The 45,461-nt window shown below is 70.1% G+C and carries 42 protein-coding genes; 26 read left to right on the top strand and 16 right to left on the bottom strand.

The window, feature by feature from the left end; translation table 11 throughout:
• Both ACFWPQ_RS47140 and ACFWPQ_RS47145 read right to left on the bottom strand, forming a co-directional pair.
• The coding region (locus ACFWPQ_RS47140) for a phosphoribosyltransferase domain-containing protein (RefSeq protein WP_384050012.1) at nt 1–820 on the bottom strand (820 nt) is incomplete at its 3' end.
• Between the two features lie 29 nt (nt 821–849).
• Nucleotides 850–2,022, bottom strand: coding sequence for an HpcH/HpaI aldolase/citrate lyase family protein (locus tag ACFWPQ_RS47145; RefSeq protein WP_361296135.1), 1,173 nt, complete (start codon nt 2,020–2,022; stop codon nt 850–852).
• A 176-nt stretch (nt 2,023–2,198) separates the two neighbouring features.
• Here ACFWPQ_RS47145 and ACFWPQ_RS47150 point away from each other — a divergent pair, with 176 nt between their 5' ends.
• On the top strand, nt 2,199–2,963 hold the full coding sequence (locus tag ACFWPQ_RS47150) for a TerD family protein (RefSeq protein ID WP_384050015.1): 765 nt from the start codon (nt 2,199–2,201) through the stop codon (nt 2,961–2,963).
• Nucleotides 2,964–2,984: 21 nt separating this feature from the next.
• Here ACFWPQ_RS47150 and ACFWPQ_RS47155 read toward each other — a convergent pair whose 3' ends face one another.
• The 6 genes from ACFWPQ_RS47155 to ACFWPQ_RS47180 all read right to left on the bottom strand — a co-directional run bounded on the left by ACFWPQ_RS47155 (nt 2,985) and on the right by ACFWPQ_RS47180 (nt 7,556).
• Nucleotides 2,985–3,722 carry a Tellurium resistance gene (locus tag ACFWPQ_RS47155; protein WP_384050018.1) on the bottom strand — a complete coding sequence of 246 codons (738 nt, stop codon included), beginning with the start codon at nt 3,720–3,722 and terminating at the stop codon, nt 2,985–2,987.
• Between the two features lie 109 nt (nt 3,723–3,831).
• The gene (locus tag ACFWPQ_RS47160) at nt 3,832–4,977 is read right to left on the bottom strand and encodes a DUF475 domain-containing protein (RefSeq protein ID WP_384050021.1); all 1,146 of its coding nucleotides are present in this window, start codon (nt 4,975–4,977) and stop codon (nt 3,832–3,834) included.
• Between the two features lie 128 nt (nt 4,978–5,105).
• Nucleotides 5,106–5,681 (bottom strand): TerD family protein, encoded by a 576-nt coding sequence (locus ACFWPQ_RS47165; RefSeq protein ID WP_383707875.1) that lies wholly within the window; start codon nt 5,679–5,681, stop codon nt 5,106–5,108.
• Between the two features lie 116 nt (nt 5,682–5,797).
• A complete protein-coding gene (locus ACFWPQ_RS47170; protein ID WP_361296150.1) occupies nt 5,798–6,373 on the bottom strand; it encodes a TerD family protein in 576 nt (191 codons plus the stop codon).
• Nucleotides 6,374–6,538: 165 nt separating this feature from the next.
• Nucleotides 6,539–6,997, bottom strand: a complete 459-nt coding sequence (locus ACFWPQ_RS47175) for a peroxiredoxin (RefSeq protein ID WP_384050024.1) — start codon at nt 6,995–6,997, stop codon at nt 6,539–6,541.
• 121 nt (nt 6,998–7,118) lie between these two features.
• Nucleotides 7,119–7,556, bottom strand: a complete 438-nt coding sequence (locus ACFWPQ_RS47180) for a DUF3052 domain-containing protein (RefSeq protein WP_361296156.1) — start codon at nt 7,554–7,556, stop codon at nt 7,119–7,121.
• A 434-nt stretch (nt 7,557–7,990) separates the two neighbouring features.
• Here ACFWPQ_RS47180 and aceE point away from each other — a divergent pair, with 434 nt between their 5' ends.
• On the top strand, nt 7,991–10,738 hold the full coding sequence (gene aceE / locus ACFWPQ_RS47185; RefSeq protein WP_384050028.1) for a pyruvate dehydrogenase (acetyl-transferring), homodimeric type: 2,748 nt from the start codon (nt 7,991–7,993) through the stop codon (nt 10,736–10,738).
• Nucleotides 10,739–10,877: 139 nt separating this feature from the next.
• On the top strand, nt 10,878–11,693 hold the full coding sequence (locus ACFWPQ_RS47190) for a potassium channel family protein (protein WP_384050031.1): 816 nt from the start codon (nt 10,878–10,880) through the stop codon (nt 11,691–11,693).
• A gap of 275 nt (nt 11,694–11,968) precedes the next feature.
• Here the strand turns inward: ACFWPQ_RS47190 and ACFWPQ_RS47195 are convergent, their stop codons facing one another.
• Nucleotides 11,969–13,588 carry an MFS transporter gene (locus ACFWPQ_RS47195; protein ID WP_384050035.1) on the bottom strand — a complete coding sequence of 540 codons (1,620 nt, stop codon included), beginning with the start codon at nt 13,586–13,588 and terminating at the stop codon, nt 11,969–11,971.
• A 66-nt stretch (nt 13,589–13,654) separates the two neighbouring features.
• Between ACFWPQ_RS47195 and ACFWPQ_RS47200 the strand changes: the two genes are divergently transcribed.
• The 3 genes from ACFWPQ_RS47200 (at nt 13,655) to ACFWPQ_RS47210 (ending at nt 16,532) form a co-directional block, all read left to right on the top strand.
• Nucleotides 13,655–14,281, top strand: a complete 627-nt coding sequence (locus ACFWPQ_RS47200; protein ID WP_384050038.1) for a TetR family transcriptional regulator — start codon at nt 13,655–13,657, stop codon at nt 14,279–14,281.
• Between the two features lie 114 nt (nt 14,282–14,395).
• Nucleotides 14,396–15,613, top strand: coding sequence for an alpha/beta hydrolase (locus tag ACFWPQ_RS47205; protein WP_384050041.1), 1,218 nt, complete (start codon nt 14,396–14,398; stop codon nt 15,611–15,613).
• A gap of 67 nt (nt 15,614–15,680) precedes the next feature.
• Nucleotides 15,681–16,532 (top strand): DUF4429 domain-containing protein, encoded by an 852-nt coding sequence (locus tag ACFWPQ_RS47210; RefSeq protein WP_384050044.1) that lies wholly within the window; start codon nt 15,681–15,683, stop codon nt 16,530–16,532.
• Between the two features lie 100 nt (nt 16,533–16,632).
• Here the strand turns inward: ACFWPQ_RS47210 and ACFWPQ_RS47215 are convergent, their stop codons facing one another.
• On the bottom strand, nt 16,633–17,100 hold the full coding sequence (locus tag ACFWPQ_RS47215; protein WP_361296177.1) for a MerR family transcriptional regulator: 468 nt from the start codon (nt 17,098–17,100) through the stop codon (nt 16,633–16,635).
• Between the two features lie 97 nt (nt 17,101–17,197).
• Between ACFWPQ_RS47215 and ACFWPQ_RS47220 the strand changes: the two genes are divergently transcribed.
• Both ACFWPQ_RS47220 and ACFWPQ_RS47225 read left to right on the top strand, forming a co-directional pair.
• Nucleotides 17,198–17,668, top strand: a complete 471-nt coding sequence (locus tag ACFWPQ_RS47220) for a GNAT family N-acetyltransferase (protein ID WP_384050049.1) — start codon at nt 17,198–17,200, stop codon at nt 17,666–17,668.
• A gap of 19 nt (nt 17,669–17,687) precedes the next feature.
• Nucleotides 17,688–18,512, top strand: coding sequence for a serine hydrolase domain-containing protein (locus ACFWPQ_RS47225; protein ID WP_384050052.1), 825 nt, complete (start codon nt 17,688–17,690; stop codon nt 18,510–18,512).
• 167 nt (nt 18,513–18,679) lie between these two features.
• Here the strand turns inward: ACFWPQ_RS47225 and ACFWPQ_RS47230 are convergent, their stop codons facing one another.
• Complete coding sequence (locus tag ACFWPQ_RS47230) at nt 18,680–19,333, bottom strand: pirin family protein (protein ID WP_384050106.1); 654 nt, start codon at nt 19,331–19,333, stop codon at nt 18,680–18,682.
• A gap of 73 nt (nt 19,334–19,406) precedes the next feature.
• Between ACFWPQ_RS47230 and ACFWPQ_RS47235 the strand changes: the two genes are divergently transcribed.
• The 5 genes from ACFWPQ_RS47235 to fabF all read left to right on the top strand — a co-directional run bounded on the left by ACFWPQ_RS47235 (nt 19,407) and on the right by fabF (nt 24,357).
• Nucleotides 19,407–20,612, top strand: a complete 1,206-nt coding sequence (locus tag ACFWPQ_RS47235) for a PucR family transcriptional regulator (protein ID WP_384050055.1) — start codon at nt 19,407–19,409, stop codon at nt 20,610–20,612.
• Between the two features lie 89 nt (nt 20,613–20,701).
• Complete coding sequence (locus tag ACFWPQ_RS47240) at nt 20,702–21,622, top strand: ACP S-malonyltransferase (protein WP_384050058.1); 921 nt, start codon at nt 20,702–20,704, stop codon at nt 21,620–21,622.
• A gap of 17 nt (nt 21,623–21,639) precedes the next feature.
• Nucleotides 21,640–22,671, top strand: a complete 1,032-nt coding sequence (locus ACFWPQ_RS47245; protein ID WP_384050061.1) for a ketoacyl-ACP synthase III — start codon at nt 21,640–21,642, stop codon at nt 22,669–22,671.
• Nucleotides 22,672–22,760: 89 nt separating this feature from the next.
• The gene (locus ACFWPQ_RS47250) at nt 22,761–23,009 is read left to right on the top strand and encodes an acyl carrier protein (protein ID WP_046425089.1); all 249 of its coding nucleotides are present in this window, start codon (nt 22,761–22,763) and stop codon (nt 23,007–23,009) included.
• Nucleotides 23,010–23,094: 85 nt separating this feature from the next.
• A complete protein-coding gene (gene fabF / locus ACFWPQ_RS47255; RefSeq protein WP_361296192.1) occupies nt 23,095–24,357 on the top strand; it encodes a beta-ketoacyl-ACP synthase II in 1,263 nt (420 codons plus the stop codon).
• 182 nt (nt 24,358–24,539) lie between these two features.
• Here the strand turns inward: fabF and ACFWPQ_RS47260 are convergent, their stop codons facing one another.
• Nucleotides 24,540–25,034 carry a DUF3145 domain-containing protein gene (locus ACFWPQ_RS47260; protein ID WP_093503479.1) on the bottom strand — a complete coding sequence of 165 codons (495 nt, stop codon included), beginning with the start codon at nt 25,032–25,034 and terminating at the stop codon, nt 24,540–24,542.
• Nucleotides 25,035–25,287: 253 nt separating this feature from the next.
• Between ACFWPQ_RS47260 and ACFWPQ_RS47265 the strand changes: the two genes are divergently transcribed.
• The 3 genes from ACFWPQ_RS47265 to ACFWPQ_RS47275 all read left to right on the top strand — a co-directional run bounded on the left by ACFWPQ_RS47265 (nt 25,288) and on the right by ACFWPQ_RS47275 (nt 29,200).
• Complete coding sequence (locus tag ACFWPQ_RS47265) at nt 25,288–26,187, top strand: SGNH/GDSL hydrolase family protein (protein ID WP_361296196.1); 900 nt, start codon at nt 25,288–25,290, stop codon at nt 26,185–26,187.
• Nucleotides 26,188–26,209: 22 nt separating this feature from the next.
• The gene (locus ACFWPQ_RS47270) at nt 26,210–27,184 is read left to right on the top strand and encodes an aldose epimerase family protein (protein WP_384050067.1); all 975 of its coding nucleotides are present in this window, start codon (nt 26,210–26,212) and stop codon (nt 27,182–27,184) included.
• Nucleotides 27,185–27,955: 771 nt separating this feature from the next.
• Nucleotides 27,956–29,200, top strand: coding sequence for a pyroglutamyl peptidase (locus ACFWPQ_RS47275; RefSeq protein ID WP_384050070.1), 1,245 nt, complete (start codon nt 27,956–27,958; stop codon nt 29,198–29,200).
• Here the strand turns inward: ACFWPQ_RS47275 and ACFWPQ_RS47280 are convergent.
• Nucleotides 29,190–29,978, bottom strand: coding sequence for an EI24 domain-containing protein (locus ACFWPQ_RS47280; protein WP_384050073.1), 789 nt, complete (start codon nt 29,976–29,978; stop codon nt 29,190–29,192). The genes ACFWPQ_RS47275 and ACFWPQ_RS47280 overlap by 11 nt on opposite strands.
• Nucleotides 29,979–30,163: 185 nt before the next feature.
• Here ACFWPQ_RS47280 and ACFWPQ_RS47285 point away from each other — a divergent pair, with 185 nt between their 5' ends.
• Nucleotides 30,164–31,321: a serine hydrolase domain-containing protein gene (locus ACFWPQ_RS47285; protein WP_384050076.1), complete on the top strand. Its 1,158-nt coding sequence runs from the start codon at nt 30,164–30,166 to the stop codon at nt 31,319–31,321.
• A 201-nt stretch (nt 31,322–31,522) separates the two neighbouring features.
• On the opposite strand, the gene ACFWPQ_RS47290 is transcribed toward ACFWPQ_RS47285, so the two are convergent.
• A complete protein-coding gene (locus tag ACFWPQ_RS47290; protein WP_384050079.1) occupies nt 31,523–32,521 on the bottom strand; it encodes an NADP-dependent oxidoreductase in 999 nt (332 codons plus the stop codon).
• Nucleotides 32,522–32,612: 91 nt separating this feature from the next.
• Here ACFWPQ_RS47290 and ACFWPQ_RS47295 point away from each other — a divergent pair, with 91 nt between their 5' ends.
• On the top strand, nt 32,613–33,062 hold the full coding sequence (locus ACFWPQ_RS47295) for a MarR family transcriptional regulator (protein WP_362598700.1): 450 nt from the start codon (nt 32,613–32,615) through the stop codon (nt 33,060–33,062).
• Between the two features lie 37 nt (nt 33,063–33,099).
• Here the strand turns inward: ACFWPQ_RS47295 and ACFWPQ_RS47300 are convergent, their stop codons facing one another.
• Both ACFWPQ_RS47300 and ACFWPQ_RS47305 read right to left on the bottom strand, forming a co-directional pair.
• Complete coding sequence (locus ACFWPQ_RS47300) at nt 33,100–33,573, bottom strand: carboxymuconolactone decarboxylase family protein (RefSeq protein ID WP_384050081.1); 474 nt, start codon at nt 33,571–33,573, stop codon at nt 33,100–33,102.
• A 170-nt stretch (nt 33,574–33,743) separates the two neighbouring features.
• Nucleotides 33,744–34,601 (bottom strand): hypothetical protein, encoded by an 858-nt coding sequence (locus ACFWPQ_RS47305; RefSeq protein WP_384050083.1) that lies wholly within the window; start codon nt 34,599–34,601, stop codon nt 33,744–33,746.
• 201 nt (nt 34,602–34,802) lie between these two features.
• Here ACFWPQ_RS47305 and ACFWPQ_RS47310 point away from each other — a divergent pair, with 201 nt between their 5' ends.
• The 8 genes from ACFWPQ_RS47310 (at nt 34,803) to ACFWPQ_RS47345 (ending at nt 45,337) form a co-directional block, all read left to right on the top strand.
• Nucleotides 34,803–35,960 carry a mandelate racemase/muconate lactonizing enzyme family protein gene (locus ACFWPQ_RS47310; RefSeq protein WP_361296223.1) on the top strand — a complete coding sequence of 386 codons (1,158 nt, stop codon included), beginning with the start codon at nt 34,803–34,805 and terminating at the stop codon, nt 35,958–35,960.
• Complete coding sequence (locus ACFWPQ_RS47315) at nt 35,957–36,979, top strand: zinc-binding dehydrogenase (RefSeq protein ID WP_384050087.1); 1,023 nt, start codon at nt 35,957–35,959, stop codon at nt 36,977–36,979. Before ACFWPQ_RS47310 ends, ACFWPQ_RS47315 begins: the two co-directional genes overlap by 4 nt.
• A gap of 113 nt (nt 36,980–37,092) precedes the next feature.
• Nucleotides 37,093–38,073, top strand: a complete 981-nt coding sequence (locus tag ACFWPQ_RS47320; protein WP_384050089.1) for a hypothetical protein — start codon at nt 37,093–37,095, stop codon at nt 38,071–38,073.
• 119 nt (nt 38,074–38,192) lie between these two features.
• Nucleotides 38,193–39,302, top strand: coding sequence for a multiple monosaccharide ABC transporter substrate-binding protein (gene chvE / locus ACFWPQ_RS47325; RefSeq protein WP_384050092.1), 1,110 nt, complete (start codon nt 38,193–38,195; stop codon nt 39,300–39,302).
• A 44-nt stretch (nt 39,303–39,346) separates the two neighbouring features.
• Nucleotides 39,347–40,897: a multiple monosaccharide ABC transporter ATP-binding protein gene (mmsA, locus tag ACFWPQ_RS47330; protein ID WP_384050095.1), complete on the top strand. Its 1,551-nt coding sequence runs from the start codon at nt 39,347–39,349 to the stop codon at nt 40,895–40,897.
• The gene (mmsB, locus tag ACFWPQ_RS47335) at nt 40,894–42,138 is read left to right on the top strand and encodes a multiple monosaccharide ABC transporter permease (RefSeq protein WP_384050098.1); all 1,245 of its coding nucleotides are present in this window, start codon (nt 40,894–40,896) and stop codon (nt 42,136–42,138) included. Before mmsA ends, mmsB begins: the two co-directional genes overlap by 4 nt.
• A 133-nt stretch (nt 42,139–42,271) precedes the next feature.
• The gene (locus ACFWPQ_RS47340) at nt 42,272–43,426 is read left to right on the top strand and encodes an aldose epimerase family protein (RefSeq protein WP_384050101.1); all 1,155 of its coding nucleotides are present in this window, start codon (nt 42,272–42,274) and stop codon (nt 43,424–43,426) included.
• Nucleotides 43,427–43,654: 228 nt separating this feature from the next.
• On the top strand, nt 43,655–45,337 hold the full coding sequence (locus ACFWPQ_RS47345) for a pyridoxal phosphate-dependent aminotransferase (protein WP_384050103.1): 1,683 nt from the start codon (nt 43,655–43,657) through the stop codon (nt 45,335–45,337).
• Nucleotides 45,338–45,461 lie beyond the last annotated feature (124 nt).

The raw sequence follows: 45,461 nt of genomic DNA on the forward strand, positions 1-45,461 counted from the left end.
CAGCCCCTTGAGGGGGTTGCCCTGGACCCCCCAGGGGCGCGGGGAACTGCGCGAACGGCCCCGACGCACCCGTACCCGGCCCATCACCTGTCGTGGCACTCTCCTCGTACCGCGCCACCAGCTCCTGGCCCTTTTCCAGGACGCCCTCGGGCAGCTTCACCGTCCCCGACGCCGCAGCCACCAGGTCCACCCTGGCGCCGATCTCACCGGCAAAATCCACCAAGCGCCCCGCGTCCTCCGGTGACCGCATGTCCACCAGGGCCACCACGACGTACCGCTTCCGCGGATAGCGGGCATGCAGGTCCCTGATCGTGTTCAGGACCGTGTTGCCCGTGGAGAACTCGTCGTCGACCAGGACCAGGGGGCCGTCGCCGGCGAGCAGGGCCGGGTCCTCGGGGAGCAGCAGGTGGGACGTGGCGTGGGAGTGGGACTCCTCGAAGCCGCCGGCCGGGGTCACCCCGGGGACCGGGCGGCGGGTGGAGTGGAGGTAGGGGGCGAGGCCGACCCCGTCCGCCACCGAGTGCCCGAGGCCCGTGGCCGTCTCGGCGTACCCCAGAACGACAGCCCGCCCGGCCTCCTCCTCACCGAGCAGGTCCCGCACCCGTCGGCCGAGGGCGAAGCCGTGCCCGTACACCACCGCCGGCGACTGCGGTACGTGCTTGCCGAGTACGTTGGAGACCAGGAGGTGGGCCCGTCTGGGGTTGCGGCGCAGGGCGAGGCCGAGGAGGGCCGTCAGACCGTCGTCGCCCACGAGTTCGACGCCGAGCCGCTCGGCGACCCAGCTGCCGGACCAGACCCCGTTGTTCGCTGCGATGTTCATACGATCCCTGTGTCGTCCCGTCGCGCCCGTCAACCCGGTATCCCGGCGGCGAGCAGCTCCACGAAGCCGACGTCCTCGTTGGCCACGCCGAACACCTCGGCGCGGAGCATGGTCCGCTCGGCCCAGGCGCGGTGCGGCTTCACCTCGTTCATCTTGTTCGTGTAGGCCGAGCGAAGTACACCCCCGCCGCCCCGTTCCGGCCGCAGGATGTCCTGGGCGTCGGAGAACTCCTCGTGACTGACGACGGACAGCGCGTGCACGGGGATGACGTGGGACGGGTGGATGCAGGTCTTGCCGAGCAGCCCGTTGGCCTGGTCGAGGGAGATCTCTCTCAGCAGGCCGTCCATGGCGTGCTCGATGAGCCGGTTGCGCAGTTCCACGGCCTGCTCCTCCAGGAAGGGGCTGGTCCGCAGCATCGGCTTGAACATGCGCTCGGGGACCCGGAAGTACTCCCACACCGGACCGGTCACCGTGAACCCGGTGCCGTCGGCCCGGCCCAGCATGTTCACCACGTCGGCGATGACGGAGGCGATGATCTGCACGTCGTAGGCGGTCATGTCGGGGGCCCGGCGCAGCCCGTAGGACGAGCAGAAGTCGGTGACCCCGAGGCGCAGCGCCAGCACCTTGTCGCGGTACTTGTCGACGGCGCGGGCGATGCCCTCCAGGGCGTCCACGCGCGTCTCCCGGTACATCAGCTCGGGAGTCTCCAGCACGGGCATGCCGAACAGCCGGCGGCCGCTGCGCAGCGTGGCGCCGTCCAGGGCCTGCAGGAAGGGGATGCCGCGCTCCTCGGTGAACTTCGGGAACACGAATCCGGACAGCAGCGACACGCTCGCGCCCAGCCGTCGCACCAGGTCGGGGATCTGCTCGGGCTCCCGCACCCGGATGAACAGCAGCGGCAGCTCCACGCCCGCCCGCTCCCGCTCGGCCAGGTCGGCGAACTGCCTCACGAGGTTCTCCTCGCCGGCCTCCACGTCCTCGTCGCCGATGGAGTCCTCCAGGCACAGCACCATCGAGACCACGCCGAGCCCCGCCTGTTTGACGATGTCGTCGGCGAGCCGCGGCCGGGTGGCCGGGCTGTACAGCGTGGCACCCAGGGCCGCGGAGAGCACGCGGGCCGGGGAGTCGGCGGTGAACTCGCACGGCTCCTGATGGAAGAGGCGCTGCCGCACCTCAGGTGCGATGTGCCCGAAATGACGCATAGAACTCCCCCGTGGCGTGGGCCGAGCCTGTGAAATTGGTAAAGGGTGGCCGGTAATAGTACGTACAAAGCCATGTCGAGGGTTCCCGCAGGGCATGAATTTCAGGTAACCCGCCTGTGTCGGTCGCGAGGCCCCCCGCGTTGTCGTGACCAGGACCGAGAGGGCAGGATGACCGCATGACGCACGCGATGCTGAAGGGGTCGAACGTCCCCGTGGAAGCCACCACGGTCCGGGCCGTGCTGCGCTGGACGCCCGGGCAGGGGGTTCCGGACGTCGACGCCTCGGCGCTGCTCCTCGGCCCCGACGGACGTGTGCGCTCCGACGAGGACTTTGTCTTCTACAACCAGCCCCGGCACCCCTCCGGGAAGGTCTGGCGGCTCGGCAAGAAGCGGGTGGCCGAGGGCCTCACCGACACGATCCAGACAGATCTCCCCGGTGTCGAGCCCAACGTCGGCCGAATCCTCCTGGTCGCATCGGCGGACGGCATCCCGTTCGAACACGTACCCGCCCTGCGCATCCTGCTGTACGACGCCGCATCGCCCGACGCCGAGGCCCTGGCCCATTTCGACATCAAGCCGGAGACCGGCGCCGAGACGGCCCTGATCTGCGGCGAGCTGTACCGCAGGGGCGAGGGCTGGAAGTTCCGCGCGCTGGGCGAGGGCTACAGCAACGGCCTCAAGGGCCTGGCCACGGACTTCGGCATCTCGGTGGACGAGTCGGAGCCGATGGAGGAGCCGTCGGCGTCCATGCCGCTCCCTCCCGAGCAGCCGACATCGGTACCCACCCAGCCGGCGTACGGCTACCCCCAGCCCGCGTACACCCAGCAACAGCCCCAGCAGTCGGGCTACGGCTACCCCCCGCCGGCCCCGATCCCGGTGGCGACGATCCCGAACTCGGACTTCAGGCTGCCGCCGCAGGGGCCGCAGTTCATCGGACGCTAGCCGGATGTTCTCAGGGGCGAACTACTTCTCCACCTTCGTCTTGTAGCCCCGCCCCCACTGCAACCCCCACCCGTACAGCCGGTCCAGCTCCCCCTGGAACCCGTACACGAACTTCACCTCACGCCGGACGACCAGCTCGCCCTTCACGTTCTCGATCATCACGACCGCACAGGACCGGGCCTGCGGGTGCCGTTCGTCGAGGCCTATCTCGATGCGCGGCCCGTTGCTCGGGTACAGCGTGACGATCGCGTGGGTGCGGTCGAACGCCGGCGTCTGGTCGTAGATGTACACGAACACCAGCAGCCGCTTGATGTCGTCCCGGTGGTCGAGGTTGACGTACATCGTCTCGCCGGACGCCGACCCGAACCGGTCGTCGCCGCTGAGCTTGACGTACGGCGGTGCGTTCACGTCCCCGAGCAGGCCGCCGAGCGGCTGGACGACCCCCTTCGTCCCGTCGGCCAGCTCGTACAGCGCACCGAGGTCGAGGTCGACGTTGACCATGCTCTGCCCGTGTCCCATCACCTCCGGTGGCTTGAGCGCCTTGAAGGGGTGCCGCAGCAGACTCGTGCGCTGTTCGCCGTCGAAGTCGGACGTGCGCATCCGCCAGGTGAGGTTGACCCGCAGGTTGCCGGTGGCCGCGCCCTGCTTGGTGAGGGACACCTGCTGGTGCCGCCTGGTGAGCTCGATGGAGTTGGACGCGGCGCTGCCCGAGTCGAACTCGGCCGCTCGCCCGCCCAGCAGTCCGTCGAAGAAACCCATTCCCGCCCCCACAGACTCCGGTCAACGCTTCAGGGCGGCCGACCGGGTCGGCCGCCCTGAACAGAGCGTTCCTCGTGCAGAAGGGTGTCACACCCTTCTTTTCGGTCGGTCAGACTCCGGACGAGACTTCAGCCTTCTCGTCCGATCCCGCTTTTCCCTCGGCCGCCTCCAGCCGCTGGTTGCGGCGGACGGAGGACCAGAACGACCAGCCGATCAGAACGACGCCGACCAGGCCGGTGATGACCTCGTTGATCTGGTACTGGATGGTGACCATGAGGATCACGGCCAGCGCGCCGATCGCGTAGTGGGCGCCGTGCTCCAGGTAGACGTAGTCGTCCAGGGTGCCCTGCCGGACCAGGTACACGGTGAGCGAGCGGACGTACATCGCGCCGATGCCGAGGCCGAGGGCCATGAGGACGATGTCGTTGGTGATGGCGAAGGCGCCGATCACGCCGTCGAAGGAGAACGACGCGTCCAGGACCTCCAGGTAGAGGAACATGAAGAACGCGGCCTGGCCGGCCAGCAGGACCGGCGACTTCTGCTTGCCGGAACGCTCGGCCTCTTCCTCCTCCTCGTGCTCGCGCTCCTCCTCGGCCTCCAGCCGGTCCTCGAAGAAGCCGGAGAGGCCACCGACGATCATGTACGTGATCAGGCCGGCGATGCCGGCGATCAGGACCGTCTGTGCCTTGTCGACGTGGCCGCCGCCGTGCTGGTGGGCGTGGGTGGCGAAGGTGAAGGAGGTGATGAGCAGGACGATCAGGGCGATGCAGACCGCCAGCATGTCGACCTTGCCGAGCTTGGCCAGCGGGCGCTCGATCCAGCGCAGCCACTGGATGTCCCGGTCCTCGAAGATGAAGTCGAGGAAGATCATCAGCAGGAACATGCCGCCGAAGGCGGCGATCGCCGGGTGGGCGTCGGTGACCAGTTCCTGGTAGCGGTCCTTGTTGTTGAGCGCGAGGTCGACGGCCTCGATGGGGCCCATCTTGGCGGTGACCGCGACGATGACGACGGGGAAGACCAGCCGCATGCCGAAGACCGCGATGAGCACGCCCACCGTGAGGAAGATCTTCTGCCAGAAGGCGTTCATCTTCTTCAGGATTCCGGCGTTGACGACCGCGTTGTCGAACGACAGGGAGATTTCGAGGACGGCGAGGATGGCCACGATGCCGAAGGCCTCCCAGCCTCCGTAGAAGACCGCGGCGACCAGGCCGAGCGCGGTGATCGCGAACGACCAGCCGAAGGTTTTCAGAAGCACTGGCTACCCAATCGTGTGTGTACGGTCTCGCTCGCGCCGTACCCGGCTTTACCTACTGTTGACCACGAAGTGTAGAGGGCGTCGGCGCCCTGCGGCCCGGGCGGCCCCCACATCCGGCTGTGAAGCGCCTACGAGACGTTCACGCCGAAGTCGAGCGCGATGCCGCGCAGCCCGGAGGCGTAGCCCTGGCCGACGGCCCGGAACTTCCACTCGTTCTGGTAGCGGTAGAGCTCGCCGAAGATCATGGCGGTCTCGGTGGAGGCGTCCTCGGACAGGTCGTAGCGGGCGAGCTCCTGGCCGTCGGCCTGGTTGACGACCCGGATGAAGGCGTTGGAGACCTGGCCGAAGGTCTGGCCGCGCTCGTCGGCCATGTGGATCGAGACCGGGAACACGATCTTGTCGCAGGTGGCCGGCACCTTGGGCAGGTCGACCAGAATCGATTCGTCGTCGCCCTCACCCTCACCGGTGAGGTTGTCACCGGTGTGCTCCACGGAGCCCTCCGGGCTCTTGAGCTGGTTGTAGAAGACGAAAAAGTCGTCGCCGAGGACCCGGCCGCCCTGGCACAGCAGTGCGCTGGCGTCCAGGTCGAAGGGGGCGCCGGTGGTGGAGCGGGCGTCCCAGCCGAGTCCGATCATGACGTTGGTGAGGTTCGGTGCGGCCTTCGAGAGGGAGACATTGCCCCCCTTGGCGAGCGTGACGCCCATGTGCTGGTCCTCCCCTAGCGGTGTTTCTCCGGTTGTCCTGCGCGTCCGGCGCCGACCGTAAACGGTGCGACGCCGGACAGTGCGGACTTTCGAACGCCCCGGGGCGTTCGCACGGCTCAGACGTTGACGCCGAAGTCCTGGGCGATGCCGCGCAGGCCGGAGGCGTAGCCCTGGCCGATGGCGCGGAACTTCCACTCCGCGCCGTTGCGGTACAGCTCGCCGAAGACCATCGCGGTCTCGGTCGAGGCGTCCTCGGACAGGTCGTAGCGGGCGATCTCGGCGCCGCCGGCCTGGTTGACCACGCGGATGAACGCGTTGCGGACCTGGCCGAAGGACTGCTGGCGGTTGTCGGCGTCGTAGATCGACACCGGGAACACGATCTTGTCGACGTCGGCGGGGACCGTGGCCAGGTTGACCTTGATCACCTCGTCGTCGCCCTCGCCCTCACCGGTGAGGTTGTCGCCGGTGTGCTCCACCGAGCCCTCGGGGCTCTTGAGGTTGTTGAAGAAGACGAAGTTCTGGTCGCTGGCGACCTTGCCCGCCGTGTTCAGCAGCAGTGCGCTGGCGTCCAGGTCGAAGTCGGTGCCGGTGGTGGTCCGGACGTCCCAGCCCAGACCGACGAGGACCGCGGTCAGGCCGGGGGCCTCCTTCGTCAGCGATACGTTGCCGCCCTTGCTGAGGCTGACTCCCACGGGTCCTCCCATGTGTGGTCCAGGGGCGGGATGCCCCCGTCGTGCTTCGGATACCGGATCAACGACTCGATCCTAGTGACGGGTTCCCGCCGCACGCAGGCCCTGGACCCCGAAGAATCACGGGGTGTCGGCCGGATCTCCCCCTAGGGGACGCGAAGGCGGGGGTTACAGGGCGTCGAGCGCCGTCACGTACTCGTTCAGGTCCCGGGCGTCGGGCAGTCCGTTGACCACGGTCCACCGCACGACGCCCTCCTTGTCGATGACGAAGGTGCCGCGGACGGCGCAGCCCTTGGCCTCGTCGAAGACGCCGTAGGCGCGCGAGGTCTCGCCGTGCGGCCAGAAGTCGCTCAGCAGCGGGTACTCCAGGCCCTCCTGCTCGGCGAAGACGCGCAGGGTGTGGATGGAGTCGTTGGAGACGGCCAGCAGCCGGGTGTCGCGGCCCTCGAACTTCGGCAGGTTGTCGCGCAGCTCGCACAGCTCGCCGGTGCACACCCCCGTGAAGGCGAACGGGTAGAAGAGCAGCACCACGTTCTTCTCGCCGCGGAAGTCGGACAGCTTCACGGTCCGGCCGTGGTTGTCCTTGAGCTCGAAGTCGGGGGCCTTGTCGCCGACCTGGATCGCCATCGTCCTGCATCCCATCGTCAGGGGCTGTTCGGGTGAGAACACCCTATGCGGCGATCACGACGGACCGGCGGACGGACCCGGGCAGGTCCGTCCGCCGGCGAGGCTCGGTCGACAGGGGGGCTCAGCGCTTCTTGGCGGCGCCCTTCGGCGTGTTCAGCCGGCTGCCGTTCCAGTCCTTGCCCACGCTGACGCTCTTGGTCTGCGAGAGGCCGGCGGTGGTCACCGCGTCACCGATGTCGCTCGGCTCGATGTAGCCGTCGCGGCCGGTCTTCGGTGTCAGCAGCAGGATCGCGCCACCCTCTTCGAGGTAGCTGAGGGCGTCGACCAGCGCGTCCGTCAGGTCGCCGTCATCCTCGCGGAACCAGAGCACCACGGCGTCGGCCACGTCGTCGTAGTCCTCGTCCATCAGCTCGCTGCCGATGGTCTCTTCGATGGACTCGCGGAGCTCCTGGTCGACGTCGTCGTCGAAGCCGATCTCCTGGACCACCTGGTCTGGCTGGAACCCCAGCCTGACGGCAGGGGTGGTCCGCTCCTCCGCGTGGTCCGCGGTCGCGCTCACGGGTTGCCTCCTGATCATGTCTTGGTGATGAACTCAGCCACGCGCGTGCGCGAAGCATTGGCCGTAGTCCACACGGGCGGGACGGATCGCGCAAGTACCCGGCCGTTCAGACCGCCGAAACGGTGACGATCCCGACCGTGTCGCCGCAACTCCCGGCACCGTATCGCGGACGCCTGTGACACACACCACTCCCTTTTGCCCGCTATGTACCTATCGCAATCATCTTCACATGCGGGCGTCGAACGAGTTTGCCAAGCGCGTCACACCCCGGGCGTATCGTTGCGTTTTGGCCGGTCGCGAGTTACCTCACGGTAGAGATGACGTGCGCTGCCCCGGGGTGGACGATGGACAGCGGTGCAGGCCAAACGCAGGAAAACAGAGAAAAGCGGAAAAAAAACAGGGAATCAGTGGCCCTCTGACAGGTAAGGAACAGCGTGGCTTCCGGATCCGATCGCAACCCGATCATCATTGGCGGCCTTCCGAGTCAGGTTCCTGACTTCGATCCCGAGGAAACCCAGGAGTGGCTCGACTCGCTCGACGCCGCGGTGGACGAGCGCGGCCGGGAACGGGCCCGCTATCTGATGCTCCGCCTGATCGAGCGCGCCCGCGAGCGGCGCGTGGCGGTGCCCGAGATGCGCAGCACGGACTACGTCAACACGATCCCGACCCGGGCCGAGCCGTTCTTCCCGGGCAACGAGGAGATCGAGCGCAAGGTCCTGAACGCGACCCGCTGGAACGCCGCGGTGATGGTCTCCCGCGCCCAGCGCCCGGGCATCGGCGTCGGCGGCCACATCGCCACCTTCGCGTCCTCGGCGTCCCTCTACGACGTCGGCTTCAACCACTTCTTCCACGGCAAGGACGACGGCCACGGCGGCGACCAGGTCTTCTTCCAGGGCCACGCCTCCCCCGGCATCTACGCGCGCGCGTTCCTGCTCGACCGGCTCAGCGAGGCCCAGCTGGACGGCTTCCGCCAGGAGAAGTCGAAATACCCGGACGGCCTCTCCAGCTACCCGCACCCGCGCTCGATGCCGGACTTCTGGGAGTTTCCGACGGTGTCGATGGGGCTCGGCCCGATCGGCGCGATCTACCAGGCGCGGATGAACCGCTACATGCACGCGCGCGGGATCGCCGACACCTCCAAGTCGCACGTCTGGGCGTTCCTCGGCGACGGCGAGATGGACGAGCCGGAGTCGCTCGGCCAGCTGTCCATCGCCGCCCGCGAGGGCCTGGACAACCTGACCTTCGTCGTCAACTGCAACCTCCAGCGGCTCGACGGCCCGGTGCGCGGCAACGGCAAGATCATCCAGGAGCTGGAGTCCGTCTTCCGGGGCGCCGGCTGGAACGTGATCAAGCTGGTCTGGGACCGCACCTGGGACCCGCTGCTCGCCCAGGACCGCGACGGCGTCCTGGTCAACAGGATGAACACGACCCCCGACGGTCAGTTCCAGACCTACGCCACCGAGTCCGGCGCGTACATCCGCGACCACTTCTTCGGCGACGACCAGCGGCTGCGCGCCATGGTCGAGCACATGACCGACGACCAGATCCTGCACCTGGGCCGCGGCGGCCACGACCACCGCAAGATCTACGCGGCGTTCAAGGCGGCCACCGAGCACCGGGGCCAGCCGACGGTCATCCTGGCCAAGACGATCAAGGGCTGGACGCTGGGCCCGAACTTCGAGGGCCGCAACGCCACGCACCAGATGAAGAAGCTGACGGTCGCCGACCTCAAGGGCTTCCGGGACCGCCTGCACCTGCCGATCTCCGACAAGGAGCTGGAGTCCGGCCTGCCGCCGTACTACCACCCGGGCCGGAACTCGGAGGAGATCCAGTACATGCACGACCGCCGCAAGGGCCTCGGCGGTTACGTCCCGACCCGCGTCGTACGCTCCAAGCCGCTCGCGCTGCCGGACGACAAGACGTACGCGACCGTGAAGAAGGGCACCGGTCAGCAGTCGATCGCCACGACGATGGCGTTCGTACGACTGCTGAAGGACCTCATGCGGGACAAGGAGCTCGGCCGTCGCTTCGTGCTGATCGCGCCGGACGAGTACCGCACCTTCGGCATGGACTCCTTCTTCCCGAGCGCGAAGATCTACAACCCGCTCGGCCAGCAGTACGAGGCCGTCGACCGCGACCTCCTCCTCGCCTACAAGGAGTCCCCGACCGGCCAGATGCTGCACGACGGCATCTCGGAGGCGGGCTGCACGGCCTCGCTCATCGCGGCCGGCTCCGCCTACGCCACGCACGGCGAGCCGCTCATCCCGGTCTACGTCTTCTACTCGATGTTCGGCTTCCAGCGCACCGGCGACCAGTTCTGGCAGATGGCCGACCAGCTGTCGCGCGGTTTCGTCCTGGGCGCGACCGCCGGCCGTACGACCCTGACCGGCGAGGGCCTCCAGCACGCGGACGGCCACTCCCAGCTGCTGGCCTCGACGAACCCCGCCTGCGTCGCCTACGACCCGGCGTACTCGTACGAGATCGCGCACATCGTCCAGGACGGCCTGCGCCGCATGTACGGCGGCGACGCGGAGCACCCGCACGGCGAGGACGTCTTCTACTACCTGACCGTCTACAACGAGCCGATCCAGCACCCGGCCGAGCCGGCCGACGTGGACGTCGAGGGCATCCTCAAGGGCGTCCACCGGATCAGCGCGGGCACGGCGGGCACGGTCGCCGCGCAGATCATGGCGTCGGGCGTGGCGGTCCCCTGGGCGATCGAGGCCCAGAAGATCCTCGCCGCGGACTGGAACGTCAAGGCCGACGTCTGGTCCGCCACCTCCTGGAACGAGCTGCGGCGCGAGGCCGTGGCCTGCGAGCAGCACAACCTGCTGCATCCGGAGGAGGAGCAGCGGACGCCGTGGGTGACGCAGAAGCTGAGCGGCGCCGAGGGTCCGTTCGTGGCGGTGTCCGACTGGATGCGCTCGGTGCCGGACCAGATCGCGCGCTGGGTGCCGGGCACGTACCAGTCGCTGGGCGCCGACGGGTTCGGCTTCGCCGACACGCGGGGCGCGGCGCGGCGCTTCTTCCACATCGACGCACAGTCGATCGTGGTCGCGGTGCTGACCGAACTGGCCCGTGAGGGCAAGCTCGACCGCTCGGTGCTCAAGCAGGCCATCGACCGGTACCAGCTGCTGGACGTCACAGCGGCGCACCCGGGCGTGGCGGGCGGCGACGCGTAACCGCTGCGCTCGGCTTCGGCCGGGGCAGGCGGTGGGGAGCTGCGGGCCCGGTGGGGGCCGGTCGCGCCCACGCGGCGGAGCCGCAGATCGACGCAGTCCCGCGCCCCTTCGGGGCGCGGGAGATGCCTACGATGCCCACATGAAGGAACAGTCCGCGCAGGCTCGTTGGGAGCAGCTCACTCAACGGCCGTTGCTGGCACTCGCGGTGGCCTTCGCCGTCGCCTACGCCCTGCCGATCGTGGACCGTTCGGCGGGGCACGTCCTCACCTCCGTGTGCACGGTGGCGGAGTGGGTGGTGTGGGGTTCCTTCGCCGTGGACTACCTCATACGGCTGGCTCTCGCGCCCCGCCGCCGGGAGTTCGTGCGGACGCACTGGATAGACCTGTGCGCGGTGGTGCTGCCGATACTCCAGCCGCTGCGGCTGCTGCGGCTCGTCGCGACGCTGATGCTGGTGGGGCGGCGGGCGCGGATGGCCTCGCAGATCCGGCTGACGACGTATGTCGTGGGCGCGGTGGTCGGGCTGCTGATGTTCGGTTCGCTGGCCGTGCTGTCGGTGGAACGCGACTCGCCGAACGGGAACATCCGGACACTGGGTGACGCGCTGTGGTGGTCGTTCACGACGATGACGACGGTGGGGTACGGGGACCACGCGCCGACGACGGGGCTGGGCCGGATGATCGCGGTGGGCCTGATGCTCTCCGGGATCGCCCTGCTGGGTGTGGTGACGGCGAACATCGCGACGTGGTTCATCGCACGGTTCGAGAAGGACGACGTGGAGGAGCGGCGGCAGACGGAGATGATCGGGGTGCTGACGGAGGAGGTACGGGCGCTGCGGGTCGAGGTCGCTGCCCTGCGGGACGGGGTGGCAGCGGGGGGCGGGGTACGCTCACCGGCGCTGGCCGGGTGCCGCTGCGCCCACCCGTGCCGCCCCAGCGGTACGACTGCCCGCAGCTAGGAAGCTGACGCGACTGCAGGGCCCCGTAAGAGGCGCGGGAAACTGCGCGACCAGCCCCCACCGGCCCGCAGCCGAACGACACGGCCCAAGCCCGGCCTTCGGCCCCACCGCCCCAGGCGGGCGCGCTGCCCCCCTCCAGCAGCGCGCCGCAGCCCGGACAAGCCCCCCGGATATGCCCTGCGGAGGACGTCACCCACTGTGACCTGCGGCGCGTGCCGAGGGCGAGGAATCTTTAGCGGAGTCACCCTGATAGGTGAACTCCGCCTGAATCGGCATCAGATGTGGCCGACGCCCGCACCGCCCTCCGCGTTCTCGCCGCGCTTGGTGAGCAGCGCGACCAGGATCGCCACCGCCGCCACACCCGCCGCGACGAGCGAGGCGAGGCTCATGCCGGAGATGAACGTGTCGTGGGCGACGTCGGTGATCTTCGCGGCGATCTCCGCGGGCGTGCCCTTGGCGACCGGCGCGACACCGACCTGGACGGCTTCCGAGGCCTGCGCCAGCTGCGCGTCGGTCAGCTTCGGCAGCCCCGCGTCGGCCCAGTTGCCCGCCAGGTCGCCGTCGACCTTGGAGGCCATCACGGCGCCGAGGACGGCCGTACCGAGACTGCCGCCGATCTGCATCGCGGCCTGCTGGAGACCGCCGGCGACCCCGGAGAGCTCCATCGGGGCGTTGCCGACGATGACCTCCGTGGCGCCGACCATGACCGGCGCGAGGCCGAGGCCGAGCAGGGCGAACCAGAGGGACATGAGCGCGCTGCCGGTGTCCGCCTTCAGCGTGGACATGCCGTACATGGCGATCGCGGTCGCCGCCATGCCGCCGGCCAGCGGGATGCGCGGACCGAGCTTGGTGATCGCGGCGCCGGCCAACGGAGAGCCGACGATCATCATCCCGGTGAGCGGGAGGAGGTGGAGACCGGCGTCGACCGGGTCCATGCCGTGCACGTTCTGGAGGTAGAACGTCACGAAGAACAGGCCGCCCATGAAGGCGATGGCCATCAGGACCATGAGCACCACGCCCGCCGAGAGCGGGACGGAGCGGAACAGGCCCAACGGGATGAGCGGCTCCTTGACCTTCGTCTCCCAGAAGGAGAAGAGGGCGAAGCCGAGGACGGATGCGGCGATGAACGTCCAGGTCTTGCCGTCGCCCCAGCCCCAGCTCGGCGCCTTGATGAGCGCCCAGACCAGGCAGAACATCGCACCGGAGAGCAGGCCGATGCCGGGCAGGTCGAAGGAGCGGGGGGCGTTGTCGGCGCGGTGGTCGCGCAGGATCAGCACGCCGAGGGCGAGGGCGATCAGGCCGACCGGCACGTTGATGAAGAACACCGACTGCCAGCTGACGTGCTGCACCAGCACACCGCCGAGGATCGGGCCGCCCGCGGTGGAGGCGCCGATGACCATGCCCCAGATGCCGATCGCCATGTTGAGCTTCTCGGCCGGGAAGGTGGCCCGCAGCAGGCCGAGCGCGGCCGGCATCAGCAGCGCGCCGAACAGGCCCTGGAAGACGCGGAAGGTGACGACCAGGCCGATGCTGTCGGAGAGGCCGATGGCCCCGGAGGCGGCGGCGAAGCCGACGACGCCGATCAGGAAGGTCTGCCGGTGGCCGAAGCGGTCGCCGAGCTTGCCCGCGGTGATCAGGGAGACCGCGAGGGACAGGAAGTAGCCGTTGGTGATCCACTGCACCTGGGCGAAGGTGGCGCCGAGGTCCTTCTGGATCGCGGGGTTGGCGATGGCCACGATGGTGCCGTCGAGGGCGACCATCATGACCCCGACGGCGACGGTTATCAGGGTGAGCCAGGGGTGGCCGCGCAGGCCGGTGGCCGGCGGCTGTTCCGGCAGTGCTGCCGGCGCCCTGTCTCCCGACCCCGTCGTGTCGATCGTGGTCTGACTAGTCATGTGTGCGAGGCTAGTGACAGCCACTGACAGTTGACAAACAAATTCACTAGTCAGTAACTGTCAGGCATGGAAACGCTGCGCGAACGCAAGAAGCAACGCACCCGGGACGCGCTGCTGCGCTCCGCGCTCGAACTGTTCGCGACCCGGGGCTACGAGCACACCACCGTCGACGAGATCGCCGAGTCCGTCGACGTCTCGCAGCGCACCTTCTTCCGCTACTTCGCCAGCAAGGAGGACGTGGCCTTCTTCGTGCCGCGGCTCACCGAGGCGCACTACGTCGAGGCGGTGCGCCGGCGCCCGCCCGAGGAGACCCCGCTGGAGGCGCTGCGCCGGTCCGTCATGGACAGCTGGGACACCATCGAGGAGGCCATCGAGCGATACGTCCCGGTCGAGCTGTTCCTGCGCACGTACAAGATGATCGAGGCGACTCCGGCCCTGTTCGCCGCCCATCTGCGGCGGCAGGCGGAGACGGAGGAGGAGATCGCGCGGATCGTCGCCGAGCGCGAGGGCCTCGACCCGGACACCGACCCCCGGCCCCGGCTCGTGGTCGCCGTGTTCGGCGCGGTCATCCGGGTCACCGAGCGGCACTGGTCGGTCGGCGAGGACTTCAGCGTCGCGGCGATGCGGGAACTCACCGCGTCGTACCTCGATCAGGTGGGACCGGCACTCGCCGGGAACTGGCGCGCGGGCTGAACCCGTCCGTATCTCCGTCCACACGGGCCTGAGAGCGGCCTCACGTTTGCCGAAACGTGATAACTGTCACTCCGTTACCGCGAGACCCCTTCGTTCTCCTAGTGTGTCCTCCCAGTGACTTCCTTCGACACCTCCCCGCCCCTCAACGTCTGGCGCATGCTGCTTGCCCTGGCCGTCGTGTTCGTGATGCTCGCGACCACCGGCTGGACCGCCCTGCGCGCACACCGCGAGACCACCGCGCTGCAGGCCTCCCTCGCCAAGTGGGAGCACGGCAGCGTGCACGGCCTGCACCTGCCGGACCCGGAGGCGTCGCCCGCGCTCCTCACCCGGTTCTTCGCGTCGCTCACCGCGCAGGAGCGCGACCGGCTCGCGCACCGCTACCCGCTCGCCGTGGGCAACATGAACGGCGCGCCGGTCGAACTGCGCTACCGCGCCAACGACATGGCCCTCGCCCAGCAGCGCGCCGTCGAGAAGAAACGCATGCACGACCCACGGCTCAGCGCGGCCGGGCAACAGGACGCGGGCCGTCGTATGCACCGCTACGAGGCGCTGCTGACCAAGGGCCGCCAGATCCTCGCCTTCGATCCGGACGGCAGCGGCCGGGTCGCGGAGGTGTTCGGCGACCTCGACAGGGTCGAGCGGATCTCGGTCGTCGTCCCCGGCGTCGACACCGACCTGCTGACCTTCCAGAAGACGTACCGCCAGTACACCGCGCCGGTCGGCATGGCCAGGGCGCTGTACAAGGCGGAGCGCACGGCGAGCCCCACGACCCGCACGGCGGTCATCGCCTGGGCCGACTACACCGCGCCCGACGGCCTCGGCGTGGGCGCGGCGACCGGGATGGCCGCCGAGCAGGGCGCCGTACGCCTCAACGCGCTGCTGCGCGCGCTGCCCGGCGACGCGCCGGTGTCGATGTTCTGCCACAGCTACGGCTCGGTGGTCTGCGGGGTGGCCGCGCACGCCATGCCGGGCCGGGTGGCCGACATAGCGGTGGCCGCGAGCCCCGGGATGCGCGTCGAGAACGCCTCCCACCTGGGCACCTCGGCCCGGGTGTGGGCGATGCGGGACGCCTCCGACTGGATCCAGGACGTCCCCTATCTGGAACTCGGCGGACTCGGCCACGGCGCCGACCCCGTCTCCTCCGCCTTCGGCGCCCGGGTGCTGTCGGCGCACGACGCCCAGGGACACGCCGGTTACTTCGAGCCGGGCACGGACAGCCTGCGCAACCTCGCGGACGTCGGGGTCGGCGCATACGGCGCGGTGACCTGCGCCCACGACGATGACGGGTGCCGGGCGGGTTTGTCCGGCACGTTGATGGCCGGACGCGCGTAGAGACAGCAGGAAGTGCGGTATGCGCGGGGATGGGACTGGGAAGCACGTGCCGCATACGATGAGCCGCATGGGTGACGTACTGGCCGGATTTCATGCCGCCTGGGAGTTCGAGTCCGACTCCGTGCTCATCCGCTACGAACGGGGGATTCGAACACCCAAGCTGTTCCAGAGTCTGGGTGAACGCCGGGTGCCGCTCGCCGCGCTGGAGGGCGTGACGCTCACGCCGGGGAAGCGGGGCACGGTCGTGCTGAGGGCCGAACCGCGCCCCGGTGCCGATCCGCTCCTCGATGCGGCGGCCGGGCAACTGAAGGACGGCAGCGACCCGTACCGCCTGGTGCTCCCGGCCGAGCGGGCGACCCTCGCCGAGTACTACGCCGACGAACTGCGCCCGCTGCTCACCGCGTCCGGCCCGGCGGAAAGGTTTCTCGTCGCTGCGCCCGAGGGTCCCCGGCAGTTCAAGGCCTACGACGGGAAGGCGACCTTCGACGGCAGCGCCGTGCACTTCCGGTGGTCGTGGACGGGCGCCTCCACGGCGAAGTGGAAGGCCGGCGACCAGAGCTTCGCGATCGCCGACCTGTCGGGGGTGGAGTGGCGGTCGCCGGAGGTCTTCGAGGGGCATCTGCGACTGCTGCGGAGGGACCTCGCGGGGGCGAAGCCGACGGTCCCGGCGGACCAGGATCCGGCGACCGTGGTGTTCGGGCTGGGGTACGGCCCGGTGCACGAGTCGCTGCCGTTCGCGGCGGCGGTCCTGGAGGCGGTCCGGGCCAAGGGGGCCGCTGCGGTGCCGGCGCCGGCGGGTCGGCGGGATCCCGCCGACATCGCCGAGCGGATTCGCCATCTGGGAGAGCTGCATCGGGCGGGGCTGGTCACCGATGAGGAGTTCGCCGCGAAGAAGGCGGAGTTGTTGGCCGAGTTGTGAGGCTGGTTGTTCGGCTGCCGGCCGGTGGGGGCTGGTCGCGCCCTCGCGGCGGCAGCCGCACATCAGACACAGCCCCCCGCCCCTGAAGACAACGGGCGCCTCAGCTGCCGCCTGTCTCATAGAAACTGATCTTCCGGTCCAGGACCGACAAGGTGTCATGCAGCTCGGCGATCCTCGACACGACGTCTCTCCTCGTCTGCTCCAGCAGCTCGCGGCGCTCGGGGTACGTCGTCTCGCCCTCCCGCACCAGTTCCGCGTAGCGCACCATGTCCGCCACCGGCATGCCCGTCAGGCGGAGCTTGGTCACGAAGTCCAGCCAGTCCAGGTCGCGGTTGCTGTAGCGGCGCTGGCCGGTGTGGGAGCGGTCGATGTGGGACATCAGGCCGATCCGCTCGTACCAGCGCAGGGTGTGGGCCGTCAGGCCGGTGAAGGCGACGACCTCACTGATCGTGTAGCGGTCCTGGCCCTCCGGACGCGGATGCCGCCGGGGTGGGGCGGAACAGACGTCGGCGGGTGTGCGGTCGGGCTGCTCGGTGGGGGCCGCGGTCGTGGTCTGCATCACCGTCATGCGCCAACGCTATGACCTTCGAGTGCACTCGAAGCAAGCGGAACCCAGTAAGAAATACGCGCGACGGGCAGGGTGGGCGGTGGCTAGCGTGCGGGGCATGAGTCTCGTACGCCGTGCCACGGCCGAGGACGCGACGGAAGTGCTGCGTCTGCGCCAGGTGATGATCGACGCGCTGCCCGGTGGGGACGGCTCCACAGCATGGCACGCCCAGGCGCGGCCGGAGCTGGCGCGGAGGCTGGGCGAGCCGGACGGGGACTTCGCCGCGTTCGTCGTCGACCATCCGGACCGGCCGGGGACGCTGGCCGCGCTGGCCGCCGGGACCGTCGACTACCGGATCGGGAAGGCGCACAACCCGCACGGCCGCTCCGGGTACGTCTTCAGCGTGGCCACCGACCCGGACGCCCGGCGGCGCGGGTACGCGCGCGCGTGCATGGAGGAGCTGCTGGCGTGGTTCCGTGAGCGGGGTGCGGGCCAGGTGATGCTGACGGCGTCCGCCGAGGCCGAGCCCCTCTACGCCGCGCTCGGCTTCGTCCACAAGCCGGACCCCACGATGACCCTGCGGCTCTGAGCCGCTTAGGGTCGTGGGCATGTCCTTGAACAGCCTCGCGTCTATCGAGAACTGGCCCGTCCCCACCGCCGCGGCGGGTGCCGTACGCACCGACGGGACGGTCCTCGGCGCGCACGGGCCGGTCGGGCACCGCTTCCCGCTGGCCTCCGTCACCAAGCCGCTCGCGGCGTACGCGGTGCTCGTCGCGTACGAGGAGGGGGCGGTCGAACTCGACGAACCGGCGGGGCCGGAGGGGGCGACCGTACGGCATCTGCTCGCGCACACCTCGGGGCTGGCCTTCGACGAGCACCGGGTGACGGCGCCGCCCGGGGAGCGGCGGCTGTACTCCAACGCCGGGTTCGAGGTGCTCGGGGACCATGTCGCCAAGGCGACGGAGATGCCGTTCGCCGAGTACGCCCGCCAGGCGGTGCTGGAGCCGCTGGGCATGACGTCGACGGCGCTGGAGGGCTCGCCGGCGAAGGACGGCGTGTCGTCGGTGGCGGACCTACTGCGTTTCGCGGCGGAGCTGCAGGCGCCGAGGCTGCTGGATCCCCGGACGGTGGCGGAGGCGACGCTGACCGTCCAGTACCCGGGGACGAAGGGGGTGCTGCCGGGGTACGGGCACCAGAACCCGAACGACTGGGGGCTGGGCTTCGAGATCCGGGACGGCAAGGCTCCGCACTGGACGGGTTCCTCGTCCTCGCCGCGGACGTTCGGGCACTTCGGGCAGGCCGGCACGTTCCTGTGGGTGGACCCGGAGGCGGGGCTGGCGTGTGTCGCGCTGACGGACAGGGCGTTCGGCCCCTGGGCGGTCGAGGCGTGGCCGGCGTTCACGAACACGGTCCTGGCGGAGCTGCGCGGCTGAGGGGGGCCGGGGCGGGGGGGGCACTCGCCCGCGTTGGCGGGGTGCCGCTGCGCCCACCCGTGCCGCCCCAGCGGCACGACTGCCCGCAGCTACGACGTGCCCCGTAAGGGGCGCGGGGAACTGCGCGATCAGCCCCCACCGGGCCGCGGCCGAACAACGAGCTACGGCTACCCCGCCATCTCCCACATCAGCAGCTCCACATTCGTGATCCCCGACGCCTCCAAGTCCTTCGCGCCGGTGATCCGTACGGAGTCCCCCGGCCCCAACGCCTCCCCGCCGACCCGCACTTCCCCCCGCACCACGTGGACGTACACGTACGCCCCGTCCGGCACCGCCGTCCGCTCCCCCGCCGTCAGGCGGCGGACGTGCAGCATCGCGGCGGCCTCCGGGACCGCGTACGGGGTCGAGTCGGCGATGCCGCGGACGATCTCGTACGACGGTTCGCCGCCGGGGCGTACCGGGGCCAGCCACATCTGGACGAAGGTGAGGGGCAGCTCCCCGTCGTTGCGCTCCACGTGGCGCACGCCCCCCGCCGAGCTCAGGCGCTGTACGTCCCCGTGCCGGACCACCGTCTCGTTGCCCGCCGAGTCGCGGTGCGTGAGCTCGCCCTCGACCACCCACGTCACGATCTCGGTGTGGCTGTGCGGATGCTCGTCGAAGCCGGCGCCCGGTGCCAGGCGCTCCTCGTTGCAGGCGATGACCGCCCCGAAGCGCAGGTTGTCGGGGTCGTAGTGCGGGCCGAAGGAGAAGGCGTGCGACGACTCGATCCCGGTCGCCGGGTCGCCTCCCGGGTAGCGCTGCGCCGCGCGCCGTACGTCCATCACGGAACCACGGTAGACCGCAGTCGGCACCCGGCGGCGCACGCTCCCGTCCGGATAAGGCAGTCTTGTCCCCGTGCCCGAACCCGTAATGCGCAAGTCCGACCCCTCGGCTCGTCAGGCCCACCCGCACTCCGCGACCCTGAAGCGGCTGGAGAAGTCGTCCGGCAGTCTCGCCGCCCAGGCCATCGCACGGATGGACGAGACCCTGTCGTGGTACCGGGCCATGCCCCCGGAGAACCGCTCCTGGATCGGGCTCGTAGCCCAGGCGGGTATCGCGGCCTTCACCGAGTGGTTCCGGCACCCGGACGCCCCGCAGGCGATCTCGACGGACGTGTTCGGGACCGCGCCCCGGGAGCTGACCCGGGCGATCACCCTGCGGCAGACCGTGGAGATGGTGCGCACCACCATCGAGGTCATGGAGAGCGCGATCGACGAGGTCGCGGCGCCGGGCGACGAGGGCGTGCTGCGCGAGGCGCTGCTCGTGTACGCCCGGGAGATCGCCTTCGCCACCGCCCAGGTGTACGCCCAGGCCGCCGAGGCACGCGGTGCCTGGGACGCCCGGCTGGAGTCGCTGGTGGTCAATGCCGTGCTCAGCGGAGAGGCCGACGAAGGGGCGGTGAGCAGGGCCGCGGCCCTGGGGTGGAACTCGCCCGACCATGTGTGCGTGGTGCTCGGGACCGCGCCCGAGGGGGACAGCGAGCTGACCGTCGAGGCGATCCGGCGGGCCTCCCGGCACGCCAAGCTCCAGGTGCTCACCGGGGTGCTCGGGGACCGGCTCGTCGTCATCGCGGGCGGCAACGACAATCCGCTGGCCGTGGCCAAGTCGCTGATCGGGCCGTACGCCGCGGGACCGGTCGTCGCGGGGCCGGTGGTGCCGGATCTGCTGGCCGCCACGCGGTCCGCGCAGGCCGCCGCCGCGGGGCTCAAGGCCTGTTCCGCCTGGCAGGACGCGCCGCGGCCGGTGCTGGCGGACGATCTCCTTCCGGAGCGCGCCATCGCGGGCGATCCGGGCGCGCGCGAGCAGTTGGTGGAGGAGATCTACAGACCACTGGAAGAAGCCGGTTCGGCGCTGCTGGAAACGCTGAGCGTCTATCTGGAACAGGCGAGCAGCCTGGAAGGCGCGGCCCGGATGCTCTTCGTTCACCCGAACACCGTGCGCTACCGGCTTCGACGTGTGACTGACGTCACCGGATGGTCGCCGTCCGATGTACGATCCGCCTTCACACTGCGGATCGCGCTGATCCTGGGGCGTCTGGTCGATGGAGATCTCCAGCCATAGGATTTTGTCGAGGGTCCACAAAACCCCCTCGTGTTCTTCGTCCCTGTCCCCACGGGCGGCCGTGGCCGTCCCCAAGAGAGAGTGTGAGAGTGCTCGTACTCGTCGCTCCCGGCCAGGGCGCCCAGACCCCTGGCTTCCTGACCCCCTGGCTCGACCTTCCCGGTGTCGAGGGCCGTCTGCGTGCCTGGTCGGACGCCATCGGTCTCGACCTGGTGCACTACGGCACGGACGCCGACGCGGACGAGATCCGGGACACCGCGATCGCCCAGCCGCTGCTCGTCGCCGCCGGACTCGTCTCCGGTGCGGCACTCGGTGACATGGCGAACATCGCCCCGGGTGCGGTCGCCGGGCACAGCGTCGGTGAGATCACCGCCGCCGCCTTCGCGGGCGTCCTGGACGACACCGCCGCGCTGACCCTGGTGCGCAGGCGCGGGCTCGCGATGGCCGAGGCCGCCGCGATCACCGAGACCGGCATGTCGGCGCTGCTCGGCGGCGACCCGGAGGTCTCCGTCGCGCACCTGGAGAAGCTCGGTCTGACCCCGGCGAACATCAACGGCGCGGGCCAGATCGTCGCGGCGGGCACCCTGGAGCAGCTCGCGGCACTCAACGAGGACAAGCCCGAGGGCGTCCGCAAGGTCGTCGCCCTCAAGGTCGCCGGCGCCTTCCACACGCACCACATGGGCCCGGCCGTCGAGAAGCTGGCCGAGGCGGCCAAGGAACTCGCGCCGCTCGACCCGAAGTTCACCTACGTCTCGAACAGGGACGGGCAGAGCGTCGCGTCCGGCGCCGAGATCGTGGAGCGCCTGGTCGGCCAGGTCGCCAACCCGGTCCGCTGGGACCTGTGCATGGAGACCTTCAAGGAGCTCGGCGTCACCGCCCTCCTGGAGGTGTGCCCCGGCGGCACCCTGACCGGCCTCGCCAAGCGCGCCCTGCCCGGCGTGAAGACGCTGGCCCTGAAGACCCCCGACGACCTCGACGCGGCCCGCGAGCTCATCGCCGAGCACAGCTGAGTTAGGAGCCCACTGCGATGTCGAAGATCAAGCCCAGCAAGGGTGCCCCGTACGCGCGCATCCTCGGTGTCGGCGGCTACCGCCCGACCCGCGTGGTGCCGAACGAGGTGATCCTCGAGACGATCGACTCCTCCGACGAGTGGATCCGGTCGCGCTCGGGCATCGAGACCCGGCACTGGGCGGGCCCGGACGAGACCGTGGCCGCGATGTCGATCGAGGCCTCCGGCAAGGCGATCGCCGATGCGGGTATCTCCGCCGAGCAGATCGGCGCCGTGGTCGTCTCGACCGTCTCGCACTTCAGCCAGACCCCCGCCGTCGCCACCGAGATCGCCGACAAGCTCGGCACGAACAAGGCGGCCGCCTTCGACATCTCCGCCGGCTGCGCGGGCTTCGGCTACGGCCTGACGCTCGCCAAGGGCATGGTGGTGGAGGGTTCCGCCGAGTACGTGCTCGTGATCGGCGTGGAGCGGCTCAGCGACCTCACCGACCTGGAGGACCGGGCGACCGCCTTCCTGTTCGGCGACGGCGCGGGCGCGGTCGTGGTCGGCCCCTCGCAGGAGCCGGCGATCGGCCCGACGGTCTGGGGCTCCGAGGGCGACAAGTCGGAGACCATCAAGCAGACCATCCCCTGGGACCGTTTCCACTTCGGCGACAGGTCCGGGCTGCCGGTCGACAGCCAGGGCAACATCAAGTTCCCGGCGATCACGCAGGAGGGCCAGGCGGTGTTCCGCTGGGCCGTGTTCGAGATGGCGAAGGTCGCTCAGCAGGCGCTGGACGCGGCCGGGATCAGCGCGGACGACCTGGACGTCTTCATCCCGCACCAGGCCAATGTGCGGATCATCGACTCGATGGTGAAGACTCTCAAACTGCCGGAGCACGTCACGGTCGCCCGTGACATCCGCACCACCGGCAACACCTCGGCCGCCTCGATCCCGCTCGCTATGGAGCGGCTCCTGGCGACCGGCGAGGCGAAGAGCGGCGACACCGCGCTCGTCATCGGGTTCGGGGCGGGTCTCGTCTACGCCGCCACTGTCGTTACCCTCCCCTAGGCACTCCGTGCCGGATCATGCATCCGGTGCGGGACGCCGCCAGCACCACCGCAGCAACCGTCTGGAACATCTAAGAAGGAGCGCCTGACATGGCCGCCACTCAGGAAGAGATCGTCGAAGGTCTCGCCGAGATCGTGAACGAGATCGCCGGCATCCCGGTTGAGGACGTCCAGCTGGACAAGTCCTTCACCGACGACCTGGACGTCGACTCGCTGTCCATGGTCGAGGTCGTCGTCGCCGCCGAAGAGCGCTTCGACGTCAAGATCCCGGACGAGGACGTCAAGAACCTCAAGACCGTCGGCGACGCGACCGACTACATCCTCAAGCACCAGGCCTGAGGCGATTAACTAGCCTCCGGCTGCAATGCCCCGCCACCCGGCGGTGGCGCCGTCGAATCCCGTATCCGTTGGAGAAAGAATTCCCGTGAGCCCGACCAATCGCACCGTGGTCGTCACCGGTATCGGCGCAACCACACCGCTGGGTGGCGACGCAGCTTCGTTCTGGGAGGCCCTGGTCGCCGGCAAGTCCGGCGTCCGCCTCCTGGAGCAGGACTGGGCGGCCGAGCTGCCCGTCCGTATCGCGGCGCAGATCGCCGTCGAACCGGGCGAGATCATCCCCCGTCCGCAGGCCCGCAAGCTGGACCGGTCCGCGCAGTTCGCGCTGATCGCCGCCAAGGAGGCCTGGAAGGACGCCGGTTTCACCGCCAAGGCCGGTGAGGACGCGTCCGCCGACCCCGACCGGGTCGGCGCCGTCATCGCCTCCGGCATCGGCGGTGTCACGACCCTGCTGGACCAGTACGACGTGCTCAAGGAGAAGGGCGTACGCCGTGTCTCCCCGCACACCGTGCCGATGCTGATGCCCAACTCGCCGGCCGCCAACGTCGGTATCGAGCTGGGTGCGCGGGCCGGTGTGCACACGCCCGTGTCGGCCTGCGCCTCCGGCGCCGAGGCCATCGGGTACGCCATCGAGATGATCCGCACCGGCCGTGCGGACGTCGTCGTGGCCGGCGGCACGGAGGCCGCGGTGCACCCGCTGCCGATCGCCGCGTTCGGCAACATGATGGCGATGTCCAAGAACAACGACGACCCCGAGGGTGCGTCGCGTCCCTACGACTCCGGCCGTGACGGCTTCGTCCTCGGTGAGGGCGCGGGCGTGATCGTCCTGGAGTCCGAGGAGCACGCGAAGGCGCGCGGGGCGCGCATCTACGCCGAGGCGGTCGGCCAGGGCATCTCGGCCGACGCGCACCACATCACGCAGCCGGAGCCCTCGGGCAACGGCATCGCGCACGCGCTGCAGAACCTGCTCGACAGCACGGATCTGAAGCCGGCCGAGATCGTGCACGTCAACGCGCACGCGACGTCGACGCCGCAGGGTGACGTGGCCGAGATCAAGGCGCTGCGGAAGGTGTTCGGCGACGACGTCGACCACATGGCGATCTCCGCGACCAAGTCGATGACCGGTCACCTGCTGGGTGGTGCCGGTGGTATCGAGACCGTCGCGTCGATCCTGGCGCTGGTGAACCGGACGGCTCCGCCGACCATCAACCTCGACGACCTCGACCCCGAGGTCAACGCGGACGTGGTGCGGGGTGAGGCCCGGCAGCTGCCCGAGGGCAGGATCGCCGCGCTGAACGACTCGTTCGGCTTCGGCGGACACAACGTGGTGCTCGCGTTCAGGACCGTGTGAGAAACGTTGCGCTGACGCTTGTGGCCCGGACTCCCTTGGATGGAGTTCGGGCCACAGTGCGTTTCGTCGTCGGCCGACCGCCGGTGGGGGTTGTTCGCGCAGTTCCCCGCGCCCCTAAAAGCAGGGCGCTCGGCCGCGCCCCTTCAGGGCGCGGGGAACTGCGCGACAAGCCACGACGGCGCTCAGACCACCTGGTGGAGCCAGCGGACCGGCGCACCCTCGCCCGCGTAGCGGAACGGCTCCAGTTCGTCGTCCCACGGCTTGCCGAGCAGCTTGGCGATCTCGGCCTCCAGGGCCGTCTCCCCGCGCTGTGAGCGGGTCAGGGCGGCCCTCAGGCGGTCCTCCGGGATGAGGATGTCGCCGTGGATGCCGGTGACCGCGTGGAAGATGCCGAGGTCGGGGGTGCAGCTGTAGCGCTCGCCCTCGGCCTTCGCGCAGGGCTCGGCCGTGACCTCGAAGCGGAGCAGGTGCCAGCCGCGCAGTGCGGACGCCAGTTTGGAGGCAGTGCCGACCTCGCCCTGCCAGGAGAACTCGGAGCGCCAGGTGCCGGGGGCGGCCGGCTGGCGGATCCAGTCGAGGTTGACGCGCGTGCCGAGCACCCCGGCGACGGCCCACTCGACGTGCGGGCACAGCGCGCGCGGCGCGGAGTGCACGTACAGAACTCCACGTGTCGTCACCGGAACCTCCGGGCAGAGCGGGACATCTTGCTGACTGGCTGGCGGCAGTGGCACGACGGCCGCGTTGATGGCGAGGCTACCGTGCGGTGGCGCAAGGAGTGTGACGTACCGTCGGTCCCACTGCCAGGAAACCCCCGCCATTCACCCAGGGGGACGCTTGTACGGGGGTCGTCCGTTGCAGCGCGCGGGGCGGGAACTCCCGTGCGTTGTTATGAAGGGGGACGAACAGGACGACGGAGAGGACCGACGGGGTATGCGCAAGCAGCGACGCCGGCGTTCGCGTGCCCTGGCAGGCGCCGTCGCCGTCACCGCCGCGCTGGGGGTGGCCGGGTGCGATGCCCTGGGGGGTTCCTCAGGCGCGGCCGGGAGCGGGAAGACCCGGGCCGCCCGGACCGTGCAGGTGTGGGACCGCAGCCCGGCCTCGATCGCGGCCGTCGGCGACTCCATCACGCGCGGTTTCGACGCCTGCACGGTGCTCTCGGACTGCCCGGAGGTGTCCTGGGCGACCGGCACCAGCGACCAGGTGGACAGTCTGGCGGTACGGCTGCTGGGCCGGGCGAAGGCGGCCGACCACAGCTGGAACTACGCGGAGACCGGCGCCCGGATGGCCGACCTGCCGGGGCAGATGGCCGACGCGGTCGCGCGCAGGCCGCAGTTGGTGACGGTGATGGCGGGGGCGAACGACGCGTGTCGTACGTCGGTGCGGGCGATGACCTCGGTGGCGGACTTCCGCAGCGAGTTCGAGGACGCGCTGGGCACCCTGCGCAAGGCGCTGCCGAAGACCCAGGTGTACGTGTCCAGCGTGCCGAACCTGAAGCGGCTGTGGTCCGAGGGGCGGACCAATCCGCTGGGCAAGCAGGTGTGGAAGCTGGGCATCTGCCCGTCCATGCTGGCCGACGCGGACGATCTGACCAGTGCGGCGACCGTGCGCCGGGACAAGGTGCAGCAGCGGGTCGAGGAGTACAACAAGGTGCTGGAGGAGGTCTGCGCCAAGGACCGGCGGTGCCGGTTCGACGGCGGGGCGGTGTACGCGTACCGCTTCGGGACCGACCAGTTGAGCCACTGGGACTGGTTCCATCCGAGCACCGACGGCCAGTCGAAGCTCGCGGCGATCGCCTACCGGACCATCACCGCCAAGGAGCCGGTGGACTAGACCCTTGGCTTAGGGTTTCCCCATGAGCGAACTTTTCGGCACACTTTCCGACGGCACCGTGGTGCACCGCTGGACGCTGGAGCGCGCGGGGACCCGGGTGCGGGTGCTGTCGTACGGCGGGATCGTGCAGTCGGTCGAGGTCCCGGACCGGGACGGGCGGCCGGCGGACGTGGTGCTGGGGTTCGCGGGTCTGGACGGCTATCTGGAGAACCCCGGGCCGTACCTCGGTGCCCTGGTCGGCCGGTACGCCAACCGCATCGCGCACGCCCGCTTCCCGCTGGACGGCGTGACCTACGCCCTGGAGCCGAACAACGGGCCCAACTCCCTGCACGGCGGCGCCCGCGGCTTCGACAAGCGGGTGTGGGAGGCGGCGGCCGTCGAGCACGGGGTGCGGCTGTCGCGGGTGAGTCCGCACGGGGAGGAGGGGTTCCCGGGGCGGCTGGCGGTCACCGTGACGTACACGCTGGACGCGTCGGGCGCGCTGCACATCTCCTACGAGGCGGTCACCGACGCGCCGACCGTCGTGAACCTCACCAACCACAGCTACTTCAACCTGGCGGGCTCCGGGAACGCGGGCGGCCACGAGCTGCGGATCGCGGCCTCGCGCTACACCCCCGTCGACGGGGACCTGATCCCGACGGGAGAGCCGGCGGACGTCTCCGGCTCCCGCTTCGACTTCCGTACGGCCCGCAAGGTCGGCTCCGGCTACGACCACAACCTCGTCCTCGACAAGGGGGTGACCGAGGCTCCCGTGGAGGTCGCCGAGCTGCACGACCCGGCGTCCGGCCGCACCCTCACCGTGGCGACCACCGAACCCGGCGTCCAGCTCTACACCGCCGAGCACCTGTCCGGCCCCTTCGCCCCCGGCGACGGTGTCGCCCTGGAGACCCAGCACTTCCCGGACTCCCCCAACCGCCCCGGGTTCCCGAGCACGCGGCTGGACCCGGGCGGGACCTACCGCTCGGAGACGGTGTACGGCTTCGGGGTGCGCGACTGACGCCACCGGCACGCAAGCCCCGGTCCAGGGGTCAGGTCCCGGACCGGGGCTGCTCAAGGGGGACTCGTCCCGCCTCCGACCTTAGCCGTGGCTGTGCGGCGACGGCCGGTCATCGGGCGCCGCGCCGCGATCTCGTACGAACCCTTCACAAACGCCCAGGCCCCGGACCCGGCCGGATCCGGCCTCAGCCGGTCACCACCGCCACGACCTCCAGACGGAACCGACGTTCTACCGGCGGTCGAAGCAGACGGAGCACCTGCACATTGACACCCTGTTCGGGAGCCCGGCAAGCACGACGCGCCGCGGCGACGAAGGATGACCGCGGCGACCAAGCTGCCGGCCCAGCACTTCGGCCGCCGACCAGATCAGCGCCGGGCACCCCTGGCTTCGCGTAGGAGTTCGGGAAGCTCGTTTCGACAAGGAGCTCAACCTCTCCCAGTGCGCGCGCCGAAAGCCACGCGGCCGCGCTGTCGGCCGGCGGGGCGTCACCTGTGAAGCCCTGCCGGTCCATCCAGTACCCGACGCAGCAACGGGACCGCGGCATCGGGGGCTCCCCACACCGCCAACCGGTCCCGTGCCGAGAGGGCCGGTCCGGCAACGACAACCGCACGCCGATCGTCGCTCGACCACGCCCGACTGCGCCCGACTGCGCCCGCGAGGCCTTCGAGGAGAACACCCGGCTCCGGGGCACCATGGCGTAGACCAGTTCCAGCAGGCGATACTGCGGCCGTCCGGCACCACGCACCCCACTGCGACGGAAGGCCAACTCCCTTGAGTTCCCTACGCGTTCGGATCGGCGTTCTCGGAATCGTGCTGCTGGCCGGGGCGCTCGCGCCCACCGCGGCGCAGGCCACGGCCGCCCCCTCCCCCACCGTCGAGGAGCAGCGGCTGGACCAGGCGGTGCCGCAGGAGATACTCCGGCGGTCCGGGTTCGACGACGTGGCACCGGAGTTCGCGCGGGCGCTGCAGAGCGCGCACTCCTACGCCGAGGCCCGGCAGGTCGTGCAGCGGCAGGGGGCGGTGCTGTGGCGGCGGGCCGTGGAGCGGGCGCAGGGGCGGGGGCCGGCCGGGGGTGACCTGAGCCGGGACGACGACCGGCCGCTGTACTGGGCGCGGCTCGGGATGACCCGCCAGGTGCGCACCTGGGAGCCCGGGTTCGGGGTGAGCGAGCGGCAGCGGGCGGCCCTGCTGAACGCGTTGGAGCGGACCTCGCGCGGGCAGACCGACATCCGGTATCCGGGGAAGGGCCTCCGGCGGATCCTCGTCACCGGGTTCGACCCGTTCACGCTGGACCGGGACATCCGGATCTCCAATCCGTCCGGGGCTAGCGCGCTGGCCCTCGACGGGACGGTGATCGAGACCGACGAGGGACCCGCGCGGGTCGAGACGGCCGTGTTCCCGGTGCGCTGGGCCGACTTCGCGGCGGGCACGGTGGAGCGGACCCTGCGGCCGTACCTGCCGAAGGTGGACCTGTTCACGACCGTGAGCCAGGGGCGGGTCGGGCGGTTCGACGTGGAGCGGACGAACGGGGCCTGGCGGGGCGGGTTCCCCGACAACGACAACATCGGCCGGACCGAGACCGTCCCGGTCACCGACCCGGCCTCGCAGCCGCAGTGGACGACCACCACCCTCCCGTACGCCACGATCACGGCGGCGAACACGGGCCGTTTCCCGGTGTACGACCACACCGAGGTGACCGAGATACCCGCGGGAGGGACCGACCCCGTCGTACGGGCGGACGGGCCGACCGCCGGGTCGACGGCGCGGGCCGGAGGGGGCGGGAACTACCTCTCCAACGAGATCGCCTACCGGGCCACCCTGCTGCGCGACCGCCTCGGGCTGCACGACACGCTGCCCGGCGGGCATGTGCACACCCCGGTGCTGCAGTTCGGTGCCGGGAACACCACGGAGGTGACCGACCCGGAGTTCGTGCGGAACCGGGTGGACATCATCGACCAGGTGCGGGCGATCGTGACCGTGGCGGCGGACGCGTCCTTCAGGCCGCTCAGGAAGTGACGGGGTCGCCGACCCGCTCGTCCTCCTCGGCCGTCTCCTCGCCCAGCAGGTCACGGGCGAGGAGGGTGGCGCCCGCGACCGCGCCCGGCATCAGGAACACCGCGACGAACGGGACCAGGAAGGCCAGGCCCAGCGGGGTGCCGAAACCCCACACCAGGGTCTTGCGGGAGCGCAGCAGGGCGAGCCGGGCGCGCAGGTCGACGCCCCGGCGCTGGAGGGCGACGGCGGCGAGTTCCTCGGTGAGGAAGAAGCCGGTCACGAGGAAGCCGACGACCGGTACGGCCGTCTGCCCGACGAAGGGCAGGAAGCCGAGGGCGAAGAGCAGGACGCCCCAGAGACCGGCGCGGACCAGGATCCGCAGGCTGTCCCGGGCGGAGATCCACAGCTCGCGCCAGAACGGCAGCCCGGACTCGGGAGCGGTGCCGTCGGGCGAGACGTCCGCGTCGACCTTCTCCGAGAGGTTCTCGTAGAACGGCTGGCCGATCAGCAGGGTCACGGCGGTGAAGGTGAGGACGGCGAGCAGGAGGCCGAGGGCGAACAGGACCGCCGTGAGGAAGCCGCGGAAGAGGCCGAGCCAGGGGCTGGACCAGTCGTCGGCGAACGGGGTGGCCCAGCCGACGAAGTCCTGCCCCCATATCGCGAGGGCCACCAGGGCCGCCGCGTAGAGGACGAGGGTGATCAGGCCGGGCAGCAGCCCGAAGCCGAACTGCCTGCCGTGCCGGCCGACCCATCGCTGGCCCTTGAGGAGATATCCGAAACCCGCCCCGAGATCACGCATGGCGAAAACTTTACCGGGGGCCGGGCGGGCCGCCGTGGGGTCGGGTACGCCCCCTGTGCCGCTGTTGAGTCGAACGGGTACGTCCCGCCGTACCGATCTCAGGAACCGGCAGACCAGTTCGCCCAGGTGGGTAGGGCGTTGTTCACAGTGGGAGCTGCCCCCGGCGGCTCGGTTGAGGAGAACGGATGACGCAGGAGATCACCGTCCAGGGCACGGTCGCGGAGGGCTTCGAGGCGGTGCGCGAGGAGTTCGCCGCCTTCGTCGCCGGCGAACCGGCCGACTACGAGGGGCAGTTGTGCGCGTACGTCCGCGGCCGGCGGGTCGTCGACCTGTGGGCGGGCGAGGGGGCCGGCGGGGACTCCCTGTACGGCGTGTTCTCGTCCACCAAGGGGGCGGCGCACCTGGTCGTGGCGATGCTGGTGCAGGACGGCACGCTGGAGCTGGACCGCAAGGTGACCTACTACTGGCCGGAGTTCGGCGCCGAGGGCAAGGGCACGCTGACCCTGCGGGACCTGCTCGCGCACCGGGCGGGCCTGGTCGGCACCGACACCGGGTTCAGCCCGCAGGAGCTGACCGACGACCGGGCGATGGCCGAACGCCTCGCCGACCAGCGGCCGTTCTGGCGCCCCGGCACGGCCTTCGGCTACCACGCCCTGGTGATCGGGGCGCTCACCGGCGAGGTGGTACGGCGCGCGACCGGCCGTACGCTCCAGGACGTGTACGAGGAGCGGGTCCGGGCACCGTACGGCCTCGACTTCTTCCTGGGCCTGCCGGCCGCCCACGAGCCGCGCTTCCGCACGACCCTGCCGATGCGGCCGACACCGGAGCAGCAGGCCCTGCTCGACTCCCTCCCGTCCGGCCCGCAGACCCTGGCCGGGATCGCCTTCAACGAGCACAGCGCCGAACCCACGGACCTGACGGCCCTCCCCAACGACCGGCTGCTCCGCGCCAAGGGCCCGGCGTCCTTCGGCGGGGTGGCGTCGGCGCGCGGCCTGGCCGGCATGTACGCGGCCCTGCTCAGCGAGATCGACGGCAAGGCCCCACTGCTGAAGGAGGACACGGTGGCGGAGTTCGGCCAGTTCCACTCGGTGGGGTACGACCTGGTGGCCCGCGCCCACAAGTCGTACGGCCTGGGCTTCCAGGCGACGGCTGACACCTGGCACCCGTTCCTGGGCGCGGGCACGATCGGCCACAGCGGAGCAGCGGGCTCCCAGGCCTTCGCCGACCCGAGGAGCGGGGTCGCCTACGGCTACACGAGGCGACGGTTCGCGTTCCCGGGAGGAGCGGCACCGGAGAACGACCGGTTGGCGAGGGCGGTGCACTTGGCGGCTCTGGCCGGCTGAAACGCGCCCCGAGGGGGCGCGGGGCTGTATCTGATATGCGGCTGCCGCCGCGTGGGCGCGACCAGCCACAACGCACCCGCACCCGCACCCGCACCCGGCATCGAATCCGCACCCGGCAGACGAGAGGCCGCACCCCACGTCCAAGGGTGCGGCCTCCACACAGCGCAACGAGCGCTGTCCGACCGGCGTCACGCGGGAGCGTCAGAGCTTGACGATCATCTTGCCGGTGTTGTCGCCACGCAGGACCCCGAGGAACGCCTCCACGTTGTTCTCGATGCCCTCGACGACCGTCTCGCGGTACTTCAGCTGCCCGGAGGCAACCCACGGGCCGACCTCGGCGACGAACTGCGGCTGCAGGTCGTAGTGGTCGCCGACCAGGAAGCCCTCGATCCGGCCGCGGGTCTGGATGAGACGGGCGAGGTTCTTCGGGCCGGGGACGGGCTCGGTGCTGTTGTAGACGGAGATCATGCCGCAGACCGCGATCCGGCCGTCCCGGTTCAGCTGGCCGATCGCGGCCTCCAGGTGGTCGCCGCCGACGTTGTCGAAGTAGACGTCCACACCGTCGGGCGCGGCGGCCCGGAGCTGCTCGCTGACCGAGCCGTTCCGGTAGTTGAAGGCGGCGTCGAAGCCGTACTCCTCGACCAGCAGCTTGACCTTCTCGTCGGAGCCGGCCGAGCCGATCACCCGCGAGGCGCCCTTGAGCTTGGCGATCTGGCCGACCTGGCTGCCGACCGCGCCGGCCGCGCCGGAGACGAAGACGGAGTCGCCCTCCTTGAAGGAGGCGGTGCGCAGCAGGCCCGCGTAGGCGGTGAGGCCGGTCATGCCGAGGACACCGAGGTAGGTGGACAGGGGCGCGGCGTCGGCGTCGACCTTGACGGCGTTCTTCGCGTCCACGACCGCGTACTCGCGCCAGCCGAAGAAGTGCAGGACGTGGTCGCCGGCCGCGATGCCCTCGGCGTTCGACTCGACGACCTCGCCGACCGCGCCGCCCTGCATGACCTTACCCAGCTCGAAGGGGGCGACGTACGACTTCGCGGCACTCATTCGGCCGCGCATGTACGGGTCGACGGAGAGGTACTTGTTCCGCACGAGCACCTGCCCCTCGCCCGGCGTGGGCACCTCCGCCTCGACCAGGGCGAAGTCCTCGGGCTTCGGCCAGCCGACGGGACGGCTCTGGAGGTGCCACTCGCGGTTGATCATGACATGCGCCTTTCCGAAATTACTTCAGTACCTGAAACAACCATGCTCCTGAATATTTCAGGATGTCAAGTAACGCGGTACCCTGGAGTGCATGTCGTCCACACGGTCCACCCCCGCGCAGACCCGCCGCCCCGACGCCCTGACCCTGGAGGTCGTCGAGCTCATCGGGGACGTCGTGGCCCGTTTCTACGCGGACTACGAGGAGGCGGCGGGCGAGCACACGCTCACCGGGGCGCAGGCGCGGCTGCTCAGCCTGCTGTCGCTGGAGCCGCTGCCGATGCGGAAGCTGGCGCAGAAGCTGAAGTGCGAGCCGTCCAATGTGACCGGGATCGTGGACCGACTGGAGGCCCGCGGGCTCGTGGAGCGGCGGCCCGACCCGGCCGACCGCCGGGTGAAGCTGGCCGCGGCGACGGACGAGGGCCGCCGGGTCGCCCGTGACCTGCGCGAGGGGCTGCGCTTCGCGCGCGAGCCGCTGGCCGGACTGTCGGACGAGGAGCGGCTGTCGCTGCGGGATCTGCTGCGCAGGATGCTGGACGCCTAGGAGGCCGGCACCGACCGGCGCCGGCCCTCTGAGGGGATTAGGCGAACTGGCCCGGGCGGTAGTCGCCGGCCGGGATCTGGAAGGTGACGTTCAGCCGGTTGAAGGCGTTGATGACGGCGATGGTCGCGACGATCGCGATGAGCTGGTCGTCGTCGTAGTGCTTGGCGGCGTTCTCCCAGACCTCGTCCGGCACGCCGCCCGCCGCGTCGGCGATGCGGGTGCCCTGTTCGGCGAGTTCCAGGGCCGCGCGCTCGGCCTCGGTGAACACGGTGGCCTCGCGCCAGGCGCCGACCATGTGGAGGCGCTGCTGGGTCTCGCCGGCGGCCGCCGCGTCCTTGGTGTGCATGTCGAGGCAGTAGCCGCAGCCGTTGATCTGGCTGGCGCGGATCTTCACGAGCTCCAGGGTGGCCGCGGGTACGCCCGCCTCGGCGGTGACCGTGCCTGCGGCGACGAAGTGCTTGATGAGCTTGTTGGCGACGGGGCTGGCGAAGAGGTTCAGACGGGCTTCCATGGTGTGCTCCTCCGTTGTGGTTCAGCGGGTTACACACCTACGACGGAGTGGGCTCATTGAATGTGACAGGTTTGCTGGATTTGCTTTGGTAGTACTTCGGGTGCGGGTTGTGGTGGGTTGCTCGCGCAGTTCCCCGCGCCCCTGAAGGGGCGCTCCGGCGGGCACTTGCTCTAGGTGCACCACCACAGGAACCTGTTGCACGTCTCGCTCGGGGACGGGTCCGGGGTCGGGTCCGATGTCGTCGGGTCCGACGTCGGTGTCGAGGCCGCCGTGGTCGTCGGGGTCGTCGCCGGGGAGGTGACCGTGCCCGAGCCCGTCGTCGCCGACTGTGCCGACGTGTCCTTGGGGGACGCCGACGGGGAGTCGGACGCCTTGTCCTTCGAGGAGGAGGGGGACGGTGAGGCGGAGGGGTCGGCCGAGGCGGAGTCCGCCGCGCCCGTGGCGCCGGACGTGTCGTCCAGGGGCTGGGCCGTCGTACCCGGGGACGACGTCGACGTACCGCCGTCGGTCGTGCTGCCGCCGCCCGCGGCCGCGTCCGGGGTCGTGAACGGTATGGCGTCCGTGCCGAGTTCGGCGAGGCTCAGGCCGCCCGCCGCCAGCACGCACGCCGCGGCCACCAACAGGACTCTGCGGCGCCGCCGCCGATGGGCCGCGGCCTTGCGGTCGCGACGGCTCCCGTCGGGGCCGTCGGGGCCGGACGACTCCTCGGGATCCTCGGCGATGCTCTCGGCGGCCTGCACCCGGCTCCGGCCGCCGCGCCCGCGCGCCGCCCGTCGCCGCTCGGCCCGGCCACCTGTCGGCGGTTCGCCGTCCGCGTCGTCGGCGTCGGCCGCGTCGTCCGGGTCGCTCTGGAGGGCGTGGCCGCCGTCCGCGGACTCCGGTTCCGCGTACGGCGGTCCACCGGGCGTGACCGGTACGGGGGTGGTCGCTTCCCGCGCGGACGCGCGTAGCGTTTCGGCGGCGGTGCCGCACCCCGGGCAGGCGAGGGCGCCGTTGAGGTGCCGTCGGCACGGGTGGCAGTAGTCCATGACGCGGGAAGACTAAGTTCCCCACGGGTCACATAACCAGCCACCCCTGTGAAGGTTCTGTGGGGGACCGAAAAACCTATCGCAAGCCTTGCCGAAACCGTTACCTGTTCGACCCATTGACACCCCTGCCGCCCCGTCCTTACTGTCACGCCAGCATTTCGAACGCGTGACGAAATCTCGAACAGCTGAGGGGCAACTGCCGTGCGCATCACCGGAATCAGCACACACGTGGTCGGGACGCCGTGGCGCAACCTGACGTACGTCCAGGTGCACACCGACGAAGGGATCACGGGAGTCGGCGAGACCCGGATGCTCGGTCACACCGACGCGCTGATCGGCTACCTGCGGGAGGCCGAGGCCAACCACATTCTCGGTTCCGACCCGTTCGCCGTGGAAGACCTCGTGCGCCGGATGAAGTACGGCGACTACGGCCGGGCGGGTGAGATCGTCATGTCCGGGATCGCCGTCGTCGAGATGGCCTGCTGGGACATCAAGGGCAAGGCGCTGGGCGTGCCGGTGTGGCAGCTGCTCGGCGGGAAGGTCACCGACAAGGTCAAGGCGTACGCCAACGGCTGGTACACCACCGAGCGGACCCCGGAGGCCTACCACAAGGCCGCCCAGCAGGTCATGGAGCGCGGGTACAAGGCGCTGAAGATCGACCCGTTCGGCACCGGGCACTTCGAGCTGGACCACGAGCAGACCCTGTACGCCGTGTCGCTCATCGAGGCCGTGCGGGACGCCATCGGGCCGGACGCCGAGCTGATGCTGGAGATGCACGGACGTTTCTCGCCCTCGACCGCGGTCCGGCTCGCGCACGAGCTCGCGCCCTTCAAGCCGGCCTGGCTGGAGGAGCCCTGCCCGCCGGAGAACCTGAAGGCGCTGGAGAAGGTCGCCGCCAAGGTGGACATCCCGGTCGCCACCGGTGAGCGCATCCACGACCGCATCGAGTTCCGCGAGCTCTTCGAGAGCCAGGCCGTGGACGTCATCCAGCCGGACGTCGGCCATATCGGTGGTATCTGGGAGACCCGGAAGCTCGCCGCCACCGCCGAGACGCACTACGTCCTGGTCGCCCCGCACAACGTCGGCGGGTCCGTACTGACCGCCGCCTCCCTCCAGGTCGGGTTCACCTCCCCGAACTTCAAGATCCTGGAGCACTTCAACGACTTCGCCGACGCCGAGATCAAGAAGGTCGTCAAGGGCGCGCCGGAGGTCGTGGACGGGTACTTCCACCTGTCCGACGCGCCGGGGCTCGGGGTCGAGTTCGACGCCGACGCGGCCGCCGAGTTCCCACAGCAGCAGGCCCGGTTCGACCTGTGGGCCGAGGGCTGGGAGCAGCGCAAGCCCAAGGGGACCAAGTGAGCGCCGGCGCCGTCTCCGGTTCCCAGGTCGTCGTCGAGGCGCCGGGGGCCCACCGGGTCGAGGACCACACGCCCCGCGAGCCCGGTCCCGGCGAGGCGCTGGTCGCCGTGCACGCGGTCGGGATTTGCGGAAGCGACCGTGAGGTGTACCAGGGGAACCGGCCCGAGGGGTATGTGCGTTACCCGCTGACGCCGGGACACGAGTGGTCGGGAACCGTGTCGGAGGTGGGCCCCGGGGTGCCGGTCTCGCTCGTCGGCCGCAAGGTCGTCGGTGAGGGGTTCCGCAACTGCCAGGTGTGCGACCGCTGCCACGCCGGCGAGACCACCCTGTGCACCGACGGCTACGAGGAGACCGGCTTCACCCAGCCGGGCGCCATGGCCGCCACCCTCACCCTCCCGGCCCGCCTGCTGCACGCCCTGCCGGACGACGCCGACCTCACGGCGGCCGCGCTCCTGGAGCCCGCCGCCTGTATCGCGGCGGCCGCGCTGAAGGGCAACGCCCAGCCGGGCGAGCGGGTCGCGGTGGTCGGCACCGGCACGCTGGGCATGTTCGCCGTGCAGTTCCTGCGCGCGATCTCGCCGAGCGAACTGCTGGTGGTCGGGACCCGGAACGACCGGGAGGCACTCTCCCGGCAGTTCGGGGCCACCGACTTCCGTACCAAGGACCAGGAACTGCCCGACGACTTCGACGTCGTCATCGAGACCGCCGGGTCCGCGTCCGCCGCGCGCACCGCCGCCTCCCTGCTCAGGCGCGGCGGACGCCTGGTCCTGACCGGTATCCCGGCCGCCGGTGCCGACGGCCTGGACCCGACCGACCTCGTCGTACGGCAGCTGGAGGTGCACACCGTCTTCGGGGCACCGCCGGACGCCTGGGCGCACACGGTACGGGTCTTCGGGGCCGGTCTCCTCGATCCGCTGCCCCTGGTCACGCACGAGCTGCCGCTGACCGAGTTCCCACAGGCCATCGAGCTGGTGGGGGCCGGTGATCCGAAGGTGGGCAAGGTGCTGCTCCGCCCCTAGTCGTACGCCGGTCGCGGCGTGCCCTGACCTCGCCGTGGCCGGCGTACCACCAAGCCTTTTCTCTGCCCCGAGCCGCGAACCTTGTCCGAAATACCGAACACGAAGGACAGCTTGTGACGACCGACGCTTCCGTTACGGCGGCCCGCCGACCCGGTGAGCAGGCGCTCGCCGCCCTCGGCCTGGGCACGCCCGCCCTCGACCCCGCCGACGCCTCCGCCCACAGCTTCCCGGGCGGCGGCAAGTGGCGCACCGAGATCCCCTCCTGCGAGGGTCCCGAGGCGCTGGCCGTCGTCCTCAAGGAGTCCTCGCGCCTGGACGTGCCGATCCACCGGATCAGCCAGGGCAGCGGCGTGTGGATGCTCACCGACGCCGAGATCACCGAGATGGTCGACGCGACCGACGAACGGGACATCGAGCTCTGCCTGTTCACCGGCCCGCGCGGCACCTGGGACATCGGCGGCTCGGTGCGCTCCGACTCGCGGGGGGCCGGGCTGCGCGCCCGCGGCCACGACGCCGTCGCCGGGTGCGTCGAGGACGCGGTCCGGGCGACCGAGCTGGGTGTCAAGTGCCTGCTCGTCGCCGACGAGGGCGTGCTGTGGACGCTGCACCGGGCCCGGCAGGCGGGGATCATCCCGGCCGACACCACGCTGAAGGTGTCCGCGCTGGTCGGGCCGGTCAACCCGGCCTCGTACTCGGTCTTCGAGCACCTCGGCGCCGACTCCATCAACGTGCCGAGCGACCTGACGCTCGATCACCTCACCGAGATCCGCCGGGTGTCGGGCGCCCCCATGGACATGTACATCGAGGCCCCCGACGACCTCGGCGGCTACATCCGGATGTACGAGGTCGCCGAGCTGATCCGGCGCGGTGCGCCGATCTACCTGAAGTTCGGGCTGTCCAAGGCGCCCGGCATCTACCCGTGGGGCACCCATCTGCGGGACGTGACGCTGGACACCGCGCGGGAGCGGGTGCGGCGGGGGCGGCTGGCGCTGGATCTGCTCGCGCGGCACGGGGCGGACGGGGGGATGGCGCCGCTGGGGTCGCGGCTGCCGGGTTCTCTCCGCCGGTTCCCCGTCGAGGGTGCCGCTGAATGAGCGATGGGGGCTGCAGGCCGTCGGTGGCTGGTCGCGCAGTTCCCCGCGCCCCTATGGGGCGCGCTTCAACTGACCTTGCTTGAAACCTCTCAACGACGAGAAGAACAGGGACCGATCACATGCGTACTCGTAGAAGCGCCCTCACCCTCATAGCCGGGGCTGCCTCGCTCGCTCTCACTCTGTCCGCCTGCGGGCAGAGCAGTGAGGGCGGCAGCAAGGAGGAGGGGGGCAGCGCCAAGGGCGGCACCATCGGTATCGCGATGCCGACCAAGTCGTCCGAGCGCTGGATCGCGGACGGCAAGAACGTCGTCAAGGACCTGGAGTCCAAGGGCTACAAGACCAAGCTGGTCTACGGCGAGGACGACCCGGACCAGCAGGTCTCGCAGATCGAGAACCTGATCACGCAGGGCGTCAAGGGCCTGATCATCGCGGCCATCGACAACAAGTCCCTGAACAACGTGCTCCAGGAGGCCGCGGACGCCAACATCCCGGTCATCGCCTACGACCGGCTGATCCTCGGCACGAAGAACGTCGACTACTACGCGTCCTTCGACAACACGAAGGTCGGTGTCGAGCAGGGCACGTACATCGTGCACAAGCTGGGCCTGGACAGCGGCAAGAAGGGCCCGTTCAACATCGAGCTGTTCGCCGGCTCCAACGACGACAACAACACCAAGTACTTCTTCCAGGGCGCGATGAGCGTGCTCCAGCCGTACATCGACAAGAAGCAGCTGGTGGTCAAGTCCGGCCAGACCGCGCTGAACAAGGTCACCACCCTGCGCTGGGACGGCGCGACCGCGCAGTCCCGGATGGAGGACATCCTCACCTCCTCCTACAAGTCCGCCAAGGTCGACGCGGTGCTCTCGCCGTACGACGGCATCTCGATCGGCATCATCGCCGCGCTGAAGTCGGACGGCTACGGCTCCGGCAGCCAGCCGCTGCCCGTCATCACCGGGCAGGACGCCGAGCTGGCCTCGGTGAAGTCGATCATCGCGGGCGAGCAGACGCAGACCGTCTACAAGGACACCCGGCAGCTCGCCAAGGTCGCCGCGACCATGGTCGACGACGTCCTGAACAAGAAGACGCCGGAGACGAACGACACCAAGACGTACGACAACGGCTCCAAGGTCGTCCCCGCCTACCTGCTGCAGCCGGTGAGCGTCGACAAGTCCAACTACGAGGAAGTCCTCGTCAAGGGCGGCTACTACACCGACGCCGAGCTCAAGTGACCTCTGTCCCCCACTAGTTGTCCTACTGATTGGAAGGCACGACCATGGCGGGACCCGTCCTGGAAATGCGCTCGATCGTCAAGACCTTTCCCGGCGTCAAGGCGCTGTCGGACGTCACACTGACCGTCCGCCAGGGCGAGGTCCACGCCATCTGCGGGGAGAACGGCGCCGGCAAGTCGACCCTGATGAAGGTCCTCTCCGGCGTCCACCCGCACGGCAGTTACGAGGGGGACATCCTCTTCGAGGGCGAGCCCTGCAGGTTCGGTGACATCCGGGCCAGCGAGCACCGCGGCATCGTCATCATCCACCAGGAGCTGGCGCTGTCGCCGTACCTCTCACTGGCGGAGAACATCTTTCTCGGCAACGAACACGCCAAGGGCGGCTTCATCGACTGGCGGGAGACCCTGCGGCACGCCACCGAGCTGCTGCGCCGGGTCGGTCTCGACGACCACCCGGAGACCCGCGTCACCGACATCGGCGTGGGCAAGCAGCAGCTGGTGGAGATCGCGAAGGCGCTGTCGAAGAAGGTGAAGCTGCTCATCCTGGACGAGCCGACGGCCGCGCTGAACGACGAGGACAGCGGCAAACTCCTCGATCTCATCCTGGAGTTGAAGAACCAGGGCATCACCTCGATCATCATCTCGCACAAGCTCAACGAGATCCGCCGGGTCGCCGACTCGGTGACGATCATCCGGGACGGCCACTCCATCGAGACCCTCGACGTGAAGTCGAAGGAGACCACGGAGGAGCGGATCATCGCGGGCATGGTCGGCCGCGACCTCGACCACCGCTTCCCGGAGCGGACCGCGTACGAGGGCGCGGCGGACGCGGCGCCGGCCCTGGAGATCCGCAACTGGACCGTGCGGCACCCGATCGACCAGGAACGCAAGGTCGTCGACGACGTGTCGATCCACGTCCGGCGCGGCGAGATCGTCGGCATCGCGGGCCTGATGGGCGCGGGCCGCACCGAACTCGCGATGAGCGTCTTCGGGCGGACGTACGGCCGCTACGCGGGCGGCTCGGTCCTCAAGGACGGCACGGAGATCCGTACCAAGTCCGTCGCGGAGGCGGTCGGGCACGGCATCGCGTACGTCACCGAGGACCGCAAGCACTACGGCCTCAACCTCATCGACACCATCAACCGCAACATCTCGCTGACCGCGCTGAACAAGGTCGCCCGGCGCGGGATCGTGGACGAGCACGAGGAGCGGCAGGTCTCCGAGGGCTACCGCACGTCCATGAACATCAAGGCGCCGACGGTCTTCGAGCCGGTGGGCAAGCTGTCCGGCGGCAACCAGCAGAAGGTCGTCCTCAGCAAGTGGATCTTCGCGGGTCCGGACGTGCTGATCCTCGACGAACCGACCCGCGGGATCGACGTCGGCGCCAAGTACGAGATCTACACGGTCATCGACCAGCTCGCCGCCCAGGGCAAGGCGGTCGTCTTCATCTCCTCCGAGCTGCCCGAACTGCTCGGCATGTGCGACCGCATCTACACCATGGCCGCGGGCCGCCTGACCGGTGAGGTGCCCAGGTCCGAGGCCACGCAGGAAGTGCTGATGCGCCATATGACGAAGGACAAAGAGGTATCGCGATGAGCACGGATGTCACCGCCAAGAGCCCGGCCCCCGTGCCGCCGGGCTGGAGCGCCCCCGACGAGGACGGCGGGCTGCTCCAGCTGGTGCTGAACGGCCTGCGCCGCAACATGCGCCAGTACGGCATGCTGATCGCGCTCGGTCTGATCGTCGCCCTGTTCGCGGTGTGGACCAACGGGGACCTGCTGCTGCCGCGCAACGTCTCCAACCTGGTCCTGCAGAACAGCTACATCCTGATCCTCGCCATCGGCATGATGATGGTGATCATCGCCGGGCACATCGACCTGTCGGTCGGCTCGCTGACCGCGTTCGTGGGCGCCTTCGCCGCCGTGCTGACGGTCAATCACGGGGTGCCGTGGCCGGTCGCGCTGATCCTGTGCCTGGCGATGGGCGCCGTGGCCGGCTCGCTGCAGGGGTTCCTGATCGCCTACCTGGGCATACCGTCGTTCATCGTCACCCTCGCCGGGATGCTGCTCTTCCGCGGTCTCACCGAGATCCTGCTCCAGGGCCAGACCATCGGCCCGTTCCCGGACGGCCTGCAGAAGCTGGGCAACGGCTTCCTGCCCGAGGTGGGCCCGGACACCAACTACCACAACATCACGCTGCTGCTGGGCCTCGCGCTGGCCGCCGCCGTGGTCTGGCAGGAGTTCCGCGACCGGCGCCGCCAGCAGGAGTTCGCCCTGGAGGTGCCGCCCACCCGGCTGTTCCTGCTCAAGCTGACCGCGCTGGTCGCCGCGATCCTCGTCCTCACCATGCTGCTCGCCAGCTACAAGGGCGCCCCGATCATCCTGATCGTCCTGGGCGCGCTGGTCGTCGGCTACGGCTACGTGATGCGCAACGCGGTCTTCGGCCGGCACATCTACGCGATCGGCGGCAACCTGCCGGCGGCCAAGCTGTCCGGCGTCAAGGACAAGAAGGTCTCCTTCTACGTCTTCCTGAACATGGGCGTGCTCGCGGCCCTGGCCGGCCTGGTGGTAGCGGCCCGGCTGAACGCGGCCTCGCCGAAGGCGGGCGACGGCTTCGAACTGGAGGCGATCGCCTCCTCGTTCATCGGCGGTGCCTCCATGAGCGGCGGTGTCGGCACCATCCTCGGTGCCATCATCGGCGGCCTCGTCCTCGGCGTGCTGAACAACGGCATGAACCTCCTCAGCGTCGGCACCGACTGGCAACAGGTCATCAAGGGCCTCGCCCTCCTCGCGGCGGTCGGCTTCGACGTGTGGAACAAGCGCAAGTCCGGTTCGTAAGTCAGCGACGGCGCTCCGCTGGGAAGGCCGTACTGAATCTGCGGGCCGTGTGTGGCTGGTCGCGCAGTTCCCCGCGCCCCTATGGGGCGCGGGTCCAGCGGGCGTCTTTCACCTCATTCACGGGAGCCGCTACATGGAACTGAACAGACGCACGGTCATCGCAGGAGCCGCGGCGGCGGGCATCGCCGCCACCACCCTCGGCACGGGCACCGCCGAGGCCGCCTCGGGAGGCAGGAAGCCGGTGAAGGAGTCCTTCGGGAAGCTCGCCGACGGCACGAAGATCTACCGCTGGTCGCTGGAGAACGGCGGCACCCGGCTGAAGGTCCTCAACTGGGGCGGTGTCGTCCAGACCCTGGAGATACCGGACCGCCGCGGCCACTACGCCAACGTCTCCCTGGGCTTCGACAACATCGACGACTACGTCGCCAAGACCCCGTACTTCGGCGCCCTGATCGGCCGCTACGGCAACCGCATCGCCAAGGGCCAGTTCACCCTCGACGGCAAGAGCTACCAGCTCTCCGTCAACGACGGTGTGAACAGCCTGCACGGCGGCACCCAGGGCTTCGACAAGCACGTCTGGGACGTCGAGCCGTTCGTGAAGGGCTCCGACGTCGGCCTCGTCCTGCACTACACCAGCGTCGACGGCGAGATGGGCTACCCGGGCACGCTCAAGACGAAGGTGACGTACACCCTCACGAAGCGCGGCGAGTGGATCATCGACTACGAGGCCACCACCGACAAGGCCACGGTCGTCAACCTCACCAGCCACGTCTACTGGAACCTCGCCGGTGAGGGCAGCGGGACCATCGAGGACCACGAGCTGACCATCGCCGCGGGCAAGTACACGCCGACGGACTCGGGGCTGATCCCCACCGGTGAGCTGGCCACCGTCCGCGGCACCCCGTTCGACTTCCGCGAGACGAAGACGATCGGGCGGGACATCCGGGCCGGGCACGTCCAGCAGGTGCAGGCCAAGGGCTTCGACCACAACTGGGCGCTGGACAAGGGCATCACCGCGAAGCCCGAGCACGTGGCCACGCTGCGCGACCCGCGCTCCGGCCGCACGCTGAAGATCGCCACCGACCAGCCGGGGCTGCAGTTCTACTCCGGGAACTTCCTCGACGGGACGCTGACGGGGACGGGTGGGCGGACGTACCGGCAGGGTGACGCGCTGTGCCTGGAGACACAGCACTTCCCCGACTCGCCGAACCACGCCGGCTTCCCGTCGACGGTGCTCCGGCCGGGGCAGGTCTACAGGACGCGGACGGTTCACACGTTCGACGCCTGAGGCGCATGTGAGGCGCATGTGAGGCGCGTGTGAGGCGCGTGGGCGCGGCCGGTAAGGGGCCGGTCGCGTCCACGCCGGGGAAGAAACGTAAACTCACACTTTTTTCACACGCGTTGAACAGCGCCTCGTGCGCATCCGTATTCAAGGGCGGCCCGTGCTCCCCCGCGCGGGCCGCCCAAGACGACGGGCCCGGACGTCCCCAACGGGCCCGCCTCATACGGAGGTTCAATGGCCGGCAGCGTCACCTCGTTGTTCCGCAGCGGTGCTCACAGCCCGTCGATGGCGGCGCTGACCCGTGAGGGAGGCGAGGGAACCGGCCCGGTCGACTTCTGCATTCCCTGCAACCCCTACTTCCCCACCCCGGCCATGATGGAAACGATGGCGGCCCGGCTGAAGGACATCATCACCTTCTACCCGAGCAGCGCCGACACCATCACCGCCGAGCTGTGCCAGCTCCTCCAGCTCCCGCCGCAGGCCGTGGCCATGGGCAACGGCTCCACCGAGCTGATCACCTGGATCGACCACCTGCTGGTCCGCGAGTCCCTCGCCATCCCCGTCCCCACCTTCGGCCGCTGGACCGACCAGCCGATGGAGACCGGCAAGCGCGTCGACATGTTCCCGCTCCAGGAGTCCAACGGCTTCGCCCTGGACCTCGCGCAGTACGCCGACTTCATCCGCAAGCGGGGCACCAAGGTCGCCGTCATCTGCAACCCCAACAACCCCGACGGCGGCTTCCTGCACAAGCAGGCGCTGGTGCAGTTCATGGACGCGATGGCCGACCTGGACCTGATCGTCATCGACGAGTCGTTCCTGGAGTTCGCGGACGCCGAGGCCGAGCCCAGCGTCGTCCAGGAGGCCATGCTCCGGCCCAACGTCATCGTGCTGCGCAGCCTCGGCAAGAACTTCGGCCTGCACGGCATCCGGTTCGGCTACATGGTCGCCAACCCCTCGCTGGCCGGCAAGGTCCGCTCGATGCTCCCGAAGTGGAACCTCAACGCCTTCGCCGAGTACGTCGTCTTCATGCTCAAGGAGCACGGCGCCGAGTACGCGCAGAGCCTGCTGCAGGTGCGCCGTGACCGTCTGGAGATGGCCAGCCAGCTCTCCCTGCTGCCCGGCCTGACGGTCTACCCCTCGCAGGGCAACTTCCTCTTCGTGCGCCTTCCCGTCGGCGCCGAGGGCACCGTGGTGCGGGACCGGATGCTCACCGAGCACCGGATCCTGGTCCGCGAGTGCGGCAACAAGATCGGATCCTCCAGCCGCTTCCTGCGTCTCGTGGTGCGCCCCGAGGTGGACGTGCGTCGCCTGGTGTCCGCCATGGAACAGGTGCTCTACGGGACCAGGAGGGGAGCCGCCGTGCCCGAGCTGAGCACCGGGACCAGCTACAGCTCGGGTACGGCGGCGGTGGACCGGCTGGTGAGCGAGACCAACGGGGCGGGCATGCAGCTCGCGCAGGCAGTCGGCGCGATGCCCGTACCGGGGCTCGCCGCCGCTCCCGCCGCCGGCGTCGGCATGCCGCTCCCCGTCGCCGCGCAGCAGGGCGGCGTCGGGATGCCGATGCCGGCGGCAGCCATGCAGATGCAGCAGCCTCAGCAGCAGCCCCAGCAACAGCCGATGATGGCGCCGGTGGCTCAGATGTCACCCCTGGCTCAGATGGCCCAGATGGCCCAGGCGCCCGCACCGGCTCCGATGCCCATACAGATGCAGACCGCGGTCCCGGCACCCGCTCCGGCCCCCGCGCCGGCCGGGCCCACGCCGCCCGGGGTGCCGGCCCGGGGTGGGCTGACGGCCGCGCAGGTACGGGGGATGACGGCGCCCGCACCCCCCGTCCCGGACCTGGCCCCGGCACCGGCCACCGGCTGGCCGAACGCGCAGAGCTGGCCGAACGCGGCGGGCATGGGGCAGGCCGGCTAGCTCCCGTAGGGGTGCGGCGTGCGTGGCCGGGCGCGCCACCGTCGTGGCCGGTCGCGCAGTTCCCCGCGCCCCTTACGGGGGACGGTTGGGGCAGCGCCCCTGAAAGGGGCGCGGGGAACTGCGC

Origin of the sequence: Streptomyces sp. NPDC058464 (assembly GCF_042721035.1) — a bacterium.
Classification (GTDB): Bacteria; Actinomycetota; Actinomycetes; order Streptomycetales; family Streptomycetaceae; genus Streptomyces.

What these genes read in the sequence shown, in the direction of transcription:
- ACFWPQ_RS47145 (WP_361296135.1), bottom strand. Translation starts at nt 2,022, where the DNA reads ATGCGTCATTTCGGGCACATCGCACCTGAGGTGCGGCAGCGCCTCTTC.
- ACFWPQ_RS47150 (WP_384050015.1), top strand. Translation starts at nt 2,199, where the DNA reads ATGACGCACGCGATGCTGAAGGGGTCGAACGTCCCCGTGGAAGCCACC.
- ACFWPQ_RS47155 (WP_384050018.1), bottom strand. Translation starts at nt 3,722, where the DNA reads ATGGGTTTCTTCGACGGACTGCTGGGCGGGCGAGCGGCCGAGTTCGAC.
- ACFWPQ_RS47165 (WP_383707875.1), bottom strand. Translation starts at nt 5,681, where the DNA reads ATGGGCGTCACGCTCGCCAAGGGGGGCAATGTCTCCCTCTCGAAGGCC.
- ACFWPQ_RS47175 (WP_384050024.1), bottom strand. Translation starts at nt 6,997, where the DNA reads ATGGCGATCCAGGTCGGCGACAAGGCCCCCGACTTCGAGCTCAAGGAC.
- ACFWPQ_RS47190 (WP_384050031.1), top strand. Translation starts at nt 10,878, where the DNA reads ATGAAGGAACAGTCCGCGCAGGCTCGTTGGGAGCAGCTCACTCAACGG.
- ACFWPQ_RS47195 (WP_384050035.1), bottom strand. Translation starts at nt 13,588, where the DNA reads ATGACTAGTCAGACCACGATCGACACGACGGGGTCGGGAGACAGGGCG.
- ACFWPQ_RS47200 (WP_384050038.1), top strand. Translation starts at nt 13,655, where the DNA reads ATGGAAACGCTGCGCGAACGCAAGAAGCAACGCACCCGGGACGCGCTG.
- ACFWPQ_RS47210 (WP_384050044.1), top strand. Translation starts at nt 15,681, where the DNA reads ATGGGTGACGTACTGGCCGGATTTCATGCCGCCTGGGAGTTCGAGTCC.
- ACFWPQ_RS47215 (WP_361296177.1), bottom strand. Translation starts at nt 17,100, where the DNA reads ATGACGGTGATGCAGACCACGACCGCGGCCCCCACCGAGCAGCCCGAC.
- ACFWPQ_RS47220 (WP_384050049.1), top strand. Translation starts at nt 17,198, where the DNA reads ATGAGTCTCGTACGCCGTGCCACGGCCGAGGACGCGACGGAAGTGCTG.
- ACFWPQ_RS47225 (WP_384050052.1), top strand. Translation starts at nt 17,688, where the DNA reads ATGTCCTTGAACAGCCTCGCGTCTATCGAGAACTGGCCCGTCCCCACC.
- ACFWPQ_RS47230 (WP_384050106.1), bottom strand. Translation starts at nt 19,333, where the DNA reads ATGGACGTACGGCGCGCGGCGCAGCGCTACCCGGGAGGCGACCCGGCG.
- ACFWPQ_RS47245 (WP_384050061.1), top strand. Translation starts at nt 21,640, where the DNA reads ATGTCGAAGATCAAGCCCAGCAAGGGTGCCCCGTACGCGCGCATCCTC.
- ACFWPQ_RS47250 (WP_046425089.1), top strand. Translation starts at nt 22,761, where the DNA reads ATGGCCGCCACTCAGGAAGAGATCGTCGAAGGTCTCGCCGAGATCGTG.
- ACFWPQ_RS47265 (WP_361296196.1), top strand. Translation starts at nt 25,288, where the DNA reads ATGCGCAAGCAGCGACGCCGGCGTTCGCGTGCCCTGGCAGGCGCCGTC.
- ACFWPQ_RS47270 (WP_384050067.1), top strand. Translation starts at nt 26,210, where the DNA reads ATGAGCGAACTTTTCGGCACACTTTCCGACGGCACCGTGGTGCACCGC.
- ACFWPQ_RS47280 (WP_384050073.1), bottom strand. Translation starts at nt 29,978, where the DNA reads ATGCGTGATCTCGGGGCGGGTTTCGGATATCTCCTCAAGGGCCAGCGA.
- ACFWPQ_RS47285 (WP_384050076.1), top strand. Translation starts at nt 30,164, where the DNA reads ATGACGCAGGAGATCACCGTCCAGGGCACGGTCGCGGAGGGCTTCGAG.
- ACFWPQ_RS47290 (WP_384050079.1), bottom strand. Translation starts at nt 32,521, where the DNA reads ATGATCAACCGCGAGTGGCACCTCCAGAGCCGTCCCGTCGGCTGGCCG.
- ACFWPQ_RS47295 (WP_362598700.1), top strand. Translation starts at nt 32,613, where the DNA reads ATGTCGTCCACACGGTCCACCCCCGCGCAGACCCGCCGCCCCGACGCC.
- ACFWPQ_RS47300 (WP_384050081.1), bottom strand. Translation starts at nt 33,573, where the DNA reads ATGGAAGCCCGTCTGAACCTCTTCGCCAGCCCCGTCGCCAACAAGCTC.
- ACFWPQ_RS47305 (WP_384050083.1), bottom strand. Translation starts at nt 34,601, where the DNA reads ATGGACTACTGCCACCCGTGCCGACGGCACCTCAACGGCGCCCTCGCC.
- chvE (WP_384050092.1), top strand. Translation starts at nt 38,193, where the DNA reads ATGCGTACTCGTAGAAGCGCCCTCACCCTCATAGCCGGGGCTGCCTCG.
- mmsA (WP_384050095.1), top strand. Translation starts at nt 39,347, where the DNA reads ATGGCGGGACCCGTCCTGGAAATGCGCTCGATCGTCAAGACCTTTCCC.
- mmsB (WP_384050098.1), top strand. Translation starts at nt 40,894, where the DNA reads ATGAGCACGGATGTCACCGCCAAGAGCCCGGCCCCCGTGCCGCCGGGC.
- ACFWPQ_RS47340 (WP_384050101.1), top strand. Translation starts at nt 42,272, where the DNA reads ATGGAACTGAACAGACGCACGGTCATCGCAGGAGCCGCGGCGGCGGGC.
- ACFWPQ_RS47345 (WP_384050103.1), top strand. Translation starts at nt 43,655, where the DNA reads ATGGCCGGCAGCGTCACCTCGTTGTTCCGCAGCGGTGCTCACAGCCCG.